This is a genomic window from Pseudomonas oryzihabitans, from assembly GCF_001518815.1.
GTDB classification, from domain to species: Bacteria; Pseudomonadota; Gammaproteobacteria; order Pseudomonadales; family Pseudomonadaceae; genus Chryseomonas; species Chryseomonas oryzihabitans_E.
In genome coordinates, this window is sequence record NZ_CP013987.1 from 57,672 (window position 1) to 114,370 (window position 56,699).

The 56,699-nt window shown below is 65.6% G+C and carries 50 protein-coding genes and 2 pseudogenes (2 of these 52 cut by a window edge); 20 read left to right on the forward strand and 32 right to left on the reverse strand.

Going from position 1 to position 56,699, the window contains the following annotated elements; translation table 11 throughout:
* On the forward strand, window positions 1-1,068 hold the 3' portion of the coding sequence (locus APT59_RS00280; RefSeq protein WP_059313026.1) for a lactonase family protein. It extends 99 nt beyond the left edge of the window; only the last 1,068 of its 1,167 coding nucleotides appear in the window; the start codon falls outside the window, past its left edge; the stop codon is at window positions 1,066-1,068.
* A gap of 158 nt (window positions 1,069-1,226) precedes the next feature.
* On the forward strand, window positions 1,227-1,616 hold the full coding sequence (locus tag APT59_RS00285; RefSeq protein WP_059313027.1) for a VOC family protein: 390 nt from the start codon (window positions 1,227-1,229) through the stop codon (window positions 1,614-1,616).
* A gap of 9 nt (window positions 1,617-1,625) precedes the next feature.
* On the opposite strand, the gene APT59_RS00290 is transcribed toward APT59_RS00285, so the two are convergent.
* Complete coding sequence (locus APT59_RS00290) at window positions 1,626-2,612, reverse strand: choline sulfate utilization transcriptional regulator (RefSeq protein ID WP_059313028.1); 987 nt, start codon at window positions 2,610-2,612, stop codon at window positions 1,626-1,628.
* A 118-nt stretch (window positions 2,613-2,730) separates the two neighbouring features.
* On the opposite strand from APT59_RS00290, the gene betC reads away from it, so the two are divergent.
* Together betC and APT59_RS00300 are read left to right on the forward strand one after the other, a co-directional pair.
* Complete coding sequence (betC, locus tag APT59_RS00295) at window positions 2,731-4,230, forward strand: choline-sulfatase (RefSeq protein ID WP_059313029.1); 1,500 nt, start codon at window positions 2,731-2,733, stop codon at window positions 4,228-4,230.
* A 19-nt stretch (window positions 4,231-4,249) separates the two neighbouring features.
* On the forward strand, window positions 4,250-5,167 hold the full coding sequence (locus APT59_RS00300) for a choline ABC transporter substrate-binding protein (protein WP_059313030.1): 918 nt from the start codon (window positions 4,250-4,252) through the stop codon (window positions 5,165-5,167).
* A 3-nt stretch (window positions 5,168-5,170) separates the two neighbouring features.
* On the opposite strand, the gene norR is transcribed toward APT59_RS00300, so the two are convergent.
* On the reverse strand, window positions 5,171-6,709 hold the full coding sequence (norR, locus tag APT59_RS00305) for a nitric oxide reductase transcriptional regulator NorR (RefSeq protein WP_059313031.1): 1,539 nt from the start codon (window positions 6,707-6,709) through the stop codon (window positions 5,171-5,173).
* A gap of 132 nt (window positions 6,710-6,841) precedes the next feature.
* Between norR and hmpA the strand changes: the two genes are divergently transcribed.
* Window positions 6,842-8,011, forward strand: a complete 1,170-nt coding sequence (gene hmpA, locus APT59_RS00310) for an NO-inducible flavohemoprotein (RefSeq protein WP_059313032.1) — start codon at window positions 6,842-6,844, stop codon at window positions 8,009-8,011.
* 87 nt (window positions 8,012-8,098) lie between these two features.
* Here the strand turns inward: hmpA and APT59_RS00315 are convergent, their stop codons facing one another.
* Both APT59_RS00315 and APT59_RS00320 read right to left on the reverse strand, forming a co-directional pair.
* A complete protein-coding gene (locus tag APT59_RS00315) occupies window positions 8,099-8,326 on the reverse strand; it encodes a DUF1161 domain-containing protein (RefSeq protein WP_059313033.1) in 228 nt (75 codons plus the stop codon).
* A 40-nt stretch (window positions 8,327-8,366) separates the two neighbouring features.
* Window positions 8,367-8,582, reverse strand: coding sequence for a dodecin (locus APT59_RS00320; protein WP_017641514.1), 216 nt, complete (start codon window positions 8,580-8,582; stop codon window positions 8,367-8,369).
* A 221-nt stretch (window positions 8,583-8,803) separates the two neighbouring features.
* Here APT59_RS00320 and APT59_RS00325 point away from each other — a divergent pair, with 221 nt between their 5' ends.
* Entirely contained in the window at window positions 8,804-9,127 is a 324-nt protein-coding gene (locus APT59_RS00325; protein ID WP_059313034.1) for a DUF883 family protein, read from the forward strand.
* A 39-nt stretch (window positions 9,128-9,166) separates the two neighbouring features.
* Here the strand turns inward: APT59_RS00325 and APT59_RS00330 are convergent, their stop codons facing one another.
* Entirely contained in the window at window positions 9,167-10,063 is an 897-nt protein-coding gene (locus APT59_RS00330) for a LysR family transcriptional regulator (protein ID WP_059313035.1), read from the reverse strand.
* Between the two features lie 92 nt (window positions 10,064-10,155).
* On the opposite strand from APT59_RS00330, the gene trpB reads away from it, so the two are divergent.
* Window positions 10,156-11,364, forward strand: coding sequence for a tryptophan synthase subunit beta (trpB, locus tag APT59_RS00335; RefSeq protein WP_059313036.1), 1,209 nt, complete (start codon window positions 10,156-10,158; stop codon window positions 11,362-11,364).
* On the forward strand, window positions 11,361-12,167 hold the full coding sequence (gene trpA / locus APT59_RS00340; protein ID WP_059313037.1) for a tryptophan synthase subunit alpha: 807 nt from the start codon (window positions 11,361-11,363) through the stop codon (window positions 12,165-12,167). Before trpB ends, trpA begins: the two co-directional genes overlap by 4 nt.
* A 730-nt stretch (window positions 12,168-12,897) precedes the next feature.
* Here the strand turns inward: trpA and APT59_RS00345 are convergent.
* The 5 genes from APT59_RS00345 to gbcA all read right to left on the reverse strand — a co-directional run bounded on the left by APT59_RS00345 (window position 12,898) and on the right by gbcA (window position 18,900).
* Entirely contained in the window at window positions 12,898-13,308 is a 411-nt protein-coding gene (locus APT59_RS00345) for a DUF2141 domain-containing protein (RefSeq protein WP_059313038.1), read from the reverse strand.
* 10 nt (window positions 13,309-13,318) lie between these two features.
* Window positions 13,319-13,951, reverse strand: coding sequence for an HAD hydrolase-like protein (locus APT59_RS00350; protein WP_059313039.1), 633 nt, complete (start codon window positions 13,949-13,951; stop codon window positions 13,319-13,321).
* A 97-nt stretch (window positions 13,952-14,048) separates the two neighbouring features.
* Complete coding sequence (locus tag APT59_RS00355; RefSeq protein ID WP_059313040.1) at window positions 14,049-15,674, reverse strand: methyl-accepting chemotaxis protein; 1,626 nt, start codon at window positions 15,672-15,674, stop codon at window positions 14,049-14,051.
* Between the two features lie 134 nt (window positions 15,675-15,808).
* Entirely contained in the window at window positions 15,809-17,434 is a 1,626-nt protein-coding gene (locus tag APT59_RS00360) for a methyl-accepting chemotaxis protein (protein ID WP_059313041.1), read from the reverse strand.
* A gap of 173 nt (window positions 17,435-17,607) precedes the next feature.
* A complete protein-coding gene (gene gbcA, locus APT59_RS00365; RefSeq protein ID WP_059313042.1) occupies window positions 17,608-18,900 on the reverse strand; it encodes a glycine-betaine demethylase subunit GbcA in 1,293 nt (430 codons plus the stop codon).
* 330 nt (window positions 18,901-19,230) lie between these two features.
* Between gbcA and APT59_RS00370 the strand changes: the two genes are divergently transcribed.
* Window positions 19,231-20,328 (forward strand): hybrid-cluster NAD(P)-dependent oxidoreductase, encoded by a 1,098-nt coding sequence (locus APT59_RS00370; protein ID WP_059313043.1) that lies wholly within the window; start codon window positions 19,231-19,233, stop codon window positions 20,326-20,328.
* A gap of 127 nt (window positions 20,329-20,455) precedes the next feature.
* On the opposite strand, the gene APT59_RS00375 is transcribed toward APT59_RS00370, so the two are convergent.
* The 8 genes from APT59_RS00375 to APT59_RS00410 all read right to left on the reverse strand — a co-directional run bounded on the left by APT59_RS00375 (window position 20,456) and on the right by APT59_RS00410 (window position 27,338).
* Window positions 20,456-21,568, reverse strand: coding sequence for a response regulator (locus tag APT59_RS00375; protein WP_059313044.1), 1,113 nt, complete (start codon window positions 21,566-21,568; stop codon window positions 20,456-20,458).
* A complete protein-coding gene (locus APT59_RS00380) occupies window positions 21,561-23,318 on the reverse strand; it encodes an ATP-binding protein (RefSeq protein WP_059313045.1) in 1,758 nt (585 codons plus the stop codon). Before APT59_RS00380 ends, APT59_RS00375 begins: the two co-directional genes overlap by 8 nt.
* A complete protein-coding gene (locus APT59_RS00385) occupies window positions 23,311-24,291 on the reverse strand; it encodes a SpoIIE family protein phosphatase (protein ID WP_059313046.1) in 981 nt (326 codons plus the stop codon). Before APT59_RS00385 ends, APT59_RS00380 begins: the two co-directional genes overlap by 8 nt.
* Entirely contained in the window at window positions 24,288-24,641 is a 354-nt protein-coding gene (locus APT59_RS00390; RefSeq protein WP_059313047.1) for an ATP-binding protein, read from the reverse strand. Before APT59_RS00390 ends, APT59_RS00385 begins: the two co-directional genes overlap by 4 nt.
* Before the next feature lie 4 nt (window positions 24,642-24,645).
* A complete protein-coding gene (locus APT59_RS00395) occupies window positions 24,646-25,068 on the reverse strand; it encodes an STAS domain-containing protein (protein ID WP_059316792.1) in 423 nt (140 codons plus the stop codon).
* A 13-nt stretch (window positions 25,069-25,081) separates the two neighbouring features.
* The gene (locus APT59_RS00400) at window positions 25,082-25,921 is read right to left on the reverse strand and encodes an STAS domain-containing protein (protein ID WP_059313048.1); all 840 of its coding nucleotides are present in this window, start codon (window positions 25,919-25,921) and stop codon (window positions 25,082-25,084) included.
* Between the two features lie 112 nt (window positions 25,922-26,033).
* Complete coding sequence (locus APT59_RS00405) at window positions 26,034-26,297, reverse strand: PepSY domain-containing protein (protein WP_059313049.1); 264 nt, start codon at window positions 26,295-26,297, stop codon at window positions 26,034-26,036.
* 75 nt (window positions 26,298-26,372) lie between these two features.
* Entirely contained in the window at window positions 26,373-27,338 is a 966-nt protein-coding gene (locus APT59_RS00410) for a CHAD domain-containing protein (RefSeq protein WP_059313050.1), read from the reverse strand.
* A 197-nt stretch (window positions 27,339-27,535) separates the two neighbouring features.
* Here APT59_RS00410 and pap point away from each other — a divergent pair, with 197 nt between their 5' ends.
* The gene (gene pap, locus APT59_RS00415; RefSeq protein ID WP_059313051.1) at window positions 27,536-29,020 is read left to right on the forward strand and encodes a polyphosphate:AMP phosphotransferase; all 1,485 of its coding nucleotides are present in this window, start codon (window positions 27,536-27,538) and stop codon (window positions 29,018-29,020) included.
* Window positions 29,021-29,446: 426 nt separating this feature from the next.
* Here the strand turns inward: pap and APT59_RS00420 are convergent, their stop codons facing one another.
* The gene (locus tag APT59_RS00420; protein ID WP_007160189.1) at window positions 29,447-29,656 is read right to left on the reverse strand and encodes a cold-shock protein; all 210 of its coding nucleotides are present in this window, start codon (window positions 29,654-29,656) and stop codon (window positions 29,447-29,449) included.
* A gap of 267 nt (window positions 29,657-29,923) precedes the next feature.
* Here APT59_RS00420 and APT59_RS00425 point away from each other — a divergent pair, with 267 nt between their 5' ends.
* The 4 genes and pseudogenes from APT59_RS00425 to APT59_RS00435 all read left to right on the forward strand — a co-directional run bounded on the left by APT59_RS00425 (window position 29,924) and on the right by APT59_RS00435 (window position 36,174).
* Complete coding sequence (locus tag APT59_RS00425; RefSeq protein ID WP_059313052.1) at window positions 29,924-33,430, forward strand: acyl-[ACP]--phospholipid O-acyltransferase; 3,507 nt, start codon at window positions 29,924-29,926, stop codon at window positions 33,428-33,430.
* 123 nt (window positions 33,431-33,553) lie between these two features.
* Window positions 33,554-34,213: pseudogene (locus APT59_RS22835) on the forward strand (MCP four helix bundle domain-containing protein); the annotation flags it as partial.
* Between the two features lie 309 nt (window positions 34,214-34,522).
* Window positions 34,523-35,119, forward strand: a pseudogene (locus tag APT59_RS22840) (methyl-accepting chemotaxis protein); the annotation flags it as partial.
* A gap of 59 nt (window positions 35,120-35,178) precedes the next feature.
* Window positions 35,179-36,174, forward strand: coding sequence for a 2-hydroxyacid dehydrogenase (locus APT59_RS00435; protein ID WP_059313054.1), 996 nt, complete (start codon window positions 35,179-35,181; stop codon window positions 36,172-36,174).
* On the opposite strand, the gene APT59_RS00440 is transcribed toward APT59_RS00435, so the two are convergent.
* The 7 genes from APT59_RS00440 to APT59_RS00470 all read right to left on the reverse strand — a co-directional run bounded on the left by APT59_RS00440 (window position 36,171) and on the right by APT59_RS00470 (window position 44,237).
* Window positions 36,171-37,595 (reverse strand): MFS transporter, encoded by a 1,425-nt coding sequence (locus tag APT59_RS00440; protein ID WP_059313055.1) that lies wholly within the window; start codon window positions 37,593-37,595, stop codon window positions 36,171-36,173. The two genes, APT59_RS00435 and APT59_RS00440, sit on opposite strands and share 4 nt — an antisense overlap.
* A 138-nt stretch (window positions 37,596-37,733) precedes the next feature.
* A complete protein-coding gene (locus APT59_RS00445) occupies window positions 37,734-38,684 on the reverse strand; it encodes a sugar-binding transcriptional regulator (RefSeq protein WP_059313056.1) in 951 nt (316 codons plus the stop codon).
* A gap of 325 nt (window positions 38,685-39,009) precedes the next feature.
* Entirely contained in the window at window positions 39,010-39,810 is an 801-nt protein-coding gene (locus APT59_RS00450) for an SDR family oxidoreductase (RefSeq protein ID WP_059313057.1), read from the reverse strand.
* A 54-nt stretch (window positions 39,811-39,864) separates the two neighbouring features.
* Window positions 39,865-40,629, reverse strand: a complete 765-nt coding sequence (locus APT59_RS00455; protein WP_059313058.1) for an SDR family oxidoreductase — start codon at window positions 40,627-40,629, stop codon at window positions 39,865-39,867.
* Window positions 40,630-40,643: 14 nt separating this feature from the next.
* Window positions 40,644-42,149, reverse strand: coding sequence for a sugar ABC transporter ATP-binding protein (locus APT59_RS00460; RefSeq protein ID WP_059313059.1), 1,506 nt, complete (start codon window positions 42,147-42,149; stop codon window positions 40,644-40,646).
* Between the two features lie 103 nt (window positions 42,150-42,252).
* A complete protein-coding gene (locus APT59_RS00465) occupies window positions 42,253-43,185 on the reverse strand; it encodes a sugar ABC transporter substrate-binding protein (RefSeq protein WP_059313060.1) in 933 nt (310 codons plus the stop codon).
* A 56-nt stretch (window positions 43,186-43,241) separates the two neighbouring features.
* Complete coding sequence (locus tag APT59_RS00470; protein ID WP_059313061.1) at window positions 43,242-44,237, reverse strand: ABC transporter permease; 996 nt, start codon at window positions 44,235-44,237, stop codon at window positions 43,242-43,244.
* Between the two features lie 336 nt (window positions 44,238-44,573).
* On the opposite strand from APT59_RS00470, the gene APT59_RS00475 reads away from it, so the two are divergent.
* From APT59_RS00475 to APT59_RS00485, 3 genes are read left to right on the forward strand one after another with little or no spacing between them, the layout of a single operon-like run.
* Window positions 44,574-45,410 carry a transketolase gene (locus APT59_RS00475; protein ID WP_059313062.1) on the forward strand — a complete coding sequence of 279 codons (837 nt, stop codon included), beginning with the start codon at window positions 44,574-44,576 and terminating at the stop codon, window positions 45,408-45,410.
* Window positions 45,400-46,356, forward strand: coding sequence for a transketolase family protein (locus APT59_RS00480; protein ID WP_059313063.1), 957 nt, complete (start codon window positions 45,400-45,402; stop codon window positions 46,354-46,356). Before APT59_RS00475 ends, APT59_RS00480 begins: the two co-directional genes overlap by 11 nt.
* A 40-nt stretch (window positions 46,357-46,396) precedes the next feature.
* Window positions 46,397-47,869: an FGGY family carbohydrate kinase gene (locus tag APT59_RS00485; protein ID WP_059313064.1), complete on the forward strand. Its 1,473-nt coding sequence runs from the start codon at window positions 46,397-46,399 to the stop codon at window positions 47,867-47,869.
* A 515-nt stretch (window positions 47,870-48,384) separates the two neighbouring features.
* Here APT59_RS00485 and APT59_RS00490 read toward each other — a convergent pair.
* Together APT59_RS00490 and algB are read right to left on the reverse strand one after the other, a co-directional pair.
* The gene (locus APT59_RS00490; RefSeq protein WP_059313065.1) at window positions 48,385-50,175 is read right to left on the reverse strand and encodes an ATP-binding protein; all 1,791 of its coding nucleotides are present in this window, start codon (window positions 50,173-50,175) and stop codon (window positions 48,385-48,387) included.
* Entirely contained in the window at window positions 50,172-51,521 is a 1,350-nt protein-coding gene (gene algB, locus APT59_RS00495; protein ID WP_059313066.1) for a sigma-54-dependent response regulator transcription factor AlgB, read from the reverse strand. Before algB ends, APT59_RS00490 begins: the two co-directional genes overlap by 4 nt.
* Before the next feature lie 442 nt (window positions 51,522-51,963).
* Between algB and APT59_RS00500 the strand changes: the two genes are divergently transcribed.
* Genes APT59_RS00500 through APT59_RS21985 form a run of 3 tightly spaced genes read left to right on the forward strand, consistent with a single transcriptional unit; the run spans window position 51,964 to window position 52,644 of the window.
* Window positions 51,964-52,218, forward strand: a complete 255-nt coding sequence (locus APT59_RS00500; RefSeq protein ID WP_007160204.1) for a hypothetical protein — start codon at window positions 51,964-51,966, stop codon at window positions 52,216-52,218.
* 10 nt (window positions 52,219-52,228) lie between these two features.
* Complete coding sequence (locus tag APT59_RS00505) at window positions 52,229-52,453, forward strand: hypothetical protein (RefSeq protein ID WP_174523120.1); 225 nt, start codon at window positions 52,229-52,231, stop codon at window positions 52,451-52,453.
* 29 nt (window positions 52,454-52,482) lie between these two features.
* On the forward strand, window positions 52,483-52,644 hold the full coding sequence (locus tag APT59_RS21985; protein ID WP_007160206.1) for a DUF1328 domain-containing protein: 162 nt from the start codon (window positions 52,483-52,485) through the stop codon (window positions 52,642-52,644).
* A gap of 315 nt (window positions 52,645-52,959) precedes the next feature.
* Here the strand turns inward: APT59_RS21985 and APT59_RS00510 are convergent, their stop codons facing one another.
* The 4 genes in view from APT59_RS00510 to APT59_RS00525 are tightly spaced (at most 10 nt apart) and all read right to left on the reverse strand, a layout consistent with a single transcriptional unit that may run on beyond the window.
* The gene (locus tag APT59_RS00510) at window positions 52,960-53,859 is read right to left on the reverse strand and encodes an HlyD family secretion protein (protein ID WP_059313068.1); all 900 of its coding nucleotides are present in this window, start codon (window positions 53,857-53,859) and stop codon (window positions 52,960-52,962) included.
* 10 nt (window positions 53,860-53,869) lie between these two features.
* Window positions 53,870-54,070, reverse strand: a complete 201-nt coding sequence (locus APT59_RS00515; protein ID WP_007160208.1) for a DUF1656 domain-containing protein — start codon at window positions 54,068-54,070, stop codon at window positions 53,870-53,872.
* A complete protein-coding gene (locus tag APT59_RS00520; protein ID WP_059313069.1) occupies window positions 54,060-56,216 on the reverse strand; it encodes an FUSC family protein in 2,157 nt (718 codons plus the stop codon). Before APT59_RS00520 ends, APT59_RS00515 begins: the two co-directional genes overlap by 11 nt.
* On the reverse strand, window positions 56,213-56,699 hold the 3' portion of the coding sequence (locus APT59_RS00525) for an efflux transporter outer membrane subunit (RefSeq protein ID WP_237140555.1). The gene runs 1,016 nt beyond the window's last position; 487 of the gene's 1,503 nt are visible here — the last part of the coding sequence; its start codon lies off the right edge, out of view; it ends in the stop codon at window positions 56,213-56,215. The genes APT59_RS00520 and APT59_RS00525 overlap by 4 nt, the downstream gene beginning before the upstream one ends.

A 56,699-nucleotide genomic window follows, 5' to 3' on the forward strand; every position in this document is an offset into this window, starting at 1 on the left:
GTCGGCAGCTACACCGGGGGCAGCAGCCAGGGCCTGTATGTCTATCGCTTCAACAGCCGCAACGGCCAGATCGACGGCCCGCTGCGCATCGTCAAGGCCTCCAATCCATCCTTCCTCACCCTGTCGCGTGATGGCCGGACCCTGTTCGCGGTCAACGAGAATGGCCGGGGCTCGAACGGCGATACCATCGGCCGGGTTACCTCCTATCGTTTCGAGCCGGGCAATGGCCGGTTGCAGCAGATCAGCCAGGTCAAGAGCCTGGGCGACGAGCCGACCCATTCCAGCCTGAGCAACGATGGCAAGTACCTGTTCGTGGCCAACTACTCCAGCCTGCCGGAAGGCTCCCTGGCGGTGCTGCCGATCCAGGACGGTGGCGTGCTCAGCCCGGTGGCGCAGATCGAATTCCACCAGCCCAGCGAACAGCACCCGCGCCAGCAGTCCAGCCATGTGCATGCCGCCGTGACTACCCCGGATGGCCGCTTCGTCTTCGCCCCGGATCTGGGCGCCGACAAGGTGTTCGTCTATCGCTATCTGCCGCAGCAGCCGGAGCGGCCACTGGTGGCCGCCGAGACACCGTTCGTCCCGGTACCGGAAGGCAGCGGCCCACGCCATCTGGTGTTCAGCGCCGATGGCCGCTATGCCTATCTGACCCTGGAGTTGGCCGGCCAGGTCATGGCCTTCGCTCACCAGGACGGCATGCTGCGCCAGTTGCAGAGCTACAGCCTGACGCCCCAGGAATTCGTTGGCGAGCGTGACGCTGGGGCCTTGCACCTGTCCGGCGACGGACGCTTCCTCTACGTCGCCAGCCGTGGCACGGACAACCAGCTTGCGGTGTTCGCGGTCAATCCCGACGGCACCCTGACCTTTGTCGAGCGCCATTCGGTCAATGGCCTGTCGCCGCGCGAATTCGCCATCGACCCGTCCGGGAGGTACCTGCTGGTAGCCAACCAGAAATCCAACCAGCTCAAGGTCTTCGCCCGCGATCCCGACAGCGGCAAGCTCGGCGATGAACTGCAGAGCCTGGACGTCGGTGCCCCGTCCGACCTCAAATTCGTCGCGGTACCCTGAGAAGCTGTTCACGATCTGCTGCGCGTCGGCCAACCTGCGTTAAAAACGCCCTGGATCGCCAGCCCGGTCGCAATGCACATTTACCGTCCGTAAACTGCGCTTTCTCAGGAATTTTCGCCTTGTTTGGCTCTAGCTCGCGAGATCGTGAACAGCTTCTTATGACCCCTTTCGACCGTCTGCACCACGTGGCGCTGATCTGCGCCGACTATGAACGCTCCCGGCACTTCTACACCGAGATCCTCGGCCTGCCGGTGATCGCCGAGACCTATCGCGAGGCCCGGCGCTCCTGGAAGCTGGATCTGGCGGTGGGCGAGCATGCCCAGCTGGAGCTGTTTTCCTTTCCCGATGCTCCGCCGCGACCCTCGCGCCCGGAGGCCCAGGGCCTGCGCCACCTGGCTTTCGCCGTGGCCGACCTGGACGCCACCGTCGCCCACCTGCAGGGCCATGGCGTGGTCACCGAGCCGATCCGCACCGACGAGCTGACCGGCAAGAGATTCACCTTCTTCGCCGACCCGGACGATCTGCCGCTGGAAGTCTACGAGCGCTGAGTGCTGCGGTCAGGTCGCCAGCCGCGCACCGGCCAGTGACTCGCGTGGCGCCTCCAGCTCTTCCAGCAGCCAGTCCAGAAAGCGCTGTACCAGTCGCTGGCGCCGCTTGCGCTCGGGCAGGATGGCGTAATAGCCATAGCGCGACGTGGCGATCCCGCTGAAGGGACGACAGAGCAACTCCTGCTGCAGCAAGTCGTCCACCAGATGACGCCAGCCGATCGCCAGGCCCTGGCCGGCGATGGCGGCCTGGATCACCAGGGTGTAGTTGTCGAAGCTCAGCACCGCGCCGGCGGGTGCCGGGGGCAGGGCGGCCAGCTCCAGCGCCGGCAGCAGGGTCTTCCAGTCGTACCAGCGGCTGTTGGGCGCCGCCTTGAGGTGCAGCAGCGGCCAGCGCCCCAGTTCCGCCGCGGGTAGAGGTGGCTGCCGCCCCTGGAGCAGCCGCGGACTGCACACCGGAAAGACTTCCTCGCGAAACAGCGGCCAGGCCTCGCCATGCTTGAAGCGGCCATCGCCGAAGCCCAGGGTGATGTCGATCTCGGGGCCGGGCAGGGGGACTCGATCGCTGGTGACCAGGCTGACGTCCAGCTCCGGGTGGCGGGCATGAAAGCGCGGCAGGCGGGGCAACAGCCAATAGGCGGCGAAGGCGAAGTCGGTAGCCACCTGCAGGACTTCATGGGCGGGCCGGGCGGTGACCAGGCGTACCCCTTCATCCAGGGTGGCGAGTCCGGCTTCCACATATTCCTGCAGCACCCGCCCGGCCTCGGTGAGCAGGATGCCACGATGGACCCGGTCGAACAGCCGGACCTGCAACTGGGCTTCCAGTCGCTTGATCTGCTGGCTGATCGCCGGCTGGGTGGTACCCAGTTCGCTGGCCGCCGCGGTAAAGCTCAGGCGGCGCGCCACCACCTCGAAGGTGCGCAGGCTGTCCAGCGCCAGGGCAGGGCGGTCGGCAGGCGTAGTGGCGTCCAAGGTGAAATCCCCGCGATGATCAGACATAAGCCCAGCTTATCCGAAACATCATCTCCTATGCCCTTCACGTGATTTTCCTGGCATCGGATGATGGACCACCCATAAGCAACCCTGATCCGAAGCGGAGGCGATCTTGTCCAAGCCGATGAACATCCTCTTTCTCATGGCCGACCAGATGGCGGCACCCGTCCTGCCGCTGTACGACGCCGCCTCGCCGATCAAGCTGCCAAATCTGCAACGCCTGGCCGAGCGCGCCGTGGTGTTCGATTCCGCCTACTGCAACAGCCCGCTGTGCGCGCCCTCGCGCTTCACCCTGGTGAGCGGCCAGCTGCCGTCGAAGATCGGCGGCTACGACAACGCCGCCGACTTCGCCGCCGATATCCCCACCTATGCCCACCACCTGCGCCGCCTCGGCTATCGCACGGCGCTCTCGGGCAAGATGCACTTCTGCGGACCGGATCAGCTGCACGGCTACGAAGAGCGCCTGACCAGCGACATCTATCCCGCCGACTATGGCTGGGCGGTGAACTGGGACGAAGCGGACGTGCGCCCGAGCTGGTACCACAACATGTCCTCGGTGCTGCAGGCCGGGCCCTGCGTGCGCACCAACCAGCTGGATTTCGACGAGGAGGTGGTCTTCAAGGCGCGCCAGTATCTCTACGATCACGTGCGCCGTGGCGACGACAAGCCGTTCTGCCTGACCGTGTCCCTGACCCACCCCCACGATCCCTACACCATTCCACGGGAATACTGGGACCTGTACAACGACGTCGACATCCCCCTGCCGGACAGCGCCATTCCCCAGGCCGAGCAGGACCCCCACAGCCAGCGCCTGCTCAAGGTGATCGATCTCTGGGACAAGCCGCTGCCCGAGGCCAAGATCCGTGACGCCCGCCAGGCCTACTATGGCGCCTGCAGCTATGTCGACGCCCAGGTCGGCCACCTGCTCAAGACCCTGGAGGAGTGCGGTCTCGCCGACGATACGGTGATCGTCTTCTCCGGCGATCACGGCGACATGCTCGGCGAGCGCGGGCTCTGGTACAAGATGCACTGGTTCGAGATGGCTGCGCGGGTACCGCTGCTGATCCATGCGCCCGGACGTTTCGCCCCGGCGCGGGTGCAGGCGTCGGTCTCGACGATGGATCTGCTGCCGACCTTCGTCGAGCTGGCCGGCGGCCAGTTGCCGGCCGAGCTGCCGCTGGACGGGCGCTCGCTGCTGCCGCACCTCGAAGGACGGGAAGGGCATGACGAGGTCATCGGCGAATACCTGGCCGAGGGCACCGTCAGCCCGCTGCTGATGATCCGCCGCGGCCCCTACAAGTACATCCACTGCGAACTGGACCCGCCGCTGCTGTTCGATCTGCAGAACGATCCGCTGGAGCGCGAGAACCTGGCCGCCAGCGCCGATTACGCCGAGCTGCTCGCCAGCTTCCAGGACGAGGTCCGCCAGCGCTGGGATCTGGAGCGCCTGCACGGCGAGGTACTGGCCAGCCAGCGGCGGCGGCGCTTCGTCGCGACGGCCCTGGAGCAGGGCGAGCGGACCAGCTGGGATCACCAGCCCTTCGTCGATGCCAGCCAGCAATACATGCGCAATCACATCGATCTCGACGACCTGGAGCGTCGCGCGCGCTACCCTCAACCCTGAACCGCTATGGAGAACGGCCATGAAACACGGAATCATCGCTACGTTCACGCTGGCCCTGGTCAGCCTGTCGGCCCAGGCCGAGGATCAGGCCTGCGGAACGGTTCGCCTGGCCGATCCGGGCTGGAGTGACATCGCCGCCACCAATGCCCTCACCGGGGCGGTGCTGACGGCGCTGGGCTACACCAGCAAGGTCGATACCCTGGCGGTGCCGATCATCTACGGTGGCATGCGCAACGGGCAGGTGGACGCCTTCCTCGGCAACTGGATGCCGGCACAGCAGGCGCACTATGACCAGTTCGTGAAGACCGGCCAGGTGACCGAGCTGGCGCAGAACCTGGTCGGTACCGAATTCACCCTGGCCGTGCCCACCTATGTCTGGGAGGGCGGAGTGAAGAGCTTCGACGATCTGGCCAAGCATGCCGACAAGTTCGGCAAGAAGATCTACGGCATCGGGGCCGGTGCGCCGGCCAACCAGTCGTTGCAGAAGATCATCCAGGACAACGAATTCGGCCTGGGCAGCTGGCAGCTGGTGGAGTCCAGCGAACAGGCCATGCTGTCCCAGGTAGGGCGCGCGGTGAAGCGTGACAAGTGGGTGGTCTTTCTCGGCTGGACCCCGCACCCCATGAACGTCGACTACCCGATCAAGTACCTGACCGGGGGTGACAAGTACTTTGGTACCGCCGGTACGGTGAACACCCTGACACGCAAGGGCTACGCCGAGCAGTGCCCCAATCCGGCCCGACTGCTGACCAACATGAAATTCACCCTGGACATGGAAAACGCCATCATGAGCGCCGCACGGGACAAGGGCGGCAGCTATGACACCGCCGCCAAGGCCTGGCTCAAGGCGCATCCCCAGGTGCTGGAGCCCTGGCTGCAGGGGGTCACCACCCGCGACGGCCAGCCCGGCCTGCCAGCGGTGCAGAAAGCCCTCTGAGGACTACCTGAGACCGAGCCGGCGCGCCAGGCGGGCGAGGTTGGCGCGGTCCAGCCCCAGGGCCGCGGCGGCCAGGGTCCAGTTCTGGCCATGCTGCTCCAGGGTCTGGGTGATGGTCTGGCGCTGGAAGGCGTCGGTGGCGTCGCGCAGAGAGGTGGCGGGGACCACGGGATCGTCACTGGGCAGAGGCGCGGCATCCAGCGGCAGGCCGAGTTGCTCGCCGTCCAGGGTCAGAATGCCGCCACGCTCCGCGCTGCCGGCATGGGCCTTGAGCGCCGCGCGACTGATGAGGTGAGAGAGCTCGCGCACATTACCGGGCCAATCGTAGGCCAGCAGGATGCGCTGCGCCGCGGGGGTCAGGCGCAGGCCGCGCAGCCCCAGTCGCGCGCGATTCTGTTCCAGGTAGAAGCCCGCCAACAGCAGGACGTCGCGCCCGCGCTCGCGCAAGGCGGGTACCGCCAGGGGGTAGACGCTCAGGCGGTGATAGAGATCGGCACGAAAGCGCCCGTCACGCACGGCTTCGGCCAGGTCGCGATTGGTGGCGGCGATGATGCGTACGTCCACCTTGAGATCGCGATCCGAGCCCAGGCGCTGCAGCTGGCCGCTCTGCAGCACCCGTAGCAGCTTGGCCTGCACCGTCAGGGGCAATTCGCCGACCTCGTCGAGAAACAGGGTACCGCCGTCGGCCAGTTCGAAACGCCCGCGGCGCTCGCTGACCGCGCCGGAAAAGGCGCCGCGCACATGGCCGAAGAGTTCGCTTTCTACCAGCGCCTCGGGCAGAGCCGCGCAGTTGAGGCTGATCAGCGGCCGCTGCTGGCGCAGGGAGCGCGCATGCACCGCCTCGGCCACCAGTTCCTTGCCAACCCCGGTTTCGCCGGTGATGAGCACCGTCAGGTCGCTGGCCGCCACGGTCTCGATCTCCTGGCGCAGCCGCAGGCTGGCCGGACTCTGGCCGATGAGTTCGCGGGGCCGCTGATGCCCCACCGATTGCTGGTAGGCCACGGTTAACTCGTGCTCGCTGACGATGCGGGCGGACAACTGGCCGATGCGCTCGGCGGCGGCCACGGTGGCGGCGGCCAGGCCGGCGAAGGCGGCGAGGGTAGTGAGATCCTCGGGGCGGGCATTCTGCGCCCGCAGCGAATCCAGGGTCAGCAGTCCCCAGAGCTGGTCCTGCACATAGAGTGGACAGCCCAGGCAGTCATGAACCTCCAGGTGCCCGTGCACGCCTTCCACCAGGCCGTCGTAGGGATCGGGCAGGTCGCAGTCGGCGGCGAAGCGGGTTGGGGTGCGGCTCGCCAGCAGCAGCGCCAGGCGGGGATGCTCGCCGACCTTGAAGCGGCGTCCCAGGGTATCGGCATTCAGGCCACGCACCGCCAGGGGCACCAGCACCTCGCCGTCCAGGCGCAGCAAGGCCACCGCATCGAAAGTCAGCACCTGGCGCAGGGCGTCGAGCAGACTGGCATAGCGCTGCTGATCGGGCAGATCGCGGGCCAGATCCGCCACCAGCGGCACCATCACATCGAGCAGGGTGGGACGAGTCAATTTGACCTCGGCGAGTCATGGGGACCTGGTCATTATGACCGCTCGACTGGGCAAAGGCCTGATCTAGCGCAGGTTTTAAGCTGGCACGACTCGTGATACGGCCAGGGCAGTCCTGTTTTGGAGAACCCTGCCATGCTGTCATCCGAGCAACAAGCCATCATCAAGGCCACCGTTCCTCTGCTGGAAACCGGCGGTGAAGCCCTGACCCGGCACTTCTACGACAAATTGCTGAACAACAACCCCGAGATCCGTCCGCTGTTCAACGGTGCCCACCAGGCCAGCGGTGCCCAGGCGCGGGCATTGGCCCGGGCAGTGCTGATGTACGCTCGCTACATCGATCGCCTGGATACCCTGGGACCGCTGGTCGAGCAGATCGTCAACAAGCACGTCTCCCTGCAGGTCCAGCCGGATCACTATCCGCTGGTGGGCATCGCCCTGCTGCAGAGCATTCGCGAGGTGCTGGGCACCGAGGTGGCCACCGATGCGGTGATCGACGCCTGGGCCGCAGCCTATGGACAGTTGGCCAATCTGCTGATCGGCGCCGAAGAACAGCGCTATGCGGCCCAGGCCGACGCGCCTGGAGGCTGGCGCGGCGGACGCCCGTTCCGCATCGCGCGGATCGAGCCGGAAAGCGAAGAGATCAGCTCCTTCTACCTGGAACCGGTCGACGGCCTGCCGACCAGCATCGCCCAGCCCGGCCAATACCTGGGCCTGAGCGTCACCCTGGACGGCGTCGAGTACCGGCGCAACTATTCGATCTCGGCGACCAGTGAGGGTCAGGGCTATCGCATTAGCGTCAAGCATCAGCCGGGTGGCCTGGTCTCGCGCTTCCTGCACACCGAGGCCCATGAAGGCACCATGTTGCAGGTCTTTGCGCCTGCTGGCGAGTTCGTCCTGCAGGCGTCGACCAAGCCTCTGCTGCTGATCGCCGGGGGCGTCGGCATCACGCCACTGCTGCCCATGGTGTCGGCGGCCCTGCCGAGCGGGCGACCAATCCAGCTGATTCACTGTACCCGCCATGTCGGGGTGCAGGCCTTCGGTCACTGGCTCGAAGAGCAGGCCGCTCATCATCCGCAACTGCAGCTGTACTTCTGCTACAGCGAGCCGGTAGCCGAGGAAGCCTTCGCTTCGCGACTGGACAAGACGCGCCTGCAGCGCTGGCTGCCCAAGGCCCGCGACCTGGACGCCTATGTACTTGGCCCACAGCCGTTCATGGCCCAGGTACGCCGTGACCTGCTGGAACTGGGCGTACCGGAGCAGCAGATTCGCCACGAGTTCTTCGGACCCGCGGCGGAACTCTGAAAATGAAACGCCTGCGGTCAATTGGCCGCGGGCGTTTTGCCAAGTGCTCAAGGATGCCACCCAATGGCGGCACCTTTTAGTCAGGGTTTAGCGACGCTGGTAGACGATTTCCTTGCTACCACCTTCGCAACTGCCCACCACCTTGGCGGAAGCGCTGGCGCTGCCCTTGTCCACCACCTCAAGACTGTAGTGCGCCACCTGCTTGGCCTGCAGCTTGGCATCGATATCGGCCTTGACCGTGTCGCACGAGGTGCCAGCGGCGAAGGCACCGCCGCTCAGGGCCAACAAACCGAGGGTGATCACGACTTTACGCATCTTGCCTGTCCTTTTGCTCGGGGAGGAAAGGGGTATCAGCTCAGCTCGCTTCGATACGGAAGCCGATCTTCAGGGTGACCTGGTAGTGGGCTACCTTGGCATCCTGGATATGGCCACGGATCTCGCCCACTTCGAACCACTCGAGGTTCTTCACGGACTTGGAGGTCTCGGCGAGAGCGTTGTTGATCGCATCCTCGACGCTAGTAGTGGAGGAGCCAACGATTTCCAGCTTCTTGTAGGTGTGATGATCGGACATGAACAGTCTCCTGGGTCAGCAATGACGGGCGTTGCAGCCGGTGGCCGGCTACCGGTTGACCGGTGTCGCGGTCGACTCGCCGGGAAGGGTGCCGCTGTCATTTGAGGCTGCGAAAAGCCCTGATAAGTTCACTGCCCAGGTGCCAGCCCAGGGCTTTATGCTGCACTTTCCAACGGCTCGGTAGTCACATTTCCTGAATCCGTCCACCTCAGGAGGTTGTCATGGCCCGTAACACCGATTACCAAGCGTCCATCGCCGGCATCGAGAACGAAATCAACAGCCTGCTCGACTCGCTGGCATCGTTGAAGAAGAATGCCGCTCGCGAATCCCGCAGCGGTCTGAACACCTTCAAGAGCACCGCTCGCGAAGCCCTGCATCACTCGGGTGATTCGCTGGAAGAGGTCTATGACGACGTGCGCCGCCTGACCCGCCAGTATGGCCGGGCCGCTGGTGGTGTTGCCCGCGAACATCCCTGGGCCACCGTTGGCATTGCCGCCGGCGTGACCATTCTGGTCGGCTGGGCGCTGCTGCGCGGCGACAACTGATCGCCTGCCAAAGGCATCCCGGCCGGGATGCCTTTGGCCTCAGGACCCGGCCAGCTCCTGTCTGAGCCAAGCCGCCAACTGTTCCACCCGCTCATCCGCCAACCGGCCAGGCGCCCACAACGCCAATTCCGCACCGGTCCCGGCGAAACCCCAGGGCGCGACCAGTCGCCCCGCCTTGAGATCCGCCGCCACCAGTGGCTCCGGCGCGATCGCTACCCCCAGTCCCGACAACGCCGCCTCCAGCAGGTAATAGAGGTGCTCGAAGCCCTGCCCGTATTCCAGCGCCGGTGTTTCCAGGCCCTGGGTGGCGAACCACTGTGGCCAGGCCTGGGGCCGCGACAGGGTGTGCAGCAGCCGCTCCGCCAATAGCGCCGAGAGGTCGCCTTCCTTGAGTCTCAGATAGGCCGGGCAGTAGGGGCTCAGTACCGGACCGATGCGCTCAGGCGCCAGGTGGTAGGGCATGACGTCCTGTGGTGGTGCGCTTTCAGTGAACAGCAGGCTGGCGTCTAGGCCGGCGGCGGCGAGGGGGGTGTCGTCGGTACGGGTCGACAGGTGCAAATGCAACTCCGGCAGATCCCTATTGAGCCGATCCAGCCGTGGAATGAACCAGCGCGCCACCAGACTGCCGGGGCAACCCAGCACGAAGGGCCCCTGGCGATTGCCGGCCTTGAGTTCGGCGCAGACCTCGCGCAGCCGCTCGAAGACATCGCCACTCACCTCGCGCAATCTCAGCCCGGCCTCGGTCAGCGCCAGGCCGCGGCCCTCGCGACGGAACAAGGCCACGCCCAGCTGTTCCTCCAGCGCACGTATTTGCCGGCTCACAGCACCATGGGTCACATGCAGCTCGTCACCGGCACGACTCATTCCGCCCAGGCGGGCAGTGGCCTCGAAGGCGCGCAGGGCATTCAGGGGTGGTAAGTCGCGGGGATCGCTCATCTGTGAGGTTTCCTGACAGGTCATCGCGATCTTATCGATTTATCGCCAGCACTCAAGCAGGTAAGGTAGATCCATCTTCGCAGGAGAATCCCATGACCCAGACCGCTTATCGCCAGGGCCCCGACGCTCAAGGCATGTTCGGCCAGTTCGGTGGCCGCTATGTCGCCGAAACCCTGATGCCGCTGATCCTCGATCTGCAGCGCGAATACGAGACCGCCATGGAAGATCCGGCGTTTCTCGAGCAGCTGGCCTATTTCCAGCGCGACTACGTCGGTCGGCCCAATCCGCTGTACTTCGCCGAGCGCCTGACCGAGCACTTCGGCGGCGCCAAGATCTATCTCAAGCGCGAAGAGCTGAACCACACCGGCGCGCACAAGATCAACAACTGCATTGGCCAGATCCTGCTGGCCAAGCGCATGGGCAAGACCCGCATCATCGCCGAGACTGGTGCCGGCATGCACGGAGTGGCTACCGCTACCGTCGCCGCGCGCTTCGGCCTGCCCTGCGTCATCTACATGGGCAGCACCGACATCGACCGCCAGCAGGCCAACGTCTTCCGCATGAAGCTGCTGGGTGCCGAGGTGATTCCGGTCACGTCCGGTACCGGCACCCTCAAGGACGCCATGAACGAGGCCCTGCGCGACTGGGTGACCAACGTTGCCGACACCTTCTACCTGATCGGCACCGTGGCCGGTCCGCACCCCTATCCGGCCATGGTCCGCGATTTCCAGGCGGTGATCGGTCGCGAGACCCGCGCGCAGATCCTGGAGAAGGAAGGACGCCTGCCCGACAGCCTGATCGCCTGCGTCGGCGGCGGCTCCAATGCCATGGGCCTGTTCCACGAATTTCTCGATGACACCGACGTCGCCATCGTCGGCGTCGAGGCCGGCGGGCACGGCGTGGACACCAACAAGCATGCCTCCAGCCTCAACGGCGGGGTGCCCGGGGTACTGCACGGCAACCGCACCTTCCTGCTGCAGGACGACGATGGCCAGATCATCGACGCCCACTCTATTTCCGCTGGCCTGGACTATCCCGGCATCGGCCCGGAGCACGCCCACCTGCACGACGTGAAGCGCGTGGAATACGTGCCGATCAACGATGACGAGGCACTCAAGGCCTTCCACCAGACCTGCCGCCTGGAAGGCATCATCCCGGCGCTGGAAACGGCTCACGCCCTGGCCGAGGCCTACAAGCGCGCTCCGCACCTGCCCAAGGACCACCTCATGGTGATCTGCCTCTCGGGCCGCGGCGACAAGGACATGCAGACCGTGATGAGCCACCTGGGAGACAAGCTATGAGCCGCCTGGAAACCCGTTTCGCCGCGCTGAAGGCCGAGGGCCGCGCGGCCCTGGTCACCTACACCACCGCAGGCGACCCGGACTATGACACTGCCCTGGCGATCCTCAAGGGCCTGCCGGCGGCCGGTGCCGACGTCATCGAGCTGGGCATGCCCTTCACCGATCCCATGGCCGACGGTCCGGCCATCCAGGCTGCTGCCCTGCGTGCCCTGCAGGGTGGCCAGAACCTGGCCAAGACCTTGGAGATGGTGCGGGACTTCCGCCGCGAAGAGCGGGAGACGCCACTGGTGCTGATGGGCTACTACAACCCCATTCACCGCTATGGCGTGGAGCGCTTCCTGGCGGAAGCCGCCGAGGCTGGCGTGGATGGCCTGATCGTGGTCGACCTGCCGCCCGAGCATGACGCCGAGCTGGCCCTGCCCGCCCAGGCCGCCGGCATCGACTTCATTCGCCTGACCACGCCGACCACCGATGACGCCCGCCTGCCGCGAGTACTCAATACCAGTTCCGGTTTCGTCTACTACGTTTCCGTCGCCGGCGTGACCGGGGCCGGTTCGGCTACCACGGAGCATGTCGAGGCTGCCGTGGCACGTCTGCGGCGCTTTACCGACCTGCCCCTGGCGGTCGGCTTTGGTATCCGTACCCCGGAACAGGCCCGAGTGATCGCTCGGATCGCCGATGGCGTAGTGGTGGGCTCGGCTTTCGTCGATCAGATCGCCAAGGCCGAATCCTCCGGTGCCGCCATCGATGGCGTGCTCGGGCTCTGCAAGCAGCTGTCGGATAGCGTGCGCACTGCGCGTTGAGCATGCACCTGCGCTTCAAAAAGACCGCTTAGGCGGTCTTTTTTTATGCTTGAACGACCCTGGGCCTGTGCATAACTCTGTGGGCAGTCTGTTCGCTCTAGACGCAAAGGCCCGTACCAGAAGGCCTGCAGCAGAGTTTGCCTTGTTGATCGAATTCGGTACGCGGTGATCAGATCAGTCAACCCGCGTACGAAAGCGTCCTTTGCCGTCATTGCCTGACAGGTAAAGGCTGTGGATAAGCCTTGGGCAAGTTGTCAGCAACTCAAGGGACGGAAGCCAGGCTAAAATCGATCAAAAAATAGCCAATATGGAACGACTCGGAGGAAGAGCGGAGTGACGCCGCTATTGCCCGGTTTCCCACATCTACTGTGTGCGTGCCTGTGGAAAAGATGTGGGACTCACCCTGTAGGCCAGGGTTGGCAAGGCTTGCAGAGGATTGTACAAAAAATGATCAATTCATTTTTGGGGGTTTTCCACAACCCACAATAGAGCTGCATAGGCCTGTGGATAGGTTGTTCGTTCTGTCCTGAAGGCCATGACTGACGCGGCTTGCAGAGAATTGATCAAATAATGACCAGTTTCCTGCGATATTCTCAAGTCAAGGGATTTCTTGCGTAGGCCCAGAGAGTTATCCACTCTTGTTCAGCGCGTAGCTTAGCCGTCGCCGCTAAATGACCTGTGGGTAAGTCTGTTGATTTTCTGTTTGGAAGCCTGTGCATGAAGCCACTCGCTAGCGCAGCGTCACCTGTTGCTGCAGGCCAGCCGCTGGCAGGGTAAAGGCACATTCCTCGAAGGTGGCCATGCGCATGCGTAGCGGCGGATTGTTGCTGTAGCCGTATTGTTCGGTGGGCATGCCGATGAAATTGGTATCCAGCGTGCTGTTGCTGTTGCTGTCGTGGATGACCGATACGGCATAGCGCCCGGGTGGCAGCTCGAAGCGCTGTTCCTGGACACCTGGCTGGGCGGCGATATGGGCCTGGGCCACGGGTGTCTTGTGTTCCTTCCAGGCGTCTTCGCTGGCGAACACCGCCAGCAGCAGCTGGCCTCCCGAGGCATCGACCGTCTCCACTCGCACCTGCAGTTCGGCGGCGTGCAGCACACCGCTCAGACAGAGACCAGCGACCAGCAACAGAGACTTCATGGGCATTCCTTCAGCAGGGAGAGGACGTCAGCCGGAGCAGCTCGGCTGGCTGTTCGAAAAAGAGATCGGGGCGCTGCGCTCGTAGGGTGGTCGGGCAACCATAGCCCCAGGCCACTGCAGCACAGCCCAGACCCGCGCGGCGCGCGGCCTGGAGATCGCGTAGCTCGTCGCCCACATAGAGCGCATCGGCCGGCGCGACGCCCTGCCGGCGGATCAGGCGCGCCAGGCGCCGCGCCTTGCCCAGCAGGGGAATATCGAATTCGCCATCGGGGAACAGATGTCCGGCCTGGGGCAGTACCTGGTGGACCGCGGCGGCGGAATTGGAAGTCGCTAGCCCCAGCTGCAGTCCGCTGGTCTGCAACTGGTCGAGTGCCTGGGGGATCTCGGCGAAGGGAGCGACCTGGTCGCCCCGCTGGGCCAGCAGGCGGCGATAGTGACGGGCGATCCGCGGTACGCGCCACAGCGGGATGCCCAGGCTGTCGAGCAGGCCGGTCAGGGAGGCGGCGCGCAGCTGCGGCCACTCCTCCGGCGCCGGCTGGCGAAAGCCATGGGTTCGCGCCAGCTCGCCGAGGCAGCTCAGCAGAAAGGGCAGGCTGTCCGCCAGGGTGCCGTCGAAGTCGAAGATGACGTAGCGGTAGCTCATGCGAGAGGGGCGCGGTGGGCGAAGGCGCCAGCGTAGCGGGCGCCTTTCTGTTTTGCCACCGCGACCGCGTTCGGCAGGAGCGTCCCTGCCGGCCAGGTCACACGCGGAAGCGGCGGATCTGGCCGTTGAGTTCCACCGCCAGTTCGGAGAGCTGCTGGCTGGCGGCGCGGGTCTGTTCGGCGCCGGCGGCGGTCTGCACCGACAGATCGCGGATGCGCACCAGATTGCGGTCCACCTCGCGGGCCACCTGGGCCTGCTCTTCGGCCGCGCTGGCGATCACCAGGTTGCGCTCGTCGATGCCCGACACCGACTGGGCGATGGCGGCCAGGGCGGCGTTGGCCGACTGCGCCTGCTCGCGGGTCTGGCGCGCCTGGTCGGCGCTGGTCAGCAGCGCATCGACGGTCTGGCCGGTGCCCTGCTGGATGCTGCCGATCATGCCTTCGATCTCGCGGGTGGACTCGCCGGTGCGATGGGCCAGGGCGCGGACCTCGTCGGCGACCACGGCGAACCCCCGACCGGCGTCACCGGCACGGGCGGCTTCGATGGCGGCGTTGAGCGCCAGCAGGTTGGTCTGTTCGGCGACCGCGCGGATGACGTCCAGCACCTGGCTGATGTTGCGGGTCTGTTCGGCCAGCTGGCGGGCCTGTTCGCTAGCGCCCAGTACGTTTTCGGTGAGTACCTCGATGGCGCCCAGGGTATCGCCCAGCTGACGCTGGCCCTGACGTGCGGTATCGGCGGCCTGGCGCGATTCGGAAGAGGTGGAGGTGGCATTGCCGGCCACCTCGTCCACCGCCTGGCTCATCTCGGTGACGGCGGTGGCCGCCATCTCGATCTCGCTGTTCTGCTGCTGCAGGCCATGGGCGCTCTCCTGCATGACCGCGGTCATTTCCTCGGCGGCCGAGGCCAGCTGAGTAGCGGAATGGCCCAGGTGACCCAGGGTATCGCGTAGGTTGGCCTGCATCTGCTGCATGGCCTGCAGCAACTGGGCGGCCTCGTCGTGACCACGGGTGTCCAGGGTCTGGGTCAGGTCGCCGCTGGCGATGGTCCGGGCGGCGGCGACGGCTTCGGCGATGGGCCGGGTCATGCTCAGGGTCAGGCGCCAGGCCAGCAGCACGGTCAGGCTCAGGGCCAGGGCGATGACCATCCAGGTGATGGAGGTGGCCTGGGTGTAGGTGTCGCTGGAGTTCTGGGAGGCGGCCTTGATGTCTTCCTGGTTGATCTTGCGCAGGGCTTCGGTGCGCTCGTTCATCTGCGCACCGAGCTGGGCCATGCTGGTCTGGATCAGGCTACGGGCATCGTCGAGCTTGCCGGCATTGATGAGATCGGCGAGTTGGCCCGTGTAACGGCTGTAGTCGCGCTGGATCTGGCGCAGGGCGTCGAAGGCCTGGCGCTCACGATCAGCGCTGATGAGTTTTTCATAGCGACCGAAACCGGCTTCGATGTCGGCGTTGATGCCATCGATCTTCTTGCGCGTGGCGGCGACGGTGGCGGCATCCGGAATCGCCAGCAGGCGTAGCACCTCGACCCGGGTCCGGGCGAGTTGCAGGGCCAGGTTATCGGCTTCGACGATGCTGGGAACGTTGTTGGTCTCGATTACCTGACCCTGGGTACGGATCTGCGACAGTTGCAGCAGCCCGAACAGGCCCAGACTGGCCACGAGGATGGCCAGGAGGCCGAAACACAGCACACTGCGGATGGCGATGGAGAAGGAACGAAAGGTCACGGCGGCAGCCCCGGTGAAGATTGAGGCCCCTTGTAACGGCTAGGACCGCCGTGACTTGATGGTCATTCGTCTTAAATCGGATCTAGGCACCGACACGGCGTCCGGGCTGACCATTCGCCATGTTCGATCTGCTACTAGAACTGGAAGCGCTGCACCTGGCCGCTGAGGGTATCCGCCAGTGCCGCCATCTGCTGGCTGGCACTGTAGGTCTGCTCGGCGCCGGCGGCAGTCTGCACCGAGAGGTCGCGGATGCGTACCAGGTTGCGATCCACTTCACGGGCCACCTGGGCCTGCTGCTCGGCAGCGCTGGCGATCAGCAGGTTGCGTTCGTCGATGCCGGATACCGCACCTGCGATGGCAGCGAGGCCGGCATTGGCCGCCTGGGCCTGTTCCCGGGTCAGGCGTGCCTGATCGGCACTGCTCAGCAGCGCATCGACGGTCTGGCCAGTGCCCTGCTGGATACTGCCGATCATCTTCTCGATCTCGCTGGTCGAGTCCCCGGTGCGCTTGGCCAGGGCCCGTACCTCGTCGGCCACCACGGCGAAGCCGCGGCCCGCCTCACCGGCTCGGGCGGCTTCGATGGCGGCGTTGAGCGCCAGCAGATTGGTCTGCTCGGCCACCGCACGGATCACGTCCAGTACCTGACTGATGTCGCGAGTCTGGCTTTCCAGCTCACGGGCCTGGGCACTGGCGCCAAGGACCTGGTCGGTGAGGGCTTCGATGGCTCCGAGGGTCTCATCCAGCTGGCGCTGGCCCTGGGCCGCCGTCTGGGCGGCCTGGCGCGACGCGGTGGAGGTCGAGCCGGCATTGCCGGCGACCTCTTCGACCGCCTGGCTCATCTCGGTGACGGCGGTGGCTGCTAGCTCGATCTCGCTGTTCTGCTGGCGTAAGCCGTGGGCGCCTTCCTGAGTCACCGCGGTCATCTCCTCGGCGGCCGAAGCCAGCTGAGTGGCCGAATCGCCAATGTGCGCGAGGGTCTCGCGCAACTGGGTCTGCATCTGCTGCATGGCCTGCAGCAGCTGAGCCGCCTCGTCCCTACCACGGCTATCCAGCGCCTGGGTCAGATCACCCGCGGCGATGGTACGGGCTGCCGCCACTGCCTGGGCGATGGGGCGGGCGACGCTACGTGTCAGACGCCAGGCGAGCAACCCGGTGAGGCTCAGAGCTAGCAGGATCGCCAGCCCGGTCACGCCGTTTGAGCGCTCATAGGCGGTATCGGCCTCGGTACTGGCAAGATGGATATCCTGCTGAACCGCGTTGCGCAGCGTCTCGATGCTGGCATTCATCCGGATACCCAGCTGTGCCATGCTCTGCTGGACTACCTGGCGCGCCTCGGCCATCTGGCCGGCACTGGCCAGGTCGGCCAATTGCCGCACACCGTGCATGTATTCCCGGTGCACCTGGCGCAGATCGTCCAGTGCCTGCCGGCTCTGTGGCGATAGCGCGCCTTGCTGATAGCGCCCGAAGGCGGCCTGGACGTCGGTACTCAGGCCGTCCAGCTTCTTGCGGGTGTTGGCCAGGGTTTCGGCATCGGGCATGGCCAGCAGACGCAGGGTTTCGATGCGGGTTCGCGCCAGCAGCAGTCCCAAATCATTAGCAGCGACGAGCGTGGGAATATGGCGCTGTTCTACCTGGTGCCCCAACTGGCGGATTTGCGCCAACTGGAACCAGCCGAACAAGCCGAGGGCGGCGACAAGTGTCGCAAGAATGCCAAAACAGAGCAGATTGCGAGTAGCGATGGACAGCGAGCGAAGAGTCATGATGAGCCTGTGGAGAGGGTACAAAATGTGACCAGGCTCACAACTTTATGTGATGTTTTAGAATAAAGGCGTGGAAAAAGGGTGCGTCAAAAAACCGCATTGCCATAAAGACAGATTATTGAAATGCCCATGGAGCCCTTGCGGCTCCATGGGTGATGAAAAACCTACCGTCTTCAGTCGCCGCTGACCTGGCGCAGATGGCCGGCTGGCGCCTCTTCGCCGAGGTTGTTGAGCAGGCGCTCGCTGTACCAGTCGATGAAGTTGATCACGCCGAATTCGTAAGTCTTTGAGTAGGGACCCGGCTGGTAGGCCTTGGAGTTGATACCGCGCTGGTTTTCCTCGGCCAGGCGACGATCCTGGTCGTTGGTGGCATCCCAGACCTTGCGCAGGTTGACCGGATCGTAGTCGACGCCTTCCACGGCATCCTTGTGTACCAGCCACTTGGTGGTCACCACGGTCTCGGTCGGACCCAGCGGCCAGACGGTGAAGACAATCATGTGATCGCCCATGCAGTGGTTCCAGGAGTGCGGCAGGTGCAGGATGCGCATGGAACCCAGGTCCGGGTCCTTGATGCGACCCATGAGTTTCTTGCAGCCGGGCTTGCCGTCCAGGGTCATGGACACGGTACCGGCGAGCAGCGGCATGCGCACGATGCGGTTGCGCAGGCCGAAGCTGGCGTGGGCATAGGGGATGTTGTCGGCGTCCCAGCGACTGGTGCAGGCGGCGACCTGGTCCTTGAACGCCTGGGAGGCACGCGGATCGGTGACGTCGTCCCATTCCAGCAGGGTGTTCAGCAATTCGGGGTGGGAACCGCTGCAGTGATAGCACTCGCGGTTGTTTTCCAGCACCAGCTTCCAGTTGGCCTGCTCGACCAGGTCGGTGCGTACCGCGACCTTGGCGTTCTCCATGTCGTACGGCTCCATGTAGTGCTCGAGCGTACGCAGGAAGTCGTCGATGGCCGGCGGTTCATCGGCCAGGGAGATGAAGATGTAGCCGCCAGCGGTCTTGACGTGGATCGGCTTGAGGTTGAAGTCGGCCATGTTGAAGTCGGCGCCCATCTCGGTGCCGGCGAACAGCAGGCGGCCGTCCAGCTCGTAGGTCCACTGGTGGTAGGGGCAGACCAGCTTGGCGACCTTGCCCTTGTCGCTCACGCAGAGGCGCGAGCCGCGGTGACGGCAGACGTTGTGGAAGGCGTGGATCTTGCCCTCGGCGCCACGGATCACCAGGATGGGGTTGTCGCCCAGCTGCAGGGTGATGAAGTTGCCCTTGGTGGGGATCTCGCAGGTCATGCCGGCGATCAGCCACTCCTTGCCGAAGATCTCCTGCATGTCGATCTGGAACAGGCGCTCGTCGTTGTAGAAGGGCTGGGGCAGGGAATAGGTGCGCTCGCGGGTGCGCAGCATCTCGGCCGTGGCCTTGCGGGCCGGATCGAGAGGGTCGCCCAAACTCAAGGTGCTGACGTCCATCGTACATCCTCGTGGCCACCGCGATGGGTGGCGAAAGTGGTTGGTCACGGTACTGCAAGGCTTTTACGGCCGACGGGGCGGGAGCGCCGAATGATCCCAGACTTCGCCCGTCGCGCGCTGTTCAGGTTCGGCTTGGGGCGGAGTGTGGGGCCGGAGCCGGGAGAGGGCCTTGCTCATGGGCGACATGGCCGACGCTGTTCACGACGCCCCAGCCCTTGCCGTTGCTGGGCCGGTCGCCATCGGCATGTGGATGTCGCGATTGGGAAAGTGGCGGTCGTGGGGCCCTCACAGAATCGCCGCCAATAGCCCCAGTGGCAGTCGAGGTGCGCCATGAACACTTTCATCAACCCTGTTACCACCCAGACCTGGACCAATGGCCGCCATCCCGTGCGCTGCGTCAAGGTAATCCAGGAAACCTGGGACGTGCGCACCTTCTGCTTCACGGCCGAAATTCCGCTGATGTACTTCTTCAAGCCGGGCCAGTTCGTGACCCTGGAACTGGAGATCGATGGCAAGCAGGTGATGCGTTCCTACACCATCTCCAGTTCGCCTTCGGTGCCCTACAGCTTCTCCATTACCGTCAAGCGCGTGCCGGGCGGCCTGGTGTCCAACTGGCTGCACGACAACCTCAAGGTCGGTGAGAACCTGGCCGTGCATGGCCCGGTCGGCCTGTTCAACGCCATCGACTACCCGGCCGACAAGGTGCTCTACCTCTCCGGCGGCGTGGGTATCACCCCGGTGATGTCCATGGCGCGCTGGTTCTACGACACCAACGCCAGCGTCGATATGGTCTTCGTGCACAGCGCCCGTACCCCGCGCGACATCATCTATCAGGGCGAGCTGGAGCACATGGCTGCCCGGATCGACAACTTCGCCCTGAACCTGGTGTGCGAGCGCACCGAGCATGGCGAATCCTGGGCCGGCTTCCGTGGCTACTTCGATCGCCGCATGCTGGAGCTGATGGCACCGGACTTCCGCGAGCGCGAGATCTTCTGCTGCGGCCCCACGCCCTACATGAACGCCGTCAAGGCCATGCTCCGCGAGCTGGACTTCGACATGACCCGCTACCACGAGGAATCCTTCGGCGCGACGCCGCCGGAAGCCAAGGTCGAGGCCGCCGAACAGGCCGAAGCCGCCGCCGACCTGCCGCCGATTCCCCTGGAAGCCCAGTGCCTGATCTCGTTCACCGAGAGCGACAAGAGCATCAACATCGGCCCCGGCGAGACCATCCACGGCGCCGCCGCCAAGCTTGGCCTGCACATTCCCAAGGCCTGCGGCATGGGCATCTGCGGGACCTGCAAGGTGCTCAAGAAGAGCGGCGAGGTGGTCATGGACCACAATGGTGGCATCACCGAGGAAGATGAAGCCGAAGGCTACATCCTGTCCTGCTGCAGCATTCCGAAGGGGGATGTGCAGATCGAGTTCTGAGGGCAAGGGTAGGTTGGGCTGAGACAGCTTCATTGTCGAAGCCCAACAAGGCAGGGTGCCGTGGTGGTGTTGGGCTTCGCTGCGCTCAGCCCAACCTACAACTAGCGGTACCGCGTCCCGAAAACCGCTAGGCCAGCCGCAACGGCAGGTGCAGGGTGATGATCACCTCGCCCGCGCCGTTGGCGAAGCGCGCCTCGCCACCAAAGCTTTCGCTGAGCGCCTTGACGATGGGCAGGCCCAGACCCCAGCCGCGTTTGTCGCTGCGGGTGGAGATGAAATAGGGCGTGGCCAGATTGGCCAGGACCTCGTCGGGGAACTGGCCGAGGTTGCGCAATTCCAGTACCACCCGCTCCCCGATCCGCTGCTGGCGCACCTGGATCGGCGTACCGCTCTGGCCATGCTTGGCGGCGTTGAGCACCAGGTTGTCGAAGATACGCAGGAAGGCGTACCTGTCCCAGAGCACCTCCAGCTCGGGCGTCTCCAGCCGAAGGTCGAGCGCATTGCTGAATTGCAGGCGCAGATTGGCCGCCGCCTCTTCCAGCAGTGGCCCCAGCACCAGGGGATCGCCGTTGAGGCGGACGCCGCCGCCCAGACTCATGTGACTGATGTCCAGCACGTCGGTGATCATCTGGTTCATCCGCTGCAGATTGTCGTGCAGCGTCTGCAGGAGATCGTCGGTACGCCGCGCCGGACTGCGCTGCATCAGGTTGACCACCATGGTGGCGGCGGTGAGCGGTGAGCGCAGGTCATGGTTGAGCGATCTCATGAAGCGTTCGAGCATGACCTTTTCCGCCTGCAGATTCTCGCTGCGGGCGATGGCCGAATTGCGCTGCTGCTCCATGTGTCCGACCCGGGAACTGGCCTTGAGCAGGGCACCGACGGTGGCCAGCACCTCTTCCGGACTGATCGGATGGATCAGATAGGCCTGGGCGCCGGTATTGAAGCCCTGCGCCCGGTCGAGGCCGGACACGAAGGTGGCCGAGATGTTGATGATGGCGGGCAGGCGACCCCAGCCCAGCTTGTGCTCGATGGCCTGGATCAGTTCGAAGCCGGTGGTGTCCGGCAGGTTGACGTCGATGATCACCAGCTCGACCGACGCGTCGATCAGCGCCAGCCCGGCGGTGCCGCTGGCCGCTTCGAGCACCTGGTAGTGCGGCTGACCTTCCAGGATCTTGCGCAGCACATAGCGATTGGCCTCGGTGTCATCGATGATGAGGATACGCCGCACAGGGCTAGTCATCGGTCAGGCTCCGCGCCAGGGCGCAGACTTCGGCGAGCAACCGTTCGGCATGATCGGGGGCGTGCTTGAACAGGATGGCGCGGCAATAGTCCTGCAGCCGCAGGCGACCGGCCTCGTCCAGTGGCTGGGCGGTGTTGATCAGCACCCGGCGATGCATGCTCCAGTCCATGCTGGCGAGCAGGTCTTCGCCGTTGATGTCCGGCAGATCGAGGTCGAGGATGATGATGTCCGGGCGCACGGCATTGAGGCGATCCAAGCTGCTACGGGCGCTGTCGGCCTCCAGCAGGACCGGGTTGAGGCGTTCGAGGGTGCGACGGACCAGATAGCGATCGCCTTCGTTGTCTTCGATCACCAGCACGGTCAGGTTGCTGAGATCCAGCTCCTGTCCGGCCTCCGCGTCACTGACGTAGCGACGGGGCAGCCGCAGGGTGAAGCGACTGCCCCGTCCGACCAGGCTGTCGAGGGACAACTCGCCCTTGAGCAGCACGGCCAGGCGCTGGGCCAGGGGCAGGCCCAGGCCTGTGCCTTCGATATGGGTCAGGTGCGGCGAGCGGATGCGCTCGAACTCCTCGAAGATCTTCTGCTGGTCTTCCTCGGCGATGCCGATCCCGCTGTCTTCCACCAGGAATTCCAGGGTGGCGTCGTCCGGCTGGAACACCTGGATGCGCACCTGCCCCTGGGGGGTGTACTTGAAGGCGTTGGAGATCAGATTGCGCAGCACCTGGAACAGCCGGCTCTCGTCGGTTTCCAGCAGCACCTCCGCCGGCGGCGGGGCGACGCTGAAGCTGACTTGAGGATAGCGCGGCGCCAGGGCCATGGCGAACTGGTCGAGGCGCTCGATGAAGGCGCCCAGCTGGAACGGCTGGGGCACGATGGTCAGGCGGCCGGACTGCACCTCGGCCAGCGCCAGCAACTCGCTGACCAGATTGGCCAGCTCCAGCGCGGCGTCGCTGATGAAGCGTACCTGGCGCTGCTGCTCGGCATTGAGCGCGCCATCCACACCACTGGCGAGCAGCTTGGCGACGTTCTCGATGATGTTGATCGGGGTACGGAATTCATGGGTCATGTTGGAGAAGAAACGGGTCTTCGCCTCGCTGGCCTCCTTGAGTTCCTGGGTAGCTTTTTCCAGTTCCGAATAGAGCGCCACCACGCCCTGATTGGTGTTTTCCAGCTCCTTGTTGGTGACCTCCAGCTCCGACTGGCGCAATTGCAGCTCGGTGTTGGTCAGCAGCAGCTCTTCGCTCTGCAGGCGGATCTGCTGATAGGGATCGGGCGGCGTACTGCCTTGCAATTCGACGACCAGGGCGCGTAGCACGTCCTGCTCGGGCCAGGGCCGCGGCGCCTGGTACTTACAGGCGGTGATCCGGGTGCCGGCAGGGGAGGTCTGGAGATCGAACTCGTCGAACAGCCGCTGGGCGCCGCGCAGGCCGATGCCCATGCCGGTGCTGGAGCGATAGCTGCCGTCGCGGATGGCCTCCAGCTCGGCGATACCCGGGCCCTGGTCGAGGGCGCGGACCTGTAGCCCACGTAGCCGCTGGTCGTCGCCGCACAGCAGGGCGAAGTCGAAATGGCCGCTGCCCGCGTACTGATGAATGTTGCGCGCCAGCTCCGAGACCGCGGTAGCCAGGCGGATCTGCTCCAGTACCGGCCATTCCAGGGCCGCGGCCAGGCGTTTGGCCGCCTGGCGGCAGTGCACGATGTCCTGCTCGCTGCGCAAGGGAAGGGTCAGCAGGGGCAGGGCGTCAAACATGCTTGAGTACCAAAACGGTGGCATCGTCGGAAAGACGCCGGAAGTCACGATGCAGGAGCGCTGCGATCAGCGCGGGATGGCGCGCCCCGAGCCCGGAGTGCTCGCCCAGGCCGACCTTGGAGGTCAGTCCGTCGGAGTTCAACACCAGCAGGGTGCCTGGCGTCCAAGGGTAGGTGAAGGTCTGGATCCGACCGATCCGGTAGCCCAGGGTGCCATTGTTAGACACCAGACTGCGCGAGGTGTTGCCAAGCAGGCGCCCGGCGATGTTGCCGATGCCACAGAAGCTCACCTGACCCTGATCGGGGTCCAGCTCGGCGAGGGCCAGGGCCGCGCCGCGGGTTTCCATCAGGGCCTGATGCAGATTTTCCATCAGCCGCTGCAGGGGCAGGTGCGTGCCCTGGCGCAGGAACAGCTCCCGCGCCCGGCGACTGGCCGCGGCGGCCTGCTGGCCGTGTCCCAGGCCATCGCATACCAGCAGGCGACGCCCGCTGACCGCCCAGGTGTCGCCACAGACCTGCTCCTCGGGGTGCGGCGTGCAGAGGGCACCATGCTGCAGCCGGGTACTGGGTGCCCCAGCGAGATGAAAGCGCGCCAGCACCACGGTCCCTTGACCCGGTCGCGAGTGGATATCGAAGACATCGGATTGCCGGCGGATCGCTCCGAGACCTGCCCCCAGGGTGGCCGCGGTGCTGTAGTGATCGGTCAGGCAGCGGGCGACGTCGTGCATGCCTGGGCCGCGATCAACCGCCAGGACATCGAGCACGCCTTCGGCGCCCAGCGTCGCGAAAAGCTCGCCGTGACCCGCATGGCGGATCAGGTTATAACCCAGTTCCTGAGCGACGATGGTCAGCCGCCCGAGCAGGGTTTCGTCAGTGGTGACGGTGCCCGCCAGCCGCACCAGGGCGCGCCGCGCGGCATCGACATGGACCGTGCTGGTCACCGGCAGCACCAGGCTGCACGGCTGCTCGTTCATCGCCACTTCCACAATTCGACGGTCGTGCCCTGGCCGGGCTGGCTATCGATATGGAAGTCGTCCACCAGCCGTCGCGAACCGGACAGCCCCAGCCCCAGGCCCTTGCCCGAGGTGTAGCCATCGACCATGGCGCGGTCGAGGTCGGCGATGCCCGGACCGTTGTCGCGGATCACTAGGCGGATCGCCGGCTTGCCGGCCCGCACCGTCTCCTCGATCAGGCACTCGCCGCCCAGGCCGTAGACCAGACCATTACGCGCGATCTCGCTGGCCGCGGTGACGATCTTGGTCTGGGAGATCAGCCCCAGACGGATGGCTTCGGCGACCTTGCGCACCTGCTGACGGATCAGCACGATGTCAGTCTCCTGGCGGAGTGGAAGCGTCTGCATCTTCGCCACTCTCTGACTCCTCCAGCGATTCGTCGTCGGCGACCATGGCTTCCAAGCGGCGCATGCCCTTTTCCATGTTCAGCGCCGTGGCGATGCCATCCAGCGACAGCCCCAGTTCCACCAGGGTGATGGCCACCGCCGGCTGCATGCCGACCACGATCACCTTGGCATCGAGGATGCGCGATACCTGGGCGATATGGGACAGCATCCGGCCAATGAAGGAATCGACGATTTCCAGGGCCGAGATGTCGATGAGCACGCCCTTGGCCTTGTGCCGGACGATCTGCTCGGTGAGGTCTTCCTGCAGGTCCAGCGCCAGCTGGTCGTGCATGTCCACCTGGATGCTCAGCAACAGGAAGGGGCCCAGCTTGAGGATGGGAATCCGGTCGATCATGGCGGGCTCCTCAGCGCACGGTCGGGGCGGCCAGGCGCACGCCCTGCTGGCGCAAGGCCAGGCGGAAGGCATCGGCCAGGGACGCCTTGGTGATCACATCGCCGAGTTCCACGCCCAGGTGGACGATGGTGGCGGCGATCTGCGGGCGGATGCCGCTGATGATGCACTGGGCGCCCATCAGCCGCGCGGCGGTCACGGTCTTGAGCAGGTGCTGGGCGACCATGGTATCCACCGTGGGCACACCGGTGATGTCGATGATGGCGATGTCGGATTCGGTCTGGACGATCTTTTCCAGCAGCGACTCCATCACCACCTGGGTGCGGTTGCTGTCCAGCGCGCCGATCAACGGAATGGCCAGGATGCCGTCCCACAGCTCCACCACGGGGGTGGACAGCTCCAGCATGCTTTCCTGCTGCTCGCGGATCACCGTCTCGCGACCCGTCATGTAGCTTTCCATGCTGTACAGGCCGAGGTCGTCGATCAGCCGGGTGGCGGCCCAGATTTCGGCGAGGGGATCGTCACACTCGTTCTGGATCAGGGTGAACAGCGGTTCCTTGAGCGAGAAGACGAAGGTCGCCGTCTGCGAAGGCGTCAGGCCCGCTCGGCTCTGGTCGAAGGAGAAGCGCTCCAGCAGCGCCCGTACCGGCTGCCAGTGCGGCTCGCGCAAGTCCCCGAGACCCTGAGCCGCGGCTACCGTAATCCGCCGCAGGAACTCGGCGGAATTGGCCAGGATGGTGGTTTCGTCGAGCAGGTCGACGCGCATGCCGGCGGCGCGCTGGGCGCCGATCCAGGCGTCGAGCAGCGCCCGCTCGTGGGTGCGCAGCAGCTCGACCAAAGCGGTACTGTACATGGAGGTTCCTAGGTGAAGAAAGGCGGCTCAGGACGGGCCAACCGGACGAAGAGGGTGCGGGAGGAGATGGTAGGGCGAAGGGGACCTGGCCGTCTGGCCAGATCCCGAGAGATCACATGTCCATCTTTTCCTTGGTGATCTTGCCGGTCTTGGCGTCGGCATGGAAGTCGTACTTCATACCATCTTTCTTCATGCCTTCGCCTTCCCACTGACCGTCATCGGCTTCGATCTTGCTGATCGAGGTATAGCCCTGCTCCATGAGCTTGGACTTGACGTCGTTCATGGGCATCCAGTCAGCACCGGGCTGGTCGGCCAGGGCCGCGGTGCTGGCCAGGACGGAACAGGCAAACAGGGAAGCGAGCAGCTTGGATTTCATCGCGCGAGACCTCGTCGTGGTGGTATGTCCTGGCTTGGACCACCACCACGGGCGACAAATCCCCCGAGCAGGCCCTCAGGTACGGGATTCTTCGACCAGATGCGGCAGCAATCCAGCCGGTGCCGCCTTGGATTTGCCCTTGGCCTTGCGGGGTGCATAAGGGTGGCTAGCCAGGCGCCAGAGATCGCGCCAGCGCTCGGCGAGGGTAGTGGGCTTGTCGAGGTAGAGGCGCAGGCCCAGGGAAAAGGCTTTCACCCGCAGGCGCTCGCGTTGCAGGGCCAGGCTTTCGCCGATGGCCTGGCGGGTGTTGCTGGCGCCGAACAGCGTCGGCTCGCTTTCCAGCAGCTGCTGCATCACCGCCATGTCGTGGTCGTCGCCCAGGTATTCCGAGAGGCGCTTGAGGCTCTTCTGGCGCGTCTTGAATTCCGCCGGCCAGGCCGCGGCGAGCAACTGGGTGTGGTACCAGTGATCCTTCACTCGCTTGCGCCAGTCGTGCAGGGTCTCGTCGGTGGGCTTGTCGCGAGCGGTCTTGAGCGCCTGGCGCCCGGCCTTGTAGTTGTCTTCCAGTCCTCGGGTGAAGAGGGCGAAGCCCTTTCCGGAGAGCTTCCAGCCGGCTACCTCCTCGCGCAGGGCCGCCAGTTCGTCGAGCAGTTCGGGATGACCGCTGGCCGCGGCGATCTGCTGGTCGGCGCGCTCCTGCAGGCGCTGGCGTACGCGCTTCATGGCGGGCGAGGCGAAACGCTTGCGATCGGACTCGCCCAGCTTGTCCCAGCTCTCCACCAGGGCGGCGCTGTCGCGCAGCGAAGAGAGCTCACGGCCCAGGTCGCGCAGGCGCCGGTTGCGACTGGCGAAGGCGCGCTTGCCGAGGGCGCCGTGCAGCAGGCGCAGCAGGGCACGCAATTCCTTGAGGCGCTTGCGCGTCTCGTGCACCCCCTTGGGGGTCCCGCTCGCCAGCGACGCTTCAGCCTGGACCAGACGATCCGTCACCACTCGGCGGACTTCCTCGTCAGCCGGTTGCCGCGCATCGAAACGAAAGGCCATCGAACTCTCCTCAATAGATAGACTGCAGCACCCGCTAGCGCGGGAGCGTAATGGTGTGAAGACCACTGCAACAGCCGTAGATGCCAAATTTCATTTAATCGTCATATTGCCGTCATGGAAATCCGCGCCGGGCACGGTCTGCTGCAGAGCCGGTCAGAAGGGCTATAGTTGCCCGACCACCTAGCGAGGAGATCCGGATGTTCGAAGCCGCCGAGAACGAACACCTGCTCGACGAGGCCACCTACGATGCCAAGCTGCCCAAGCTGCGCGAGGCACTGCTGGCCGCCCAGTACGAACTCAAGGCGCAGGGGCGTTTCCCGGTAATCGTGCTGATCAATGGCATCGAGGGCGCCGGCAAGGGCGAGACGGTCAAGCTGCTCAACGAGTGGATGGATCCGCGCCTGATCCGGGTCGAGACCTTTCTGCAGCCCACCGTCGAGGAGCGCCAGCATCCGCCTGCCTGGCGTTACTGGCAGCGGCTGCCGGGCAAGGGCCGGACCGGTGTCTTCTTCGGCAACTGGTACAGCCAGATGCTGCACGCGCGGGTCAACAAGGAGCTCAGTCGCTTCGAGCTGGACGCCGCCATCGACCAGGCGGAGCGCTTCGAGCGGATGCTGGCGGACGAGGGCGCGCTGATCCTCAAGTTCTGGTTCCATCTGTCCAAGAGCCAGCTCAAGCAACGTCTGAAGCACCTCAAGAACGATCCCCGCCTGGGCTGGAAGCTCAGTCCGCTGGACTGGCGCCAGGCCCGGGTCTACGACCGCTTCGTCAAGCAGGGCGAACGCGTGGTGCGCCGCACCCATCACGACTACGCCCCCTGGCACGTGGTGCCCGGCTTCGACGAGCGCTTTCGCAGCCTGACCGTCGGCACCGTGCTGCTCAAGGCCTTGCAGCGCGCCCTGGCCAACAAGCCGCGCAAGCAGCGCCGGGCCGCCGCCGTGGTGTCGCCGCCGGTGGATGGTCGCGGTGTGCTGGAGGCCATGGACCTGACCCAGCGCCTGGACAAGGCCGACTACAACGATCAGCTGCTCGCCGAACAGGCGCGCCTGGCCCGGCTGCTGCGCGACAAGAAGTATCGCCGCCACGCCCTGGTGGCGGCCTTCGAGGGCAATGACGCCGCTGGCAAGGGCAGTGCCATCCGCCGCGTCACCGGCGCCCTGGACCCCCGCCAGTACCGCATCGTCCCGGTCGCCGCGCCCAGCGACGAGGAACTGGCCCAGCCCTATCTCTGGCGCTTCTGGCGGCACATTCCGCGGCAGGGCAACTTCACCATCTTCGATCGTTCCTGGTACGGCCGGGTGCTGGTGGAGCGGGTAGAAGAATTGACGCCCATGGCCGATTGGCAGCGCGCCTATGGCGAGATCAACGAATTCGAGGAACAGCTCCACGACGCTGGCATCGTGCTGGCCAAGTTCTGGCTGGCCATCGACCAGGACACCCAGCTGGAGCGTTTCCGCGCCCGCGAGGAAACACCCTTCAAGCGATTCAAGATCACCGAGGACGACTGGCGCAATCGCGACAAGTGGGATCTCTACAGCCAGGCCGTCAACGACATGGTGGTGCAGACCAGCACGGCCATCGCGCCCTGGACGCTGGTGGAGGCCAACGACAAGCGATTCGCGCGGGTCAAGGTGCTAAGGACACTCAATGAGGCGTTGGAAAGGGCGTATGACAAGGGCTGAGTGAAGCCCGGCTTTCGGTAAAAGCGGTTGCTCAGCTCGTTATCGTGCTTTGGGGATACTTTTGTTTCGCCCCGCCGGGCGACTCACTTTTTTCAATCGCGGCTGCGCGCCCCGCACAAAAGTAAGCAAAAACGCTTGCCCCGCCATCCGGCCCCGGCTGCGCCGGGGTCCGCTCTCTCCATCGTCGCTCCAGGGGCTCGCCGCGAAGGGCCTTCCCTGGCCCTCGCGACTCTCGCGGCATCCATGCCGCTCGACCCCTTACGCGACGATTGCGTTCGCCCTGCTGGAAGGGGCGTTGGCCGCGCCTGGACGTTTGATTGCCAGCTGGGGGGTCGGAGTGAAGCGTGGTAAGGCTGGCTTGAATGCTAAACCCCAGAAACGAAAAAGCCCCGCCGAAGCGGGGCCTTTCTGCAACCGGATCAGTCGTTAGACGACTTGAACCTGGTCAGCTTGCATACCCTTCTGGCCTTTGACAGCCACGAAAGTGACCTTCTGGCCTTCGCTCAGGCTCTTGAAGCCGGCGCTTTCGATGGAGCGGTAGTGCACGAACAGGTCGGCGCCGCTTTCCGGGGTGATGAAGCCGTAGCCTTTCTCATCGTTGAACCACTTGACGGTGCCATTTTCACGATTGGACATGAGTATCTCCAGGTGTAGGGGGAACAACCACGTTAGCGAGACATTCGCTAGCGGGACTGTAATGCGAGAGTGAGACGAGCCAGGAGATGAAAATGAAGCAACATCAAGCAGGTATCGAGTAACTATTGCAGTAGCAGTGCCCACACCATACTCGCTTTCACGAGCTTGTATAGCCCTGATTCGCATATTTGTTGACCAATGGCGCTGCTTGCGCTGCCAGGGCGCCTCACTCAGGCTACGGATTCCCCTGCTCGAAAGAGACTCCGCATGGACAAGCTGCACCGGATCAAGGGGGCCTGGCCCTACCTGATCGCCGTCTTTCTCAACGCCTTCGTCGATCTTGGCCACAAGATCGTCATCCAGAACACCGTGTTCAAGGTCTATGACGGTTCCACCCAGGTGGTGCTGACCGCCCTGGTCAACGGCATGATGCTGTTGCCCTTCATCCTGCTGTTCAGTCCCTCCGGCCATGTGGCCGATCGCTTCGCCAAGGTCCGGGTATTGCGCCTCGGCGGTTGGGCGGCGGTGGCCATTACCCTCGGCATCACCCTGGCGTATTACGCCGGGCTGTTCGAACTGGCCTTCGCCATGACGCTCTTGCTGGCCATCCAGGCGACCTTCTATTCGCCGGCCAAGTACGGCTATATCAAGGCGCTGTTCGGCAAGCAGCGGCTGGCCGAGGGCAACGGCCTGGTGCAGGCCAACTCCATCATCGCCATCCTGGCCGGCACCGTGGTCTTCACCGCTTTCTTCCAGCTGCACCTGGGCGAAGACCACGCCACGCCCCACGCCATCCTGCAGGACATCGCCCCGCTGGGCTGGCTGCTGGTGCTCTGCAGCCTGGCCGAGGTGGCGCTGCTCTATCGTCTGCCGATCCTGGAAGAACCCAAGGCGCGGCAGCCGTTCGACTGGCACGCCTATGTGCGGCTACGCAGTGCCCGACGCAATCTGGCGGTGATCGGCGAGAATCCGGTGATCCGCCTGTCGATCATCGGCCTGGCGGTGTTCTGGTCGGTGGGCCAGGTGCTGCTGGCGAGCTTTCCGGCCTATGCCAAGGATCACCTGGGCATCGACAACGTGCTGCTGTTGCAGGGCATCCTGGCCTGCGCCGGGATCGGCATCGCCATCGGCTCGTCCCTGGCCAGCCGGGCCTCGCGCGGGCGCATCGAGACCGGGCTGATCCCGGTGGGCGCCCTGGGCATCGCCCTTGGCCTGTGGTGGCTGCCGGCACCCAGTTCGGCCCTGGTGCATGCGCTCAATTTCGTCTTCATCGGCCTGATGGGCGGCCTGTTCATCGTTCCGCTCAATGCCCTGATCCAGTTCCATGCCCGCGAAGACCAGCTCGGTACCGTGCTGGCCGCCAACAACTGGGTGCAGAACGTGGCCATGCTGAGCTTTCTGGTACTCACCGCGGTGATTGCCCTGCTCGGCCTGGACAGTCGCTGGCTGCTCCTGCTGATCGCGGCCGTGGCCATGATCGGCGGGGCCTACACGGTGTGGAAGCTGCCCCAGAGTCTGGTGCGCTTCCTGCTCGGCCTGATGGTCACCCGTCACTACCGCATCCAGGTCCAGGGGCTGCAGAACCTGCCGGCGCAGGGCGGGGTGCTGCTGTTGGGCAACCACATCAGCTGGGTCGACTGGGCCATGGTGCAGATCGCCAGTCCGCGGCCGGTGCGCTTCGTGATGCTCAGGTCGATCTATGAGCGCTGGTACCTGAAGCCCTTCCTCAAGGCGATGGGGTGCCTGCCCATCGCCCAGGGCAGCGGCGCCGGCGCGGCGCTGGAACAGGTGGCTGGCCTGCTGAGTGCGGGGGAGGTGGTCTGCCTGTTCCCCGAAGGCGCCATCAGCCGTACCGGCCAGCTCGGCGAATTCCGCCGTGGCTACGAAAAGGCCTGCGAGCGGGTCGGCCCGGAGGTGCAGATCGTGCCCTTCTACCTGCGCGGCCTCTGGGGCAGCCAGTTCTCGCGTTCTTCGAGCAAGCTCAAGGAGCTGCGCGACAGTCCGCTGCACCGCGAGGTGGTGGTGGCCTTCGGCAAGGCGCTGTCCAAGGACACCCCGGCCGATGTGCTCAAGCGCCGCATCTTCGAATTGTCGATCCGCTCCTGGGAGCGCTATATGCAGGGCCTGCCGTCGCTGGCCGACGCCTGGGTGGCCAGTGTCAAGCGGCGACCCAACGGCCTGGCCCTGGTGGACGACCTGGGGGCGCCACTCAAGGCCGCCCAGGCGCTCACCGGCGCCGCCTGCCTGGCGCGGCGGATGCGTAAGCAGCCCGAGGCCAATCTTGGCCTGCTGCTGCCGACCAGCAGCGGCGGCATGCTGGCCAACATGGCGGTGCTGCTGGCCGGCAAGACGCTGGTCAACCTCAATTACACCGCCACGCCCGAGGCGCTGCGCTCCGGGCTGGATCAGGCCGGTATCCGTACCGTCTACACCTCCAGGCGGTTTCTCGAACGCCTGAAGAAGCGCGGCCTGCCGGTGGATGAGTTGCTCAGCGGACGCGAGGTGGTGGATCTGGAGGAGCTTCGCGCCGGTATCGGCAAGGCCGAGTTGCTGGCGAACTGGCTGGCGGTGCGGCTGCTGCCCACCGCCATGCTGCAGGTGCTGGTGAGCCGCGCCCACGACCCCGAGGCCACCGCCGCCATCCTTTTTTCCAGTGGCAGCGAGGGCACGCCCAAGGGGGTGATGCTCAGCCATAGAAACATCATGGCCAACCTCAAGCAGACCTCGGACGTGCTCAACACCCAGGACGACGACGTCTTCATGGCGTCGCTGCCGCTGTTCCACGCTTTCGGTCTCACCGTGACCCAATTCCTGCCGCTGATCGAAGGGCTGCCGGTGGCCTGCCAGGCCGATCCGACCGATGTGGCCGGCATCGCCAAGGCGGTGGCGACCCACCGCGCCACGGTGCTTTGCGGCACCTCCACCTTCCTACGACTGTTCGTGCGCAACGCCAAGGTGCATCCGCTGATGCTGGAGAGCCTGCGCATCGTGGTGGCCGGTGCCGAGCGGCTGGATCCGGCGGTACGCGAGGCCTTCAAGCTCAAGTTCAATCAGGACATCTACGAGGGGTACGGCGCTACCGAGACCGCCCCGGTGGCCTCGGTCAACCTGCCCGACGCCCTGGACGTCAGCTATCTGCAGGTGCAGCGCGGCGGCAAGCTCGGCACCGTGGGCATGCCCCTGCCGGGAACCGGACTCAAGATCGTCGATCCCCAGACCTTCGCCGAATTGCCCACTGGCGAGGCCGGCATGGTGCTGATCGGCGGGCCGCAGCTGATGCAGGGCTATCTGAACGATCCCGAACGCACCGCCAGGGCCATCCGTGAAATCGACGGCGAGCGCTGGTACGTGACGGGCGACCAGGGCCGGCTGGACGAAGATGGCTTTCTCACCATCGTCGATCGCTATTCGCGCTTCGCCAAGATCGGCGGCGAAATGGTCAGCCTGGGCGCCGTGGAGCAGGCCCTGGCCAAGGCGGTGGCCGATCCGGAGATCGAGCTGCTGGCGGTCAATCTGCCCGATGCCAGGAAGGGTGAGCGCATCGTGGTGCTGCACACCGGTGAGCTGGACGGCGCCACGGTAGAGAAGACCCTGCTGGCCCAGGGGGTGGGTGGACTGCTGTTGCCCTCGGTCTGGCTGGCAGTGGACAGCCTGCCGAAACTGGGCACCGGCAAGGCCGATGTGGCCGGCGCGAAACGCCTGGCGCAGACACTGTTGAGCGATGTGGGACAGGAGCAGGAGGTAAATCGTCCGCCAGGCGCCAGCGAACCCTAAAGCCTGGCGCCGTTCGGCCGATCATGAGGGGGCTAATCATCTTTTGAGGTGTCTCCGGTGAAGCTACGCTCCCTCAACATCGCCCCGCGCGCCCTGGTCGCCTTTGGCTTCTTCGCCTTGCTGGTGATCGGCCTCGGCCTGTTTTCCCTCGGTCAGAATCGTGTCATCAAGGAGGGCGAGGAGCAGATCGTCGGCAACGTGATTCCCAGCGTCCAGACCATCGGCGAGATTCGCGCCGATCTACTGAGTCTGCGCATGCACAACCAGGCGTTGATGCTGGCCAGCTCCCAGGCCGAGACCCAGGCCGTGCACCAGAATATCGAGACGGCCAAGGCCGCCCTGGAAAAGCATGTGCGCCAATTCGAAGGCCTGCTGCTCACCGACCGGGGACGTGAGGTCTATAGCCGCATGACCAGCCAGCTGGCCACCTACCTGAACAACCAGGCCCGCTACCTGAAGGCACTGGACGACCAGAATGACACCGAGCTGCTCAAGCTCAGTGGCCAGGACGGCGAGATGGCCCACAGCGGCAACGCCCTGAGCGCCACCGTCAACGAGCTCGCCGGTCTGGTCGATGGCAAGGTCACGCGCCTGGCTGCCGCCTCCATGGCCACCTATCGCACCACCATCGCCATTACTGTGGCCGTGATGCTGGCAGCCCTGGCTGGCACCCTGCTGCTGGCCTGGCGTTTCACCCGCAGCCTCACCGGGCCGCTGGAAAAAGCCCTGGCGGTGGCTGAGCGGATCGCTGCCAACGACCTCAGCCGGTCGGTGGAGCAGGACGGGCGCGACGAACCCGGACGGCTGCTCGCCGCCATGGCGCGGATGCAGGACAACCTGCGCGGGACCCTGGAGCGGCTGACCCTGTCGTCCAACACCCTGGCATCCACTTCCGAGGAGATGTCGGCAGTCACCGAGACCGGCCTGCGCGGCATTCAGCGGCAGAACGATGAACTGGCCCAGGCCGCCACCGCGGTCAACCAGATGACCACCGCCGTAGAGGAGGTGGCGCGCAATGCCTCTGCCGCCAGCGCCGCTGCGCAGGATAGCCGCAGCTCCGCCGATCTGGGGCAGCGCCGGGTCGAGGAGACCCTGACCACCATCCACGCCCTACACACGGCCGTGGCCTCCAGCAGCGGCGAGATCGATGGCCTGGCCGCTCAGGTGCAGCGCATCAGCGGGGTGCTCGACGTCATCCGCGGCATCGCCGAGCAGACCAATCTGCTGGCGCTCAACGCCGCCATCGAAGCCGCCCGCGCGGGCGAGGCAGGCCGTGGCTTTGCCGTGGTGGCCGACGAGGTGCGGGCCCTGGCGGCCCGTACCCAGCAGTCCACCGGCGAGATCGAAGACATGATCGGCGCCATCCAGGGCGGCGCGGGCAAGGCGGTGGACGCCATGGCCACCAGCAATCAGCAGGCCGCTGCCTGCCTGGAGGTGGCTGCCGCCGCTGGCGAGGCCCTGGCCGAGATCGGCCGTCACATCGTGCAGATCACCGAACGCAACCTGAGCATCTCCGCCGCCACCGAAGAGCAGGCCCAGGTAGCCCGCGAGGTGGATCGCAACCTCACCAGCATTCGCGACCTGTCCACCCAGAACGCCGCAGGGGCCAGCCAGACCGCTACCGCCAGCACCGACCTGGCCCGCCTGGCCGGTGAGCTGAATGGCGCGGTGCGGCAATTCCGTCTCTGACCGCCAGGCGTGCGTCGGCCATACTTGAGGGCACTCCTGGCTGAACAGAGGTACCCGCGATGCGCCTGACCGTCTTTAGTGCCCAGCCCTACGACCGCGACTCCCTGGAGGCGGTCGCCCGGGAGCGCCTGGCAGGGCGGGACGTGACCCTGGTCCACCAGCCGGTTGCCCTGTCGCTGTCCACCGCGATCCTGGCCGAAGGCAGCCAGGCGGTGTGCGTCTTCGTCAACGACTGCCTCGACGCCGCCGTGCTGGAAGCCCTCCAGGGCCTGGGCGTACGGGCCGTGCTGCTGCGCTGCGCCGGCTACAACAACCTGGACCTGGCTGCGGCGCGACGCCTCGGTCTGTTCGTGGCCCGGGTGCCGGCCTATTCGCCCGAAGCCGTGGCCGAACACGCCCTGGCGCTGCTGATGACCCTCAACCGCAAGACCCACCGTGCCTACAACCGGGTACGAGAGGGCAATTTCGCGCTGGACGGCCTGCTTGGCAGCACCCTGAATGGCAAGACCGTAGGGCTGGTCGGCCTCGGCCAGATCGGCCTGGCCACGGCGCGTATCTTCCATGGCCTGGGCTGCCGGGTACTGGGCCATGATCCGCAGCCGCCGGCCGCCTTCGCTGCCTATGGCGATGCGGTAGCGCTGGAGCCCCTGCTGGACGAGGCGGATGTCATCAGCCTGCATTGCCCGTTGCTGGAGAGTACCCGCTACCTGATCGACGCCGTGGCCTTGGCGCGGATGAAGCCCGGGGCGGTGCTGATCAATACCTCGCGGGGCGCCCTGATCGACACCGAGGCGGTGATCCAGGCACTCAAGCGCCGGCAGCTGGGCGGGCTGGCCATTGACGTCTACGAGCAGGAGAGCGAGCTGTTCTTCCAGGATCGCTCCCATGACTACATCGACGATGATCTCTTCGTGCGCCTGATGACCTTTCCCAATGTACTGATCACCGGTCACCAAGGCTTCTTCACCGCCGAGGCCCTGCGCGAGATCGCCCTGGTCACTCTCGGCAACCTGGCAGACTTCCTCGACGGTCACGCCTGCCCCAATGCGCTCTAGCGGGCGATGTCCTCCAGTGCCCGGTTGCGGGTGCGCGGGCCGAACAGGCCAATGGTCAGCACCACGATCAGCATGCTGGCGACGATGAAGGCCAGCACGCCCGGCGTGCCCAGGCGCTCCAGCAGGGCGCCGATCAGCAGGCTGCTGAACACTGTGGACAACCGGCTGAAGGAATAGCAGAAGCCCACCGCCCGGGCGCGGATGGCGGTGGGAAACAGCTCGGCCTGGTAGGAGTGGAAGGCGAAGGTCAGCCAGGCGTTGCAGAAGGTGATGCCCACGCCGCAGAGGATCAGCCCCAGGGCGCCCTGCTGCAGGGCGAACAGGCCACCGAACACCACGGTGCCCAGGGCGGAACCGACGATCTGCCACTTGTTCTCGAAGCGATTGGCGATGCGCACGAACAGCAGCGGGCCCAGCGGATAGGCGAGGGTGATGACGAAGGCGTAGCCCAGGCTGTGGGTCAGGCTCACGCCCTGGCCGGAGAGCAGCGTCGGCAGCCAGTTGCCGAAGCCGAAGAAGCCAATGGCCTGGAACAGGTTGAAGACGATCAGCATCACCACCCGCCGCCGATAGGGTGGCTGCCAGAGGGCGGCGAAGCGGGCGCTTACCGCTCGTTCTTCCACTACCTCTGCAGGTGGCGGCAGCGGCTGGCCGCTATCGGCCTGGCAGGCGGCTTCCAGGCGCTCCACGCCGTGCTCGGCTTCATCCAGCCGCCCCTGTTGCGCCAGCCAGCGTGGCGATTCGGGCAGACGCTGGCGCAGCCACCAGATGAACAGGGCGAAGAGGGCGCTGGACAGCACCACCCAGCGCCAGCCGGAGATGCCCAGTGGCGCCTGGGGCACCAGCCACCAGGACAGCAGCGCCACGGCCGGCACTGACAGGAACTGGATGGCGAAGGCGAACGCGAAGGCCGAGGTACGCATGGCCTTGGGTACCAGCTCCGACAGATAGGCGTCGATGGTGACCAGCTCCAGGCCCAGGCCGATGCCGACCACGAAGCGCAAGGCGATCAGTCCCAGGGCGGTGGTCTGCAGACCCATGGCGAGGGTCGCCAGGGTGTAGCCGACCAGTGCCCAGGTAAAGATCGCCCGGCGCCCATAGCGGTCGGCGATAGGGCTGAGCAGGCTGGCACCGACGAACAGGCCGAGAAAGGTAGCCGCGGCGAAGGCCGCCTGATCGGAGATGCCGAATACCCCGGCGGCCCCGGTGTGAAAGACGCCGTCACGCAGCAGACCCGGGCTGATGTAGGCGGTCTGGAACAGATCGTAGAGTTCGAAGAAGCCGCCGATGGACAGGAGCGCGACCAGCCGCCAGAGCGTGCGGGTGGCCGGCAGGCGATCGAGGCGCGCCGACAGGGTGGCAGCTCGGGAAGCGCCGGGCAGGGCGGCGGTGCTGGTGAAAACTGGTTGAGCAGAAGGCATGGGACGCTATCCAGAGAACAGTCGTCCTACAGCTTACGGAGCAACCCCGCTGAATGTTGCCAAATATTTCCTTTTTACAAGGGGTCTTTGGCAGGATCTAGCGCCTGAATGCCTGATTCTGGCAGTAACGTGTGCGGATCAAGGTACCAGCGCCAGTGCGGTGCGCAAGTCGACCACCAATACATCCAGATAGCCGCCCTGCAGGGCGCCGCGGATGGCGTTGACCTTGCGCAGGCCGCCGGCGAGGCCGACGACGCGGTCGATCTCCAGCAACTGCGGCAGGCTCACCGAGACCACGGTTTCTTCGCTGTCGTCCAGCACCGGGCGGCCCTGGGCGTCAAAATACCTCAGGCAGATGTCGCCCACGGCGCCCCGCGCGGCGAGCACCTCCAGCATGGCTTCGCCATGGTAGTTGCCGCTGTTGCGTAGCAGCTGCGAGGGCTCCAGCTCGCCGATGCCGACCAGGGCCACGGTAAGTCGGGCGAAGCGCTCGGTGACCTCGCGAACCTCGTCCAGCTGCAGGATGCGCTGACGACTTTCCGGTGAGTGCTCGATGCTCTGCGACGGCAGTAGATAGGCAGGACAGCCCAGCAGATTGGCCAGCTGCTGGGTCAGCAGGGTGGCCTCGAAGGCGCCCTTGTTGCCGACACCGCCCAGCAGCTGCACCACTTCGGTCGCGCCCTGGCGACTGCTGCCACGGTGCATGTGGCCCACCATGGCGCGGATCGTGGAGCTCCAGGAGGAGATACCGATATGGTCGCGCTCGGTGACGCTGGTTTCCAGGTAGTGGGCGGCGGCCGAGCCGATGGCCTGCTTGATGGCTTCTTCGTCGTCGCCAGTGGGCTCAACCACGATAGCCTGGCGAATACCGTAGCGCTGCTGCAGCTGACGTTCCAGTTCGAGATGGAAGTTGCGCGGCCGCTGTACCGAGATACGGACGATGCCCTCCTTGAGCGCTCGACTCAAGGCGCGGCTGACGAAGGATTGCGACAGGTCGAGCTGAGCGGAGATCTGCGACTGCTTGAGCCCTTCTTCATAGTAGAGCGAGGCGATTTTGGTCAGCAGGCGTTGTTCTTCGAGGTTACTCATCCATATTCCCGGTACCAGCGGATACGCCGCACTCGCGGCTGCCGGCCCGAACCGAGAGGTCCTCGGGTCGCGACGAACCACCGAAAAGCAGGCACGTACCTGTTAGAAAGGCGCATTTTCCGGCTATTTTTGCTCAGCCTGCCCTTCAGCGCCAAGGCTTTTGCAGCCCAGGCGCTGGAGAAACGTCGCAGGCCTGCTCATTAGCTTGCGAGCGAGTGTCGAACAGAATGAAAAGACCCAAGGAGGCAGCGTTTGTGAAGGGTAAGGCGCATCCGAACGGCCTTTAAGAGCTGTTTGACTGGCCGCAGCTCCTATCAACCGGTGCTCAGGACATGATCAGGCCACCATCCACATTGATGGCCTGGCCGGTGATATAGGCCGCGTCTGCCGAAGCCAGAAAGGCCACCAGGCCGGCCACGTCGGCCGGGGTACCGGCGCGCTTCATGGGGATGTTGCCGACCCATTCGGTCATCAGTTCGCCCTGACCATAGCGCTTTTCCGGGGTGGAGAGGATCTCGCCCCAGACCCGGTCGTTGTAGTCCCACATCTCGCTTTCGATGATGCCTGGGCAGAAGGCATTGACCGTGATGCCATGGCGCGCCAGTTCGTGGGCCAGGCTCTGGGTGATGCCAATGACGCCCATCTTGCTCGCCGCATAGTGAGGCGTGTAGATGAAGCCCTGGCGACCCTGGCCGGAGCTGGTGTTGATCAGCCGCCCGCCATGGCCAGCGGCGACCATGCGCTTGGCCGCTTCGCGGCAGCACAGCCAGACGCCGGTGGTGTTGACCTGCAGGACGCGGTCGAAGTCCTCGCGCGGCATGCGGTCGAAGGCATCGATGGTAATGATGCCGGCGTTTTGCACCGAGACGTCGATGCGCCCGAAGCGGGCTTCGGCCTGGGCATAGAGGTCGGCCACCGCCGCCTCGTCGGTGATGTCCACCACCAGCGGCAGGACCTCGGCGCCGGTATCGGCCACCAGCCGTGCAGCGGTCTCATGCACCCGCTCGGCATTGGACACCAGCACCAGATTGGCACCCTCACGACCGAAGCGTTCGGCGATACCCTCGCCGATGCCCCGGCAACCGCCGGTTATCACTACGGTTTGACTAGCGAAGCGACGTTCCACGTGAAACCTCCTAGAGCGGCTGGCGATTCGGCGCGCGTGATCGCCAGCGGGTTGTTACCAGCAGACGAAACCGCCATCGACGATCAGGTCGACGCCGGTACAGAAGGACGCGGCAGGGCTGCACAGGAAGATCGCTGGGCCGACCATTTCTTCCACCTCGGCCATGCGGCCCAGCGGGGTGGTCTGCTCGAAGATCTTGACCTGGTCGGCCACCTCCGGACGGGTATTCATGGGGGTGGCGGTGTAGCCGGGGCTGATGCAGTTGACCCGGATGCCGCGCTCGGCCCATTCCATGGCCAGGCTCTTGGTCAGGTGGATGACCCCGGCCTTGGAGGTGTTGTAATGGGCCTGCAAGAGGCCACGGTTGACGATGCTGCCGGACATGGAGGCGATGTTGACGATGGCACCCTTGCCGCGCGGCAACATGACCCGCGCCTGGGCCTGGCAGCTGAGCATCACACCGGTGAGGTTGATGTCGAGCATGCGCTGCCAGCGCTCCAGCTCCAGTTCCTCGGCCGCTTGGGCGTTGGCGATGCCGGCGCTGTTGACGGCCAGGCTCAGGGGGCCGAATTCGACTTCGGTGCGGGCCACGGCGGCTTCCAGGTCAGTGGCGCTGGTCACCGAGCCTTCCAGGGCCAGGGCGCGGCGGCCATGGGCCTGGATGCGCTCGACGGTGCCGGCAAGGTCGCGACTGCCGGGCAGGTCGAAGCAGGCCACGTTTGCGCCGGCCTCGGCGAGCCCGACGGCGATGGCCTGGCCGATGCCGCTGCCGGCACCGGTGACGAAGGCGGTCTGGCCGCCGAGATCGAAGAGACGCATTGGAGAACTCCTAGTCAGGCGGTAGCCAGTTCCATCACGGCCACGGGTGTGGCCTGTTCACGTTCGAGAATGCCCATCTGCTGGCCACGGCTCATCACCATGACCCGGTGCGACAGGCCGAGTACCTCGTCCAGATCCGAGCTGACCACGATCACCGCCATGCCAGTGGCGGCCAGTTCGGCGATCACCTGGTAGATGGCGGCCCGGGCGCCGACGTCGATGCCGCGGGTGGGCTCGTCGAGGATGAAGACCTTGGGATTGCGCGCCAGCCACTTGGCGATGATCACCTTTTGCTGGTTGCCACCGGAGAGGGCGGCGATTGCCTGCTCCGGCTGACCCTTGACACCGAGGCGCGCCACCGCCTTGCGGGCGAAGGCACGCAGGCCGCTGGGAGAGACCCAGCCACCACCGGAGAGCAGGTCGGTATTGCCATAGATGAGGTTTTCCTCGATGGCATGGTCGACCACCACACCCTGCTGCTTGCGATCCTCGGGGACCAGTACGATGCCGGCGCGGATGGCGTCGAAGGGCGAGGCGAAGCGGCAGGTCTGGCCTTCCAGCGCCAGCTCGCCGGTGACCTGTTCGGCGGCGCCGGCTATGGCGCGGACCAGCTCGGTACGGCCGGCGCCGACTACCCCGGCCACGCCGAACACCTCGCCGGCGCGCACGCTGAAATCGATATCCTTGAGCGGCATTTCGCGGCAGCTCAGACCCTTCACCTGGAGCACCTCGCGGGCGGCGGGCGCTGCCATGGCCGGAAAGATGCGCTCCACGCTGCGCCCGACCATCTCTTCCACCAGTTGCCGCACCGGTACCTGGGCGGTGGCGTGCAGGGCGATCTGGCGCCCGTCGCGCAACACCAGCACCCGGTCGGCGATCCGCGCGATTTCTTCCAGGCGATGGCTGATGTAGATGAAGGAGACGCCCTCGGCCTTGAGCCGCTCGACTTGGGCGAACAGCAGTTCGGTCTCTTCGCCGCCGAGCGCTGCGGTGGGTTCGTCGAGGATCAGCAGGCGCGCCTTGAGGGTCAGCGCCTTGGCGATTTCCACCAGCTGCTGGGCGGCCACGCTGAGGCCGGCCACGGTGCGTGTAGCGGGTACCTTCAGCCCCAGGCGATCCAGCTGCCGCTGGGCCTCGGTTTCCATGAAGGTGCGATCGATGCGGCCGCCGCGCATGGGCAGGCGGCCAACGAACATGTTTTCGGCGATGGTCAGCTCCGGCAGCAGGCGGATCTCCTGGTGGATCAGGCCGATGCCCGCAGCCAGGGCGGCGCCGGGGGAATCCGGGGCGTAGTCCCGGCCCAGCCAGGTCATGCGACCACCTGCTTCCGGCGGCACCAGGCCGGCGATGATGGAGGACAGGGTGGACTTGCCGGCGCCGTTCTCGCCGAGCAGGGCCAGGACTTCACCGGGCTGGATGTCGACGTCTACCCCCGCCAGCACCTCGATGCCGGCGTATTTCTTGCCGATGTTTCTCAGGCTGAGGGCGGCGGGCTGTTCCAGGGGCATGACGGCGGACATGGGGCCTCCGAAGGGGGAGAGCTGAACCGGTGCCTCCATTGCAAGGCACATAAGGCATGGGCTGGACGCGGCGGGCGCTGCCCGCCACTGGCCAGTCCCACCGTTACGGATGGTTCTCGATGAAGGGGGCGACGTTATCCTTGGTGGTCAGGATCGCCTCCTGCAATTGCTCCTTGGGCAGCTGCTTGCCTTCCTTGAGCGCTACCGCCGATTCCAGGGCCATGCGACCCATCTTGCGAGTCTGCTGGGTCATGGTGGCGGACAGGGTGCCGGCGGCCACCGCCTTGAGACCGGCCACGTCGCCGTCGAAGCCGACGATGGTCACCGGATGATCGAGGTTGGCCACCTTGACCGCCTGGGCAGCGCCAAGGGCCATGGCGTCGGCGCGACCAAAGAAGACGTTGATGTTGGGATCACGCTGGAGCATGTCCTGGGCCACGGCGAAGCCCTTGTCCTGGGCCCACTCGGCAGGCTGCTGGGCAACCACCTTCAACTCGGGAAACTTGGTCAGGCCTTCGGAAAAGCCCTTGGCGCGATCGTTTTCCGGCGTGGTGCCGATCTGGCCCTGAAGGATGGCTACGCGGCCCTTGCCTTCGGTGACCTTGCCGACGTATTCGGCCAGGGTGCGGGCGGCGGCGACGCTGTCGCTGGCGATGAAGGTGTCACCGGGGGCGTCGGGGGCATTGCGGTCCACTGCCACCACCGGGATGCCGGCGGCCTTGGCCGCCTTGACCGGGACGCCGGCGGCGGTGGCGCCGGCCGGAATGTAGATCAGGGCGTCTACCTGGCGGGTGATCAGGTCCTGGATCTGGTTGACCTGGGTCGCCGAGTTGCCCTGGGCGTCCACGGTGATCACCTTGATGCCCTTGGCCTTGCCCTCGGCTTCGACGGCCTGCTTGATCTGGTTGAAGAAGTCGGCCTGCAGGTTGGCCACGGCCAGGCCCACGGTGAGTTCCTTGGCCTGGGCATTGAGGGCACCGGCGCAGGTCATGGCGGCGAACAGGGTACCGAGCAACAGCTTCTTGGGGGTCAGCATGGATTGCACTCCGTTGTTATTGTTGTACTGCGGTGTCTACGCGAAGCAGAGCTAACTCAGCGCTGCCCGTTACGGCGGCGCAAGGTGTCCAGGGTGACGGCCAGGGCGATGACGATGCCGATGATCACCTGCTGCACGAAGGGCGAGACCCCTAGCAGATTCAGGCCATTGCGCAGCACGCCGATGATGAGCACGCCCACCAGGGTGCCGCCGACGCTGCCCACGCCGCCGCTGAGGCTGGCGCCGCCGATCACCACCGCGGCGATGGCATCCAGCTCCATGGACAGGCCGGCGCTGGGCTGGGACGAATCCAGCCGCGCGGCCATGGCCACCGCGGCCAGCCCGGCCAGGGCACCGCTCAGGGCATAGATCCAGATGGTGAGGGTGCGTACCTTGATGCCCGACAACCGTGCCACCTCGGCGCTGCCGCCCATGGCATAGAGGTTGCGGCCACCGGCGCGAAAGCGCAGGAAGACCCAAGCCACCAGCAGCATCAGCAGAAACAGCCCGACGGTGACCGAGAGGAAGCCGAAGTGCCGCACCGTGGCCAGGTTGGTGAACCAGTCCGGGAAGCCGACGATCTGGCGGCCGTCGGTAAGGATGTTGGCCAGGCCCCGAGCCACCGACATCATGGTCAGGGTGGCGATGAAGGCGGGCAGCCGTGCCTTGGCGATCAACAATCCTGATACCAGGCCGCATACCAGGCCGCCGAGGATGGCAGCAGGAATCGCCAGGCCAAGCGACCAGCCCATGTCCTGATAGAGCCAACCGAGCAGCATCATGGCGAAGGCCAGGACCGAGCCGACCGAGAGGTCGATGCCGCCGATGACGATGACCAGGGTCATGCCGATGGCCAGGATGCCGAGCACGGTTACCTGGTCGAGGATGTTGAGGGCGTTGCGCAGGGAGAAGAAGTACTCCGAGGTAAAGGAGAACACGGCGATCAGCAGCGCCAGGCCGATCAGCGGACCACCGACGTTGCGCGGCAGGCGCAGTGCCAGGCGGGCCAAGGGCTTGGCGGGTGGCGAGGCGGTCGGGGCTTTGGCGTCCACGAGCTTCTCCTGGGGTTATTGTTCTTGTGTATGGCTCGCTTGAATATTTATGCGTGCCTGATTTTTAATTCAGACTCCCCCTGTTCTGGGTGGAAGTCAAGCGGCTTTTCATTGCCACTTTCTTAACGCGATGGCCTCGGCAATCCCGCATACAGCCGCGCATCCTATCCGCTCCGCCCGGCGATAACGTCGCTCCGTCGCTATTGACGGCCCCCTGGATTGGGGTCTAAATGATAAATATATTTTCAGTGACGAATAAATATTCATAAGACGCCCACTGAAACCTTGGCAGGCGTCTGCTCTATCGCAGCTTCGGATACCCGAGGGGGTCGCCTGATGAATCCGTTCCAGTACGACGTCGCGCAGATTCGCGAAAAGGCCCGGCTGATCCGCCGGCGCGTCATCCAGCTCAACGCCGCCTCGCCGGCCGGCGGCCATACCGGGGCCGACCTGTCGGAGACCGACATCCTCGCCACTCTCTATTTCCGGTTGCTCGACGTCGCCCCGGAACGCCTCGCCGATCCTCAGCGTGACATCTACATCCAGAGCAAGGGCCACGGCGTCGGCGGCCTCTACTGCTGCCTGGCCGAAGCCGGCTACTTTCCGCCGGAATGGCTCGACACCTATCAGCATTTCGACTCCCACCTGCCGGGTCATCCGGTGCGGCAGAAGACCCCCGGTATCGAACTCAACACCGGCGCCCTGGGCCATGGCCTGCCGGTGGCTACCGGTATCGCCCTGGCTGCCCAGCGCGACGGCAGTCCGCGCCGTGTCTATGTGCTGACCGGCGATGGCGAGCTGGGCGAGGGCTCCAACTGGGAGTCGGCACTGACCGCCGCCAAGTACCGGCTGGACAACCTGACGGTGATCGTCGACCACAACCGTCTGCAACTGGCCGGCCCTACCGCGGAGATCCTGCCGCTGGAACCGCTGCCCGAGAAGTGGCGCGCCTTCGGCTTCCATGTGGTCGAGTGCGACGGCAATGACGTCGCCCAGCTGGTGGAGACCCTGGAGACCCTGCGCGAACACCGCGGCCAGCCCCAGGTGCTGATCGCCAATACCGTCAAAGGCAAGGGGGTTTCCTTCATCGAGGGCAAACCCGAATGGCACCACCGGGTGCCCAAGGGCGACGAAATCGCCGCTGCACTGGAGGAGCTCGACCATGGCCACTGATACCCAGACCCCGGGCGAAGCCCATCTCGCCAGCGTCATGGTCGAGGCTTTCATCGCCGCGGTGGACGCTGGCGTCGACCTGGTGCCGGTGGTGAGCGATTCCACCTCCACGGCCAAGATCGGCCCCTTCGTCAAACGCTTCCCCGAGCGCCTGGTCAACGTCGGCATCGCCGAGCAGACCCTGGTCGGGGTGGCGGCTGGCCTGGGCCTGGCCGGCAAGGTGGCGGTGACCTGCAACGCCGCGCCCTTCCTGATCTCCCGCGCCAACGAGCAGGTCAAGGTGGACGTCTGCTACAACAGGTCCAACGTCAAGATGTTCGGCCTCAACGCCGGGGCCAGCTACGGTCCCCTGGCCAGCACCCATCACAGCCTCGACGACATCGCCGTGATGCGCGGCTTCGGCAACGTGGAAATCTATGCCCCGGCCGACGGCGCCGAGTGCCGGCAGATCGTCGAGCACGCCCTGGCCCACGACGGTCCGGTCTATATCCGCCTGGATGGCAAGGCGCTGCCCGACCTGCACGGTCCCGACTATCGCTTCGTCCCCGGTCAGGTGGATGTCTTGCTACCCGGGCATGACGTCAGTCTGGTGGCCCTAGGCTCGGTGGTCCACGAGGCGGTGGAGGCCGCCCGGTTGCTGGCCGAGCAGGGCATCAGCGCTCAGGTGATCAACCTGTCGTCGATCCGTCCGCTGCGGCGCGAGGCGCTGCTCGAAGCCCTCTGCGCCACTCGCACGGGCGTCGTCACGGTGGAAGAGCACAATGCCAACGGCGGGGTGGGCAGCCTGGTGGCCGAGGTCATGGCCGAGGCCGCCCTGGGCGTGCCGCTGATCCGCCTGGGCATCGCCGATGGCGAGTATGCTGCCGCCGGGGCTCGCGGGCCGACCCGCGCCAAACATGGCATCGATGCCGCCGGCATCGTTGCGGCGGTGCAGCGCCTGAGCTGAACCTCAGGCGTGCGGAACTAGAAGAACAACAGGAGCTGCCATGGCCGCCGAGCCGCTGATCCTCGCCCTCGACGAGGGCACCACCAATGCCAAGGCGATCCTGGTGGATCGTGCCGGTCGGGTCGTGGCCCGCGGTTCCCGGCCGCTCACGGTCCAGCATCCGCAGGCGGGTTATGCCGAGCAGGATCCCCTGGCCATCTGGCAGGCCCTGCAGGGTGCCATCGGTGACTGCCTGGCCCAGGTGGACGCACCCCTGGCGGCCATCGCCATCAGCAACCAGCGCGAATCCGCCCTGGCCTGGGAGCGCCGTAGCGGCCAGTTGCTCGGTCCGCTGGTGAGCTGGCAGTGCAAGAGATCCCAGCCGCAGTGCGAGGCCCTGCATGCTGCCGGTCACGGCGAGGCGATCCTGCAGCGCAGCGGTCTGGCGCTGGACCCGATGTTTTCCGCCGGCAAGTGGCGCTGGCTACTCGATCAGATCCCTGACGGCACGGCCCGCGCCGCCGCGGGCGAAATCTGCCTGGGCACCGTGGACAGCTGGCTGCTCTGGCAACTCAGCGGTGGCACGAGCTTTCTCATCGACGCGGCTAACGCGGCCCGTACCCAGTTGCTCGACCTGCGGGGCGGCGACTGGGACCCGCAGCTGCTGAGCCTCTTCGACATTCCCCGGGCGGCGCTGCCGGAGATCCGACCCAGTGCCGGCTACTTTGGCGAGACGCGCGCCCAGGGCCCCCTGCCAGCCGGTCTGCCGATCCTGGCGATGATCGGCGATTCCCATGCGGCCCTGTTCGGCCAGGGCGGTTTCGTCCCAGGCAAGGTCAAGGCCACCCTGGGTACGGGTTCTTCGCTGATGACACCCATCGCCGAGCCGGTGGTGTCTGCCCATGGCCTGGCCACCACCCTGGCCTGGCGCCTGGGGGATACTCCGACCTTTGCCTTGGAAGGCAACATCGTCCACACCGGCGCCGCGGTCGGCTGGACGGCTCGCCTGGTGGGCAGTGCAGGGGACCTGGATGTGCTGGCCGCCGAAGCCGCGGCGCTGCCGGACAACGGTGGCGTCTACTTCGTCCCGGCCCTGGGTGGCCTTGGCGCCCCGCACTGGCGGGCCGAAGCGCGTGGACTGTTCTGCGGTCTGGGTGAGAACTGCGGGCGGGCGCACCTGATGCGCGCGGCTCTGGAAGCCATCGCCTACCAGATCCGCGATGTCTTCGACGCCATGCAGCAGGACAGTCCGACGCCCCTGGAAGAACTCTGGGTGGATGGCGGCGCCACGCGCAACGAATGGCTGCTGCAGTTCCAGGCCGATCTTCTGCAACGTCCGGTGATCTGTAGCCTGTCGCCGGAGGTCTCGGCGCTGGGCGCCGCTCATCTGGCCGGTCATGCCCTCGGCTGGTGGCAGGACGCCGCGGCACTAGGGGATCTGGAGCGCCCGCGGCGGCGCTACGAACCTCGCGCCAATGCCGTGCCCGAGCTGTACGCCGGCTGGCGCCAGGCCCTGGCGCGAACGCTGCTGTAAACAAGACCGTAGGTTGGGTTGAGACGGCTCCATCGGCGAAGCCCAACAATGCGGATTCGACCTGGGCACCGTTGGGCTTCGCTGCGCTCAACCCAACCTACGAGCGGGTACGTCGTGCCGAGGGGCGCCCTCACCCCAACCCTTTGCCAAAAGGAGAGGGGCTAGACCGTAGGTTGAGGCGGCTCCATCGCCGAAGCCCAACAACGCGGATTCGACCTGGGCACCGTTGGGCTTCGCTGGGCTCAACCCAACCTACGCGCGGGTACGTCGTGCCGAGGGGCGCCCTCACCCCAACCCTCTCCCAAGGGGAGAGGGGGCTAGACCGTAGGTTGGGTTGAGGCGGCTCTATCGTCGAAGCCCAACAACGCGGATTCGATCGGGGCACCGTTGGGCTTCGCTGCGCTCAGCCCAACCTACCGGCCACCGTAGCGTGGAAAACGGCGCAGCCTTTTCCACTGGGGCATCGTGACGAGGTGCTGCCTTCACCCCAACCTACGGCCATCCATGGGTGCGGCTCAGGTCGGCAGGGTCATGAAGATCTGGGTGCCCTGACCGGGGCGGGAGACCACGCCGATGCGGCCACCGTGCTGGCGGATGATTTCCTTGCACAAGGCCAGGCCCAGGCCGGCGCCGCCCTTCTGGCTGCCGATCTGCACGAAGGGCTCGAACACCCGGCCCTGCTGGGCATAGGCGATACCTTCACCATTGTCCTGCACCGCCATCAGCAGCTGGTCGTTCTGGCGCAAGGCCTGGATGACGATGCGCCCGCCCGCCGGGGTATGGCGCAAGGCATTGCTCAGCAGATTGTCGAACACCCGGCCCAGTTGCTTGGGATCCAGGCTGACCCGTGGTAGCGGCGTATGCAGCAACTCGACGGCCAGCTCGACATCGCGCTCGCGGGCCTCGTCGGCATGGCGGCCGCGGGCCTCTTCGAGCAATTCGGCGATTTCGCTCGGCAGCTTTTCCGGGCGCTGCAGGCCGCTCTGGTGACGGGAATAGTCCAGCAGGTCGTTGATCAGCTGCACCAGCCGATGGGTCTCCTCGTCCACCGTCTGCAGCAGATAGGCCTCGCGTGACTCCGGGGCCACTTTGAGGCGCTCGCGCAGGAGACCGAAGGCCATGTGCATGCCGGTGACCGGGGTGCGCAATTCGTGGGAGGCGCGCAGGACGAACTCGTTGCGTACCCGATCGAAGGCGCGCTGTTCGGTGACATCGCGCAGCACCATGAGCGCACCCACGCTGCGGCCATCGGCGTGGTTCACCGGCGTCAGACTCCAGGCCAGCAGCCGGACCTCGTCGTCGACACGGATCTCCAGATCTTCCGGGGCGGCATTCAGCGCGCCACCGGCTAGTACCCGCTGCACGCTGGCCTCGATCTCCGGCCGTTCCAGGGCGGCGATCAGGGATTCGCCCAGGTGGTTCTCGTTCCAGCCCAGCTGGCGGCAGGCCACCGGATTGGCGTGCTCGATGTTGCCCTGGGGATCGAGGATCACCAGGCCGTAGTCGATGCTGTCGAGCACCGCCTGCAGGCGCCGCTGCCCGGCCACCAGGGCCTCGACATTGGTCTGGCTGAGGCGGTGCAGGGCCTGGGCCATGTTGCCGAAGCGACGGCTGAGCAGGGTGAATTCGGCGATCTGGGAGGTGGGGAGCTGGACGTCGAAATTGCCCTGGCTGATGCGCTCCGCGGCCTTGGCCAGGCCGTCGATGGGACCGGTGAAGCGCTTGGCGATGCCGTTGGCGGTCACCACCCCGGTGACCAGGATGGCCACGCCGATCAGCGCCAGCAGCATGGCGATGATCACCGCCCGATCATGGGCCTCGTCCTGCATGCGCTCCAGGGTCACCACATAGCTTTTCTGCAGGTCGTAGATCCGATTGCGCAAGGCGTCGAGGGTCTGCTGGAACCCCGGATCGGCGCGCAACTGGTTGTAACCGCCCGGCGGCGACCGCAGGTAATCGGCAAAGCGCTCATAGCGACGCTTGACGTCTTCCAGCACGGCCAGCTGCTCGGGCTTGTGCATCTCGCCCTGGACCAGTTGCAGGTTCTGCTCGAAGCGTTGCTGGGCGGCGACCAGGGATTGCGGATCCGGAGCGCCATCGAGCATCTGGAACAGGCTGTTGCTCAGCTCCTGGCGCATGTTCAGCGTCAGGTTGATGAAGTCCAGGTTGCTGCGGGTCTGGACGCTCTGCTCGCGAGCCAGGTGCAGGACGCTGACCAGTCCCACCAGCAGCCCGATGAGGGCCACGGCGATCAGCGCGGAGATGCTGAGGAAGAGGCGGGTGTGCAGCTTGATCGGCAGTTTCATAGCCCGTACTGCTTACGTTTTCGATAGAGCGTGGAGGCATCGATGCCCAGGGTTCTGGCGGCCTGGTCGAGGGTCTCGCTGGTAGCCATCACCGCGGCGATGTGGGCCCGTTCCAAGGCTTCCAGGCTCAGCGCCTCGCCCACCCGCGGGGCGCTGGCGGCGCCACTGGTGGCCGGGCTGTCACCCATGCCCAGGTGGCTGACGTCCACCAGATCCTGGCCGCAAATGATGCTGGCGCGTTCGATGACGTTGCGCAGCTCACGGACGTTGCCCGGCCAGCCATAGTTGCGCAGGGCTTCCAGGGCCGCCTCGCTGAAGCCGTGGGCAGGACGGTTGTAATCCTTGACGAAGCGGGCGAGGAAGCGCTCGGCGAGATCGACGATGTCTTCCTTGCGTTCGCGTAGTGGCGGCAGGGTGAGCACGATGACATTGAGACGATAGAGCAGGTCTTCGCGGAATTCGTTTTCCGCCACCATCTGTTCCAGGTTGCGGTTGGTGGCGGCGAGGATGCGCACGTCGGCACGGCGCGTCACCGGATCGCCGACGCGTTCGTATTCCTTGTCCTGGATGAAGCGCAGCAGCTTGGGCTGCAGGGCCAGGGGGAAGTCACCGATCTCGTCGAGAAAGAGGGTGCCGCCATCGGCCTGGCTGACCCGGCCGAGGGTGCTCTCGCTGGCCCCGGTGAAGGCACCGCGGGTGTGGCCGAACATTTCGCTTTCCATCAGATCGGCGGACAGCGACGGGCAGTTGATGGTGACGAAGGTCTTCTTGGCGCGCCGACTCCAGGCGTGGATGGCCCGGGACAGTTCGCCCTTGCCAGAGCCGGATTCACCGAGGATCAGCACGTTGGCATCGGTGGTGGCGACCTGCCGGGCGGTCTCCAGGATGCTCATCATCGCCGGACTGCGCGAGTCCAGGCCGGCGCTGGACTTGCGCACCTCGCCTTCGAGGGCTTCCAGGCGCGCCGAGAGCTGACGGAATTCGAGCTGCTTGGCCGCGGCCATGCGCAGCTGATCGGGGCTGCAGGGTTTCACCAGGTAGTCGGCGGCGCCGGCCTGCATGGCATCCACGGCGGTATCGATGGCCGAGTGGGCGGTGACGATCACCACCCGCATCCAGGGCGCCTGGATGCGCATCTGCTGCAGGACGTCCAGACCGTTGTCCGCGCCCAGGCGCAGATCGAGAAAGCAGAGATCATAGACCTGCCGCAAGAGCAGGGCCTCGGCCTGGGCCGCGCTGTTGGCCGTGGCGACGCTATAGCCGGCGTCTTCCAGGCAGAAACGAAAGGTACGCAGGATGGCGGCTTCGTCGTCCACGAGCAGGATGCGACCGCTGGTTTGTTCCATGACGGGAGAACTCCGGGCCAAAGGGCCGAAACGCACTAAAGGACAGGGCTGGCAGTTAGTCCATGATACATCGTGCAAGTTGCAATCCGCAGGGCTACTGGATGATCCATTTGCGGTCTTGTAGCCATCGTGCAGATCGCAACCCGAAGGGGCGAGAACAACAAAAAGGCTGTTTTTATGACAGCCCAACGTGCTTTTGCGATGACCGTTGCCGTTGCGCCTGGCAGGGAACAGGCCAGGCGCCCTCCCGTTACCCTCTGGCCATCATGCAAAACGCAATGCGTCAGGCGTTGCACCTTGCAAGGTGCATGTGCGAAGAGCATGGGTTGAAAACATAAGTTATTGTTTTTAAAGGCAAAAACGATTTTTAAAAAGCTGGCACGTAGTCTGCAATCTTCTTGGCAAGCCGGCCTTAGGGCCAACGGACTGCAGGAGAGACCCGATGATCAGCCAGACCCTTCGCAAGCACTTGGTAGGTACTGCGCTCTTCGCTTGCTTCGCTAGCGCCGCCGTCGCTGCCCCCCAGGGCCAGGACGTCAGCCGCGAACAGGCACTCATCGCCTCCACCCGCATTGCTGCCCAGGCCATGGTGCCCGCAGCCAAGCCGCTGGCCAGTCAAGGTCGTGGGGAACTCAAGGCCATCCCGGCACAGTCCAATGGTGACCGCCTGGTGAAGCAGACCCGCTGGGTATTCTGAGGTCATGGCCATGATGTGGATGCTGCTGATGATTCTGTTGTTCGCTGCAGCGGCGGTCGTGAGCATCGGTATGTTGCTCAGTGCTTTGATGATGGGTCGTGCGCTCAATCAGACGCACAACCTCAACGGTTTGGATCTCGATCTGACCGATGTGGAACCACGGATGGCGAGTCTGGATACCCAGGATTTCGCTAATAAAACCAATGCTCGCTGGACAGGTGCTGTCGTCCGCTGAGTGCACTTGCAATACATAGGAGAAACACCATGCTGAGCTGGGCTATCACTTTCCTGATCATCGCGATCATCGCAGGCGTCCTGGGTTTCGGTGGCATCGCCGGTACCGCCACCAGTATCGCCAAGATCCTGTTCGTGCTGTTCCTGGTGCTGTTCGTGGTGTCGTTCTTCATGGGCCGTCGTCGTCCCTGACGCCAGACTCATGAGCGAGACAAGCTGCCGGTCGTGACGACCGGTGGCTGAGGCTCTGTCATCGGATTGCAGCTTTAAGCCGATTCAATGGACATCCTCGAAGTCGTCTCCCAACCGGAGACGCATGGGCCACATGGTCGGGACGCTCTGCAGTAGGGGAGGGTTCCAAGAGTACAGGGAGTACTTTCGCACTCGTAGCGGACTGGGCTGGTTACGACCATACCCCTGAATTCGACCGGTTTCGTCTGTTATCGAAACCTGCCGACGTCAGGGGTATTGTCGTTCTAGGGCCAGTCATCCGAGTTGCGATGGCGCTCAACCCTGCCAGAAGGCATCCCACCAGGACCGTTCGCCCCGAACGTCTTCCAGGACCACCGTGCAGGTGGTTCCAGCCGCGAGCAGCAGGCCCTCCGGTAACGGGTCCAGAGCGATGCGTACCGGTACCCGTTGGGCCAACCGTACCCAGTTGAAGGTGGGATTCACGTCGGCCGTGAGTTCGCGGCTCTGGGGATTGTCACGGTCGTAGATGCCACGGGCGATGCTTTCCACATGGCCATGCAGCGTCTGGCCGCTCATCAGCCGCATCTCGGCGGCCGCGCCCACCCGTACATGGGGCAGCTTGGTCTCTTCGAAATAGCCATAGACCCAGAACGAGTGGGCGTCGATGACGGCCAGCTTGGGCGCGCCAGCAGCGGCGTAGTCACCCTTGAACACCGACAGGTTGGTCACATAGCCGTCGACCGGCGCCAGGACGCGGGTGCGCTTGAGGTTGAGGCGTGCCGATTCCAGCTGGGCCTGGGCCTGGCGCAGATCCGCTTCGGCGGCCAGGGCAGCGGCACTGGCGTCTTCGCGGTTCTCGCGGGAGACCACCAGGCTGTCGATGTCGGCACGGCGCCGGGCATTCTGCTGGCGCATGGCGAGAGTCGCCTTGCGGGCAGCGACCGAGGCCTCGGCCTGATGCACGGCGATTTCGTAGTGCTCTGGATCGATCTGCAGCAGCAGGTCGCCCTTGTTGACCCACTGGTTATCGCGCACGGCGATCTCGGTCACCAGACCCGCCACGTCGGGCGCGATGGTGATGACCTCGGCGCGCACCCGGCCGTCACGGGTCCAGGGATCGTTCATGTAGTGCACCCAGAGCAGCCGCCCGAGGATCAGCGCTAGGCAGACCACCAGCAGGGTAAAGAGCACGCCGAAGAGTTTCTTGAGAATCATGGCAGGAGTCCTAGCGATAGACGCACAGCGCCAGGGCGCAGTAGAGGCAGATGAACAGGGCCAGGCGCAGCAGCGCCGGATGCCAGACGACGTGATAGAGGCCGACCGCGGCCAGCACTCGGTCCAGCGCCCAGGCGAGCAGGGCGGCGACCAGGAACAGCACCGTCACGGTGGGCAGATAGAGGCCATGGAAGGCGATTTCACGGGGCATGGAGGATCTCGTGATAGCGGGCCAGCGGACCCTGGGGATCGAGCAGGGCGCTGCGGATGAAGTGCAGATCGCTCTGCACCTGGCGCAGGGGCGACTCGTCATAGGGCAATTCCGGCGGTTCGACCACGGCCGCGACGGCGGCCAGGGCAGCGTCCACGGCAGCCAGGGCCCGACGCAGGTTTTCCGCTCCGGGCTTGAGGAAGAGGCGCACCAGGGCGCGACCGAGGACGCGGATGGCCTGGCGCCAGGCGCTGTGCTCGGCATAGCGGGGTGCCCCAGGCAGGCGTAGCTGCAGCTGGCGCAGCTCGATCACCGCGTGACCGATTTCCAGTACGCAAAAGGCCCAGCCGATCAGGCGCCGCTGAGCCTCGCCCTGGCCGGCGCTGACGCCATAGGCCTGGTTGAGCAGGTCGCGGGTCTGGCCTTCGAAGGCCGGCGCCAGGTGCGGCAGCGGGGCGCTCACTGCGCGCACCAGCTGCCGACGCAGGTCACGCTCCAGGCGCCGCCATAGCCAGGGGCTGTTGGGCGGCAGCAGCACCGCCGAGACCGCTGCGGTGATCACCATCGACAGCACCACGGCGATGCCGTTGTTGATGAAGGCGTAGGCATCGTAGACCGGCGGATTGTCGGGCAGCGAGGTAAAGCAGAAGAACACCAGGCAGCCCAGGCCATAGCCCATCCAGCCCGGCCGCAGGGAGATCCAAGTGCCGAGCATGAACACTGGCGCCAGGGTCAGCAGCAGCAGCGGTAGACCGGCGATCCAGGGAAAGACGAAGAAGGTCAGGAAGAAGCCCAGCAGGACGCCACCGCTGGCGCCAATGGCCATCTGCAGCGCCGTGCGCTTGGGATCGGGCGAGGCCGAGGCCAGCGCCGAGACGGCGGCGGCGTTGAGCGCCAGCATGCCGCCACTGGGATAGGCGCTGGCGATCCAGAAGGCGCCCAGCACCAACACCAGGAAGGCGCTACGGATGCCAGTGACCGCTGCGCCCAGGGCGTTGGCCTTGGCCACGAAGCGCGGCTTCCACTGCTCGCGACTGTGCCGCGGCGCCGCCAGGGAAGCATGGGTCTGCAGGTAGTCATGCCATTCGCCGGTGAAGCGGAAGAGCAGCTCTACGGCCGTCTCGAAGTCCCGCCGGTCCAGCTCGCTCAGGGGCGGCAGCTCGGCGCGCAGGGCGCGAATGCGCGGTCGCAGGGCCTGGTGCAGGGCGTCCAGCCGGGCGGCGGCGGCGGGCGCGGCGCTGTCGCTGAGGGACTGGCCCCGCCACTCCTCGAAGAGGTCGATCAGCGGTGCCCAGAGGCGTTCCAGCGCCACCAACGGCGCCGCGGCTTCACGCTCGCGCAGCCGCATCAGCAAGCGGCTCAGCGCATGCAGGCGGGTGGTGAGGCCCATGAATTCGGCATTCAGCCGCGCCAGGCGTCCGCTGCGCATGCGCATGTGCGGATCTTCGAAGGCCGAGGCGCTGCGCAGGCTTTCCAGCCCTACCGCCTCGGCGGCCAGACGCACGCCGGCGGCTTCCAGGGTGGCGCGGTCGAGGCGGCCACGCAGCACGTCGGCCGCCAGGCCGGCAAAGCCGCCCATGCGTCTATAGAGGGCCGCGCGCATGGCCGTGGCGCTGGTCTGCGGAAAGACCGCGGCGCTCACCGCGCCGCTGCAGAGCACGCCCAGGGTGATGGCCAGTACCCGCATCACCGCCGACATGAAGGCGGTATCGGCGTTCAGGGCGGCGGGAATGCCGATCAGCGCGGCGGTATAGCCGGCCAGCATGCAGGCATAGCTGCGGAAGTCGCGGTAGCGCGCCGATCCGGCCACGCACAGCCCGATCCACAAGGCCAGAAAGATCAGGAAGGGCACCCGCTCCTGGGCGAACAGGGCGATCAAGACCAGCATCACCGCCAGCCCCAGCAGGGTGCCCATCACCCGGTAGAAGCTCTTGGCCAGAACCTGACCGCTCTGCGGCTGCATGACGATGAAGACGGTGATCACCGCCGAACTCGGATGCGGCAGTTGCAGGCGCATGGCCAGCCACAGGGTCAGGCTGGCGGCGAGCAGCACCTTGGCCTGGTACAGCCAGAGGCTGCCATCGCTGCGCGCCCAGGCGCCCAGGGCCTGGCGCAATGGCGAGTGGGTGGCCGCGTGGGTACTCACCGCGCGGCCCGCTCGACGGCCACGCGGGCCGGCACCAGATCCTGGTCGTCCGGCCCGCGTTCGAGGTCCGCGCCGCCGCCGAGGGCGACCAGGGCGCCGGCCTGGGCGGCCAGGCGCAGGGCGTGTACCTGGGCGGTGACGCGCTGCTGGGCGAACAGCCGGGTCTGGGCGTCGAGCACGTGCAGGTAGTCGGTCAGGCCGCGGCGGAAGGCCTCGCGGGCGATGTCATAGGTGCGCTGGGCCTCCTGGCTGGCCTGGTCGGCGAGGGTGGCCTGCTTGGCGGCCGAGTCGGCCTTGATCAGGGCATCGGAGATGTCCTTGAGCGCATCCACCAGGGTCTGGTTGTAGGCGCTGACCGCCAGGTCGTAGGCCGCCGATTCCGCGCCGAGGCGACTGCGCAGGGCGCCACCGTCGTAGATCGGCAGAGAGAACGCCGGGCCTATGAAGGAGCCGGTCTTGGCGTGAGTCAGCATCTCGCTGAGG

Bases quoted from the DNA above. Each gene is read 5' to 3' on its own strand.
- APT59_RS00285 (WP_059313027.1), top strand. From the start codon at position 1,227: ATGACCCCTTTCGACCGTCTGCACCACGTGGCGCTGATCTGCGCCGAC.
- APT59_RS00290 (WP_059313028.1), bottom strand. From the start codon at position 2,612: ATGTCTGATCATCGCGGGGATTTCACCTTGGACGCCACTACGCCTGCC.
- betC (WP_059313029.1), top strand. From the start codon at position 2,731: ATGAACATCCTCTTTCTCATGGCCGACCAGATGGCGGCACCCGTCCTG.
- APT59_RS00300 (WP_059313030.1), top strand. From the start codon at position 4,250: ATGAAACACGGAATCATCGCTACGTTCACGCTGGCCCTGGTCAGCCTG.
- hmpA (WP_059313032.1), top strand. From the start codon at position 6,842: ATGCTGTCATCCGAGCAACAAGCCATCATCAAGGCCACCGTTCCTCTG.
- APT59_RS00315 (WP_059313033.1), bottom strand. From the start codon at position 8,326: ATGCGTAAAGTCGTGATCACCCTCGGTTTGTTGGCCCTGAGCGGCGGT.
- APT59_RS00320 (WP_017641514.1), bottom strand. From the start codon at position 8,582: ATGTCCGATCATCACACCTACAAGAAGCTGGAAATCGTTGGCTCCTCC.
- APT59_RS00325 (WP_059313034.1), top strand. From the start codon at position 8,804: ATGGCCCGTAACACCGATTACCAAGCGTCCATCGCCGGCATCGAGAAC.
- APT59_RS00330 (WP_059313035.1), bottom strand. From the start codon at position 10,063: ATGAGCGATCCCCGCGACTTACCACCCCTGAATGCCCTGCGCGCCTTC.
- trpB (WP_059313036.1), top strand. From the start codon at position 10,156: ATGACCCAGACCGCTTATCGCCAGGGCCCCGACGCTCAAGGCATGTTC.
- trpA (WP_059313037.1), top strand. From the start codon at position 11,361: ATGAGCCGCCTGGAAACCCGTTTCGCCGCGCTGAAGGCCGAGGGCCGC.
- APT59_RS00345 (WP_059313038.1), bottom strand. From the start codon at position 13,308: ATGAAGTCTCTGTTGCTGGTCGCTGGTCTCTGTCTGAGCGGTGTGCTG.
- APT59_RS00350 (WP_059313039.1), bottom strand. From the start codon at position 13,951: ATGAGCTACCGCTACGTCATCTTCGACTTCGACGGCACCCTGGCGGAC.
- APT59_RS00360 (WP_059313041.1), bottom strand. From the start codon at position 17,434: ATGACTCTTCGCTCGCTGTCCATCGCTACTCGCAATCTGCTCTGTTTT.
- gbcA (WP_059313042.1), bottom strand. From the start codon at position 18,900: ATGGACGTCAGCACCTTGAGTTTGGGCGACCCTCTCGATCCGGCCCGC.
- APT59_RS00370 (WP_059313043.1), top strand. From the start codon at position 19,231: ATGAACACTTTCATCAACCCTGTTACCACCCAGACCTGGACCAATGGC.
- APT59_RS00375 (WP_059313044.1), bottom strand. From the start codon at position 21,568: ATGACTAGCCCTGTGCGGCGTATCCTCATCATCGATGACACCGAGGCC.
- APT59_RS00380 (WP_059313045.1), bottom strand. From the start codon at position 23,318: ATGTTTGACGCCCTGCCCCTGCTGACCCTTCCCTTGCGCAGCGAGCAG.
- APT59_RS00385 (WP_059313046.1), bottom strand. From the start codon at position 24,291: ATGAACGAGCAGCCGTGCAGCCTGGTGCTGCCGGTGACCAGCACGGTC.
- APT59_RS00400 (WP_059313048.1), bottom strand. From the start codon at position 25,921: ATGTACAGTACCGCTTTGGTCGAGCTGCTGCGCACCCACGAGCGGGCG.
- APT59_RS00405 (WP_059313049.1), bottom strand. From the start codon at position 26,297: ATGAAATCCAAGCTGCTCGCTTCCCTGTTTGCCTGTTCCGTCCTGGCC.
- APT59_RS00410 (WP_059313050.1), bottom strand. From the start codon at position 27,338: ATGGCCTTTCGTTTCGATGCGCGGCAACCGGCTGACGAGGAAGTCCGC.
- pap (WP_059313051.1), top strand. From the start codon at position 27,536: ATGTTCGAAGCCGCCGAGAACGAACACCTGCTCGACGAGGCCACCTAC.
- APT59_RS00420 (WP_007160189.1), bottom strand. From the start codon at position 29,656: ATGTCCAATCGTGAAAATGGCACCGTCAAGTGGTTCAACGATGAGAAA.
- APT59_RS00425 (WP_059313052.1), top strand. From the start codon at position 29,924: ATGGACAAGCTGCACCGGATCAAGGGGGCCTGGCCCTACCTGATCGCC.
- APT59_RS00435 (WP_059313054.1), top strand. From the start codon at position 35,179: ATGCGCCTGACCGTCTTTAGTGCCCAGCCCTACGACCGCGACTCCCTG.
- APT59_RS00440 (WP_059313055.1), bottom strand. From the start codon at position 37,595: ATGCCTTCTGCTCAACCAGTTTTCACCAGCACCGCCGCCCTGCCCGGC.
- APT59_RS00445 (WP_059313056.1), bottom strand. From the start codon at position 38,684: ATGAGTAACCTCGAAGAACAACGCCTGCTGACCAAAATCGCCTCGCTC.
- APT59_RS00455 (WP_059313058.1), bottom strand. From the start codon at position 40,629: ATGCGTCTCTTCGATCTCGGCGGCCAGACCGCCTTCGTCACCGGTGCC.
- APT59_RS00460 (WP_059313059.1), bottom strand. From the start codon at position 42,149: ATGTCCGCCGTCATGCCCCTGGAACAGCCCGCCGCCCTCAGCCTGAGA.
- APT59_RS00465 (WP_059313060.1), bottom strand. From the start codon at position 43,185: ATGCTGACCCCCAAGAAGCTGTTGCTCGGTACCCTGTTCGCCGCCATG.
- APT59_RS00475 (WP_059313062.1), top strand. From the start codon at position 44,574: ATGAATCCGTTCCAGTACGACGTCGCGCAGATTCGCGAAAAGGCCCGG.
- APT59_RS00480 (WP_059313063.1), top strand. From the start codon at position 45,400: ATGGCCACTGATACCCAGACCCCGGGCGAAGCCCATCTCGCCAGCGTC.
- APT59_RS00485 (WP_059313064.1), top strand. From the start codon at position 46,397: ATGGCCGCCGAGCCGCTGATCCTCGCCCTCGACGAGGGCACCACCAAT.
- APT59_RS00490 (WP_059313065.1), bottom strand. From the start codon at position 50,175: ATGAAACTGCCGATCAAGCTGCACACCCGCCTCTTCCTCAGCATCTCC.
- algB (WP_059313066.1), bottom strand. From the start codon at position 51,521: ATGGAACAAACCAGCGGTCGCATCCTGCTCGTGGACGACGAAGCCGCC.
- APT59_RS00500 (WP_007160204.1), top strand. From the start codon at position 51,964: ATGATCAGCCAGACCCTTCGCAAGCACTTGGTAGGTACTGCGCTCTTC.
- APT59_RS00505 (WP_174523120.1), top strand. From the start codon at position 52,229: ATGATGTGGATGCTGCTGATGATTCTGTTGTTCGCTGCAGCGGCGGTC.
- APT59_RS21985 (WP_007160206.1), top strand. From the start codon at position 52,483: ATGCTGAGCTGGGCTATCACTTTCCTGATCATCGCGATCATCGCAGGC.
- APT59_RS00510 (WP_059313068.1), bottom strand. From the start codon at position 53,859: ATGATTCTCAAGAAACTCTTCGGCGTGCTCTTTACCCTGCTGGTGGTC.
- APT59_RS00515 (WP_007160208.1), bottom strand. From the start codon at position 54,070: ATGCCCCGTGAAATCGCCTTCCATGGCCTCTATCTGCCCACCGTGACG.